At 72.7% G+C, this 53,036-nt stretch carries 54 protein-coding genes and 1 pseudogene; 14 read left to right on the top strand and 41 right to left on the bottom strand.

Features of this window, described 5'->3' with window-relative positions:
• Positions 1–791 (top strand): ABC transporter ATP-binding protein (locus EAD96_RS19970; protein ID WP_147457905.1); only part of this gene is annotated, 791 nt, incomplete at its 5' end.
• A 34-nt stretch (positions 792–825) separates the two neighbouring features.
• Entirely contained in the window at positions 826–2,349 is a 1,524-nt protein-coding gene (locus EAD96_RS19965; protein ID WP_121685390.1) for a class I SAM-dependent methyltransferase, read from the top strand.
• Between the two features lie 60 nt (positions 2,350–2,409).
• Here the strand turns inward: EAD96_RS19965 and EAD96_RS19960 are convergent, their stop codons facing one another.
• Genes EAD96_RS19960 through EAD96_RS19935 form a run of 6 tightly spaced genes read right to left on the bottom strand, consistent with a single transcriptional unit; the run spans position 2,410 to position 7,552 of the window.
• On the bottom strand, positions 2,410–3,105 hold the full coding sequence (locus tag EAD96_RS19960; RefSeq protein ID WP_120569426.1) for a LysE family translocator: 696 nt from the start codon (positions 3,103–3,105) through the stop codon (positions 2,410–2,412).
• Positions 3,098–3,472, bottom strand: a complete 375-nt coding sequence (locus tag EAD96_RS19955) for a hypothetical protein (RefSeq protein ID WP_233586083.1) — start codon at positions 3,470–3,472, stop codon at positions 3,098–3,100. The genes EAD96_RS19960 and EAD96_RS19955 overlap by 8 nt, the downstream gene beginning before the upstream one ends.
• A gap of 5 nt (positions 3,473–3,477) precedes the next feature.
• Positions 3,478–4,737 (bottom strand): lysine N(6)-hydroxylase/L-ornithine N(5)-oxygenase family protein, encoded by a 1,260-nt coding sequence (locus EAD96_RS19950; RefSeq protein WP_121685388.1) that lies wholly within the window; start codon positions 4,735–4,737, stop codon positions 3,478–3,480.
• The gene (locus EAD96_RS19945) at positions 4,737–5,780 is read right to left on the bottom strand and encodes an FAD-binding oxidoreductase (RefSeq protein ID WP_121685387.1); all 1,044 of its coding nucleotides are present in this window, start codon (positions 5,778–5,780) and stop codon (positions 4,737–4,739) included. The genes EAD96_RS19950 and EAD96_RS19945 overlap by 1 nt, the downstream gene beginning before the upstream one ends.
• Positions 5,773–7,137: a class I tRNA ligase family protein gene (locus EAD96_RS19940; RefSeq protein WP_121685386.1), complete on the bottom strand. Its 1,365-nt coding sequence runs from the start codon at positions 7,135–7,137 to the stop codon at positions 5,773–5,775. Before EAD96_RS19940 ends, EAD96_RS19945 begins: the two co-directional genes overlap by 8 nt.
• Positions 7,130–7,552 (bottom strand): cupin domain-containing protein, encoded by a 423-nt coding sequence (locus EAD96_RS19935; RefSeq protein WP_121685385.1) that lies wholly within the window; start codon positions 7,550–7,552, stop codon positions 7,130–7,132. Before EAD96_RS19935 ends, EAD96_RS19940 begins: the two co-directional genes overlap by 8 nt.
• Before the next feature lie 315 nt (positions 7,553–7,867).
• On the opposite strand from EAD96_RS19935, the gene EAD96_RS19930 reads away from it, so the two are divergent.
• Entirely contained in the window at positions 7,868–8,776 is a 909-nt protein-coding gene (locus tag EAD96_RS19930) for an NB-ARC domain-containing protein (protein ID WP_233586076.1), read from the top strand.
• A gap of 24 nt (positions 8,777–8,800) precedes the next feature.
• Here EAD96_RS19930 and EAD96_RS19925 read toward each other — a convergent pair whose 3' ends face one another.
• The 7 genes from EAD96_RS19925 to EAD96_RS19890 form a co-directional block, all read right to left on the bottom strand.
• The gene (locus EAD96_RS19925; RefSeq protein ID WP_121685384.1) at positions 8,801–9,475 is read right to left on the bottom strand and encodes a pyridoxamine 5'-phosphate oxidase family protein; all 675 of its coding nucleotides are present in this window, start codon (positions 9,473–9,475) and stop codon (positions 8,801–8,803) included.
• 29 nt (positions 9,476–9,504) lie between these two features.
• The gene (locus EAD96_RS19920) at positions 9,505–9,723 is read right to left on the bottom strand and encodes a hypothetical protein (protein WP_233586074.1); all 219 of its coding nucleotides are present in this window, start codon (positions 9,721–9,723) and stop codon (positions 9,505–9,507) included.
• 421 nt (positions 9,724–10,144) lie between these two features.
• Positions 10,145–10,507, bottom strand: a complete 363-nt coding sequence (locus tag EAD96_RS19910; protein WP_121685383.1) for a helix-turn-helix transcriptional regulator — start codon at positions 10,505–10,507, stop codon at positions 10,145–10,147.
• 117 nt (positions 10,508–10,624) lie between these two features.
• Positions 10,625–11,032, bottom strand: coding sequence for an arsenate reductase ArsC (locus EAD96_RS19905; RefSeq protein WP_121685382.1), 408 nt, complete (start codon positions 11,030–11,032; stop codon positions 10,625–10,627).
• Positions 11,033–11,090: 58 nt separating this feature from the next.
• Complete coding sequence (gene arsB / locus EAD96_RS19900) at positions 11,091–12,176, bottom strand: ACR3 family arsenite efflux transporter (RefSeq protein WP_121685381.1); 1,086 nt, start codon at positions 12,174–12,176, stop codon at positions 11,091–11,093.
• On the bottom strand, positions 12,173–12,898 hold the full coding sequence (locus EAD96_RS19895) for a helix-turn-helix domain-containing protein (RefSeq protein ID WP_120569435.1): 726 nt from the start codon (positions 12,896–12,898) through the stop codon (positions 12,173–12,175). Before EAD96_RS19895 ends, arsB begins: the two co-directional genes overlap by 4 nt.
• Positions 12,899–12,977: 79 nt before the next feature.
• The gene (locus EAD96_RS19890) at positions 12,978–13,361 is read right to left on the bottom strand and encodes a metalloregulator ArsR/SmtB family transcription factor (RefSeq protein WP_121685380.1); all 384 of its coding nucleotides are present in this window, start codon (positions 13,359–13,361) and stop codon (positions 12,978–12,980) included.
• A 77-nt stretch (positions 13,362–13,438) separates the two neighbouring features.
• Here EAD96_RS19890 and EAD96_RS31020 point away from each other — a divergent pair, with 77 nt between their 5' ends.
• From EAD96_RS31020 to EAD96_RS19880, 3 genes and pseudogenes are all read left to right on the top strand, one after another.
• Entirely contained in the window at positions 13,439–13,600 is a 162-nt protein-coding gene (locus EAD96_RS31020; protein ID WP_158614806.1) for a hypothetical protein, read from the top strand.
• A gap of 31 nt (positions 13,601–13,631) precedes the next feature.
• Positions 13,632–13,952, top strand: a pseudogene (locus tag EAD96_RS19885) (ArsR/SmtB family transcription factor); the annotation flags it as partial.
• Between the two features lie 97 nt (positions 13,953–14,049).
• Positions 14,050–15,465: an FAD-dependent oxidoreductase gene (locus EAD96_RS19880; RefSeq protein WP_121685379.1), complete on the top strand. Its 1,416-nt coding sequence runs from the start codon at positions 14,050–14,052 to the stop codon at positions 15,463–15,465.
• Positions 15,466–15,599: 134 nt separating this feature from the next.
• Here EAD96_RS19880 and EAD96_RS19875 read toward each other — a convergent pair whose 3' ends face one another.
• A complete protein-coding gene (locus tag EAD96_RS19875; RefSeq protein ID WP_120569437.1) occupies positions 15,600–16,382 on the bottom strand; it encodes a DUF2470 domain-containing protein in 783 nt (260 codons plus the stop codon).
• Positions 16,383–16,532: 150 nt separating this feature from the next.
• The gene (locus EAD96_RS19870) at positions 16,533–16,829 is read right to left on the bottom strand and encodes a DUF1540 domain-containing protein (protein ID WP_120569438.1); all 297 of its coding nucleotides are present in this window, start codon (positions 16,827–16,829) and stop codon (positions 16,533–16,535) included.
• Positions 16,830–17,418: 589 nt separating this feature from the next.
• Between EAD96_RS19870 and EAD96_RS19865 the strand changes: the two genes are divergently transcribed.
• Positions 17,419–17,997 carry a VanZ family protein gene (locus EAD96_RS19865; RefSeq protein WP_121685378.1) on the top strand — a complete coding sequence of 193 codons (579 nt, stop codon included), beginning with the start codon at positions 17,419–17,421 and terminating at the stop codon, positions 17,995–17,997.
• 94 nt (positions 17,998–18,091) lie between these two features.
• On the opposite strand, the gene EAD96_RS19860 is transcribed toward EAD96_RS19865, so the two are convergent.
• On the bottom strand, positions 18,092–20,809 hold the full coding sequence (locus EAD96_RS19860; protein WP_121685377.1) for a sugar-binding protein: 2,718 nt from the start codon (positions 20,807–20,809) through the stop codon (positions 18,092–18,094).
• 523 nt (positions 20,810–21,332) lie between these two features.
• Here EAD96_RS19860 and EAD96_RS19855 point away from each other — a divergent pair.
• The 7 genes from EAD96_RS19855 (at position 21,333) to EAD96_RS19825 (ending at position 29,966) form a co-directional block, all read left to right on the top strand.
• Positions 21,333–22,481 carry an ROK family transcriptional regulator gene (locus tag EAD96_RS19855; protein ID WP_121685376.1) on the top strand — a complete coding sequence of 383 codons (1,149 nt, stop codon included), beginning with the start codon at positions 21,333–21,335 and terminating at the stop codon, positions 22,479–22,481.
• A 246-nt stretch (positions 22,482–22,727) separates the two neighbouring features.
• Entirely contained in the window at positions 22,728–23,780 is a 1,053-nt protein-coding gene (locus EAD96_RS19850; protein WP_121685375.1) for an extracellular solute-binding protein, read from the top strand.
• Between the two features lie 61 nt (positions 23,781–23,841).
• Positions 23,842–24,915, top strand: a complete 1,074-nt coding sequence (locus EAD96_RS19845; protein ID WP_121685374.1) for an ABC transporter ATP-binding protein — start codon at positions 23,842–23,844, stop codon at positions 24,913–24,915.
• Positions 24,912–26,660 carry an iron ABC transporter permease gene (locus EAD96_RS19840; protein ID WP_121685373.1) on the top strand — a complete coding sequence of 583 codons (1,749 nt, stop codon included), beginning with the start codon at positions 24,912–24,914 and terminating at the stop codon, positions 26,658–26,660. Before EAD96_RS19845 ends, EAD96_RS19840 begins: the two co-directional genes overlap by 4 nt.
• Positions 26,648–27,469, top strand: coding sequence for a creatininase family protein (locus EAD96_RS19835; protein ID WP_121685372.1), 822 nt, complete (start codon positions 26,648–26,650; stop codon positions 27,467–27,469). Before EAD96_RS19840 ends, EAD96_RS19835 begins: the two co-directional genes overlap by 13 nt.
• A gap of 47 nt (positions 27,470–27,516) precedes the next feature.
• Complete coding sequence (locus EAD96_RS19830) at positions 27,517–28,971, top strand: argininosuccinate lyase (protein WP_121685391.1); 1,455 nt, start codon at positions 27,517–27,519, stop codon at positions 28,969–28,971.
• A gap of 95 nt (positions 28,972–29,066) precedes the next feature.
• Positions 29,067–29,966, top strand: a complete 900-nt coding sequence (locus tag EAD96_RS19825; RefSeq protein ID WP_120569439.1) for an ROK family protein — start codon at positions 29,067–29,069, stop codon at positions 29,964–29,966.
• Between the two features lie 121 nt (positions 29,967–30,087).
• On the opposite strand, the gene EAD96_RS19820 is transcribed toward EAD96_RS19825, so the two are convergent.
• The 25 genes from EAD96_RS19820 to EAD96_RS19700 form a co-directional block, all read right to left on the bottom strand.
• The gene (locus tag EAD96_RS19820; protein WP_121685371.1) at positions 30,088–30,945 is read right to left on the bottom strand and encodes a CoA ester lyase; all 858 of its coding nucleotides are present in this window, start codon (positions 30,943–30,945) and stop codon (positions 30,088–30,090) included.
• Positions 30,946–30,957: 12 nt separating this feature from the next.
• Complete coding sequence (locus EAD96_RS19815) at positions 30,958–32,421, bottom strand: dihydroorotase family protein (protein ID WP_121685370.1); 1,464 nt, start codon at positions 32,419–32,421, stop codon at positions 30,958–30,960.
• 22 nt (positions 32,422–32,443) lie between these two features.
• A complete protein-coding gene (locus EAD96_RS19810; protein WP_121685369.1) occupies positions 32,444–33,850 on the bottom strand; it encodes an MmgE/PrpD family protein in 1,407 nt (468 codons plus the stop codon).
• Positions 33,843–34,682 (bottom strand): cyclase family protein, encoded by an 840-nt coding sequence (locus EAD96_RS19805; protein ID WP_121685368.1) that lies wholly within the window; start codon positions 34,680–34,682, stop codon positions 33,843–33,845. The genes EAD96_RS19810 and EAD96_RS19805 overlap by 8 nt, the downstream gene beginning before the upstream one ends.
• Before the next feature lie 31 nt (positions 34,683–34,713).
• Positions 34,714–35,913, bottom strand: coding sequence for a CaiB/BaiF CoA-transferase family protein (locus EAD96_RS19800; protein WP_121685367.1), 1,200 nt, complete (start codon positions 35,911–35,913; stop codon positions 34,714–34,716).
• On the bottom strand, positions 35,906–36,763 hold the full coding sequence (locus EAD96_RS19795; protein WP_121685366.1) for an IclR family transcriptional regulator: 858 nt from the start codon (positions 36,761–36,763) through the stop codon (positions 35,906–35,908). Before EAD96_RS19795 ends, EAD96_RS19800 begins: the two co-directional genes overlap by 8 nt.
• Positions 36,764–36,807: 44 nt before the next feature.
• The gene (locus EAD96_RS19790) at positions 36,808–37,797 is read right to left on the bottom strand and encodes an EamA family transporter (protein WP_121685365.1); all 990 of its coding nucleotides are present in this window, start codon (positions 37,795–37,797) and stop codon (positions 36,808–36,810) included.
• Positions 37,784–38,248: an Ohr family peroxiredoxin gene (locus EAD96_RS19785; protein WP_120569446.1), complete on the bottom strand. Its 465-nt coding sequence runs from the start codon at positions 38,246–38,248 to the stop codon at positions 37,784–37,786. Before EAD96_RS19785 ends, EAD96_RS19790 begins: the two co-directional genes overlap by 14 nt.
• Positions 38,245–39,072, bottom strand: coding sequence for an alpha/beta fold hydrolase (locus tag EAD96_RS19780; protein ID WP_120569447.1), 828 nt, complete (start codon positions 39,070–39,072; stop codon positions 38,245–38,247). The genes EAD96_RS19785 and EAD96_RS19780 overlap by 4 nt, the downstream gene beginning before the upstream one ends.
• Positions 39,069–40,433: a M20/M25/M40 family metallo-hydrolase gene (locus EAD96_RS19775; protein WP_121685364.1), complete on the bottom strand. Its 1,365-nt coding sequence runs from the start codon at positions 40,431–40,433 to the stop codon at positions 39,069–39,071. The genes EAD96_RS19780 and EAD96_RS19775 overlap by 4 nt, the downstream gene beginning before the upstream one ends.
• A 35-nt stretch (positions 40,434–40,468) precedes the next feature.
• Positions 40,469–41,215, bottom strand: a complete 747-nt coding sequence (locus EAD96_RS19770) for an SDR family NAD(P)-dependent oxidoreductase (RefSeq protein WP_121685363.1) — start codon at positions 41,213–41,215, stop codon at positions 40,469–40,471.
• A gap of 100 nt (positions 41,216–41,315) precedes the next feature.
• Positions 41,316–42,176 (bottom strand): ABC transporter permease, encoded by an 861-nt coding sequence (locus tag EAD96_RS19765; protein WP_091417004.1) that lies wholly within the window; start codon positions 42,174–42,176, stop codon positions 41,316–41,318.
• A gap of 12 nt (positions 42,177–42,188) precedes the next feature.
• Entirely contained in the window at positions 42,189–43,019 is an 831-nt protein-coding gene (locus tag EAD96_RS19760; protein ID WP_181726621.1) for an ABC transporter ATP-binding protein, read from the bottom strand.
• 25 nt (positions 43,020–43,044) lie between these two features.
• On the bottom strand, positions 43,045–44,154 hold the full coding sequence (locus tag EAD96_RS19755) for an ABC transporter substrate-binding protein (RefSeq protein ID WP_121685362.1): 1,110 nt from the start codon (positions 44,152–44,154) through the stop codon (positions 43,045–43,047).
• 132 nt (positions 44,155–44,286) lie between these two features.
• Complete coding sequence (locus tag EAD96_RS19750; protein WP_121685361.1) at positions 44,287–44,673, bottom strand: hypothetical protein; 387 nt, start codon at positions 44,671–44,673, stop codon at positions 44,287–44,289.
• Positions 44,673–44,984: a hypothetical protein gene (locus EAD96_RS19745; RefSeq protein WP_121685360.1), complete on the bottom strand. Its 312-nt coding sequence runs from the start codon at positions 44,982–44,984 to the stop codon at positions 44,673–44,675. The genes EAD96_RS19750 and EAD96_RS19745 overlap by 1 nt, the downstream gene beginning before the upstream one ends.
• Entirely contained in the window at positions 44,984–46,060 is a 1,077-nt protein-coding gene (locus tag EAD96_RS19740; RefSeq protein ID WP_121685359.1) for a class I SAM-dependent methyltransferase, read from the bottom strand. The genes EAD96_RS19745 and EAD96_RS19740 overlap by 1 nt, the downstream gene beginning before the upstream one ends.
• A gap of 63 nt (positions 46,061–46,123) precedes the next feature.
• Entirely contained in the window at positions 46,124–48,151 is a 2,028-nt protein-coding gene (locus tag EAD96_RS19735; protein ID WP_121685358.1) for an FAD-dependent oxidoreductase, read from the bottom strand.
• Positions 48,152–48,639: 488 nt separating this feature from the next.
• Positions 48,640–49,224 carry a TetR/AcrR family transcriptional regulator gene (locus tag EAD96_RS19730; protein WP_121685357.1) on the bottom strand — a complete coding sequence of 195 codons (585 nt, stop codon included), beginning with the start codon at positions 49,222–49,224 and terminating at the stop codon, positions 48,640–48,642.
• 62 nt (positions 49,225–49,286) lie between these two features.
• On the bottom strand, positions 49,287–50,012 hold the full coding sequence (locus EAD96_RS19725; RefSeq protein ID WP_120569457.1) for an ABC transporter ATP-binding protein: 726 nt from the start codon (positions 50,010–50,012) through the stop codon (positions 49,287–49,289).
• Positions 50,009–51,139 carry an ABC transporter permease gene (locus tag EAD96_RS19720; RefSeq protein WP_120569458.1) on the bottom strand — a complete coding sequence of 377 codons (1,131 nt, stop codon included), beginning with the start codon at positions 51,137–51,139 and terminating at the stop codon, positions 50,009–50,011. The genes EAD96_RS19725 and EAD96_RS19720 overlap by 4 nt, the downstream gene beginning before the upstream one ends.
• 135 nt (positions 51,140–51,274) lie before the next feature.
• Positions 51,275–51,700 (bottom strand): DUF6069 family protein, encoded by a 426-nt coding sequence (locus EAD96_RS19715; protein ID WP_120569459.1) that lies wholly within the window; start codon positions 51,698–51,700, stop codon positions 51,275–51,277.
• Positions 51,693–52,160, bottom strand: a complete 468-nt coding sequence (locus EAD96_RS19710; RefSeq protein WP_120569460.1) for an SRPBCC domain-containing protein — start codon at positions 52,158–52,160, stop codon at positions 51,693–51,695. The genes EAD96_RS19715 and EAD96_RS19710 overlap by 8 nt, the downstream gene beginning before the upstream one ends.
• Positions 52,114–52,494: a helix-turn-helix transcriptional regulator gene (locus EAD96_RS19705; RefSeq protein WP_120573738.1), complete on the bottom strand. Its 381-nt coding sequence runs from the start codon at positions 52,492–52,494 to the stop codon at positions 52,114–52,116. The genes EAD96_RS19710 and EAD96_RS19705 overlap by 47 nt, the downstream gene beginning before the upstream one ends.
• 145 nt (positions 52,495–52,639) lie before the next feature.
• On the bottom strand, positions 52,640–53,036 hold a 397-nt coding region (locus EAD96_RS19700; protein ID WP_199733238.1), incomplete at its 5' end, for a cellulose binding domain-containing protein.

Raw genomic sequence — 53,036 nt, 5'->3', positions numbered from 1 at the left:
CCACCCCCGGCCCGGCCTCCACCCCCGGCCCGGCCACCGCGCCGGCCGGGCCGCGCGGCCCGGCGGCGCTGGACGTCACGGTGCGCCGGCACCACTACGACGACGGACCGCTCGTGCTCGCCGACGTCGAGCTGCGCCTGGCGCCGGGGGAGCGTGTCGCGCTCGTCGGCGCCAGCGGTGCCGGCAAGAGCACGCTCGCCGGCATCGCCGCCGGGATCATCGCGCCCACGGACGGATCGGTACGCCTGGACGGCGTGCCGCTGACCGGGGCGGACGAGACCACCTCCCGGCGCGACGTGGCACTGGTCAGCCAGGAGGTGCACGTCTTCGCCGGGCCGCTCGCCGCGGACCTGCGCCTGGCCGCCCCGGACGCGACCGACGCCGAGCTGCTCGACGCGCTGGAGCGGGTCGGCGCCACCGCCTGGCTGCGTACCCTGCCGGAGGGCCTTGCCACACCGGTGGGCGAGGGCGGTCACCGGCTCACCGCCGCGCAGGCCCAGCAGGTCGCCCTGGCCCGGCTGGTGCTCACCGCGCCCGCCGTCGCCGTGCTGGACGAGGCGACCGCCGAGGCCGGCAGCGCCGGGGCGCGTGACCTGGACCGGGCGGCCCTCGCGGCCACGCGGGGGCGTACCACGCTGATCGTGGCGCACCGGCTCAGCCAGGCGGTCACCGCGGACCGGATCGTCGTGCTCGACCACGGCCGGATCGTGGAGCAGGGCACGCACGACGAGTTGCTGGCCGCCGACGGCCGGTACGGCCATCTGTGGCGTTCCTGGCGCGTCCCGGTATGATCACCGACCGCTCCACGGCCCAGGCGAGGTGCCCATGACCGACCTGCCGACCCGCTTCGTGCTGTTCCCGGGGCGGCATCACCTGCTGACCCGGTTCCAGGCCGACTACCTGAGCCGGCTCGCCGGTGACGAGGCCACTGTGGTCTGGGCGGTGACGTCGGCCAACCACGAGAACACCCGGCGCAACCCGGTCGCGTACCACAGGCGGGAAGCCGCGATCGAGCGGTTCAGCGTGCTGACCGGGCTGCGCTCGCTGGCCGTGCCGATCTTCGACACCGCGTACACCGACGCGTTCGCGGAGGTCACGCTCAAGAGCATCGCGGTGGCCACCGGGCTCGAACTCACGCCCGCCGACACGGTGGTGGCCTGCTCCACGCCGGAGGTCGCGAAGCTGTACGAGCGGCTCGGCTTCGCGATCGCGCAGGTCGAGGCCGACCCGGGCCTGAGCGAGGCGCCCGAGCGGCCGTGGGACGTGCTGCTGCGCCTGGCCGCCGGCGACGAGACCTGGCGTACGCTCACCCACCCGGCGACGATCGACGTGTTCGAGCGCTACCGCCTCGTCGAGGCGATCCGGTCGGTGGTGAACGACCCGCTCGTCGGCGACGAGGGCGGCCTCACGGTCACCCGCGACTACCGGACCTACGTGGAGGCGTTCGCCTCGGCCGCGCAACGCAAGTGGGACTCGGTGCGCCGGTACGTGCAGCCCGGACGCATCGTGGACATCGGCTGCGGTGCGGGCGCGGTCCTGGAGCTGGCCGACCGGGAGGCCGCGCTGCGGGAGAGCGACCTGATCGGCGTGGAGGTGGCCCGCCACCTCTACCAGGAGTGCCTGCACAAGAAGGCGCAGGGCGTGTTCCGCAACGCCAACGTCTACTTCTTCCACCGCAACGTCCTCGGCGGCGCCGTGTTCAAGGACCGGTCGGTGGACACCACGCTCACCTTCGCGCTCACCCACGAGATCTGGTCGTACGGGCGGCAGCGGGAGTCGCTGCTCCAGTTCGCCCGTCGCATCCACGACCACACGGTGCCCGGCGGCGTCTGGATCAACAGCGACGTGTGCGGACCGGACGACCCCGGCCGGCCGGTGATCCTGCGGCTGACCGCAGACGACGGCGACAACCCCGCCTCGCCCCGCCGTGACCTGGCCGGCCTGACCTCGGCCGAGGTCCGGCGGTACGTCTCGGGACTGTCGACGCGGGCGCGGCTGGACCAGTTCGCCGTGGACTTCGCGTTCGGCTTCGACTACGAGCCGCTCGCCGACGGCGCGGTACGCCTCGGCCTGGGCGCGGCGATGGACTACCTGACCCGCAAGGACTACACGGACAACTGGCTGTCGGAGACGAAGGAGCAGTTCTGCGGCCTGAGCTTCGCCGACTGGACGGCGCTGCTCACCGAGGCGGGCTTCGAGATCGGCCCGGCCTCGGCGCCGGTCCGCAACGACTGGGTGATCGACAACCGGATCGCACCGGTCGCGTCCCTCACCGACCTGGACGGCCGGCCGCTGGACTGGCCGACCACCCACGTCCTCACCGTCGCCCACCGTCCGCGCAACGCCTGACACCACAGCGCCGCCGGCCCGGCTGGATGCGGCCGGGCCGGCGGGCGCCTGTGGTGCGGCTCAGTGGCTCAGCGCGATCCGCACCGCCAGGACGATCAGGATCAGCCCGGTCAGCCGTTCGATCACCAGCAGCACCGACGGCCGCGTCAGCCAGGGCTGCAACCGGTCGATGAGCAGGATGTAGCAGGCCCACCAGAGCACGGCGAGGCCGATGAACGTGGCGGCCAGCACCGCCGTGCGGGCCGCCGCGCCGTCGCCGGGCTTGACGAACTGCGGCACGAACGAGACGTAGAAGACGACCACCTTGACGTTCAGCAGCTGGCTGGTGACGCCCATGACGAACGAGCGGCGCGCCACGTGCGGCTCGTCGGCGGCCGGGACGTCCCGGACCGGCGCGGCGGCCTCAGTGCCGGCACCGGCCCCACCCGCGCCGACCGGCACCGGCTGCGCCACCGGGGCGCTCCGGCGCGGCCGGGTGGCCCAGAGGATGGTGCCGCCCAGGTAGAGCAGGTACAGCGCGCCGGCGACGCGCAGCACCGTGTAGAGCGCCGGTGATGAGACCAGCAGGGCGGACAGGCCGGCGGTGGCGAGCGACGCGTGCACCAGGGCGGCGGCGAACAGCCCGGCCAGCACCACGAATCCGGCCCGCCGCCCGTACCGGACGGTCTGCCGGGTGACCAGGGCGAAGTCGACGCCCGGCACGATGATGATGAGTAGGCTCGCGGCGACGAAGCTGACGATCTGGATGTCAGACACGCTGCTCCTCCCTCGCCTCGACGCGCGCCGGGGTGGCCTCCTCGATGACCGAGACGCCGCTGTCCCGACGCGGCCCGTGCCGGCGCCACTGCTCGCGCAGCCGGATCCGGCCGTCCGGCAGCCGCTCGGGCCGGGACTCGCACTCGCCGACCACGATGCTGCCGTCGGTGAGCACCTCCACGTACGCGAAGCGCACCACCCCCTGTGCGTCGCAGGTGCCGGCGAGCCGGCCGTGCCGGACCGGACCGCCGGAGATCTCCGCCCAGACCAGGTCGCCGCGCTGGTGGTAGTGCCCCCGCAGCGGGTCGGCGTCACCGGCGTGGTCGACGGAGACGAAGATCCGGTCGTCGTAGTCGAATGTGGTCATCGCGCTCACGCCCATCGGGTGCTGAGGTAGTCGTCGCGGAACCGGCAGACGGTACGGCCGGCGATCGAGTTGAGGACCATCGCGCTGCGGATCGGCAGGATGCTCAGGTTGGAGTCGACGAGCCCCTGGACGTACCGCCCCCGGTTCAGCACGAAGATCTTGTGGTCGTCGGCGTGCTTCCACCGGATCGAGTAGTCCGACTCGATGACCGGCTCGCCGCGCTCGTCCAGGTCGACCAGCGCGGTCAGCTCCGGGTCGAAGGGCAGCGGCGCCTGCCGGCGTCCCGCCGCGACGACCAGGTTCACCGCCCGGTGCCGCTCCTCGCCGCTGCCGGCGGTCAGGCACTCCAGCTCGACCTCCCCGTCGAGCTGCCGGGCGCCGGTCACGGTACGGCTCGGCATGATCGTCACCGGGAACCGCCCGGTACGCAGCCGCTCCTCGTAGTTGTGCTGGTAGATGCCGCGCAACGTGCCCGGGGAGATGCCGTCGCTGGTCAGGATCTGGCCGGAGACGAGGCGTTCCCGCACGTCCCGGGACAGGGTGAGGAACGCCTCCTGGTAGGCGGGCCGGTACAGGTCGTTCGCCGACGGGGAGTCCTCCAGCGGGGCGAACCACGACCGCCGCCCGATCCACCTGATGTCGCGGCACCCGCGGGCGAGCAGCGCCGCGACGCACTCCGCGCTGGTCTGGCCGCTGCCGATCACGATCCACGGCAGGTCCGGCTCGTCCGGCACGGTGGCGAGGCGCTGGTGCAGCTCGTCGGCGACGAACAGGTGCCGCGGGTCGAGGGCGTCCAGGAACTCCGGTACGAAGGGGACGGTCCCGCTGCCGAGCACCAGGTGCCGGGAGCGGGCGACCTCCGCACCGCCGCTGCGGCTGATCAGCGCTCCGTCGAACTCCACCCGGTCGACGCGGGTGCCGTACGTGATGCGCGGCAGCTGACCCGCCGCCCACACCAGGTACTGCTGGTACTCGATCCGGGGGATGGTGTCGAACCCGGCGCCCAGCAGGGCGTACACCCGGCCGGTGGTGACCAGGTAGTTGAGGAACGACAGCGGGTGGGTCGGGTCGTAGAGCGAGACCAGGTCCTTGACCCAGCCGGTCTGCATGCGGACGCCGCTGTGCAGCATCCCGTCGTGCCAGCCCGGCCGGTCCCGCGCCTCGAACAGCGCGATGTCGTGCGGCGCGAGGGTGTCGTACATCGCCGCGAGGCTCAGGTTCGCCGGCCCGGCGCCGATTCCCACTGTGTGAAAGGTCTGCGTCATCAGTCTGCCTCTGTCTGGCCGTGGGGGACAGGGATCGCGGTTCGGGTGTTCAGCAGGGCGGTGGCGGCGAGCCGGCTGGCGGCCAGGACGGTCTTGGCGGCGCCGCCGCTGCCGCCGGTGAACGTGTGCACGCCGCCGGCCACGTGGCGCAGGGCCAGGCCGGCGGGTTCGCTGTAGCAGTCGGCGGCGCTCACCGGCGGCCCGGCCGGTCGCAGGTCCACGCCGGGCAGCCGTCGTGCGGCCACCGCCCGGACCCGTGCCGCCAGAGCGGCGTCCGGCTCGGGGGCCGGCGGGTCGACGTCCCACCTGTCGCTGGGCAGCCCGAGCAGCACGCGCCCGGGACCGGCCGGCCGGCCGTAGAGGCCGCTGGTCTCGTCCACGAAGCACGGCAGGTCGTCCCGGCCGGTGGCGTGGTGGGCGTACTGGATGTGCTTGGTGCGCAGCGAGGTCGGCAACCCGGCGGCGCGCAACAGCCGCGGGGTCCAGGCCCCGGCGGCCACGACGACGAGGTCGCCGGTGAGCCGGCGGCCGTCGCGCAGCTCGACCGCGCGATCGTCGAGGCGGGCCACCGGTGTCGTCTCGGTCCGGTCCAGGCCACGCAGGACGGTCCGGCGCAGCCGGTCCGGGTCCAGGTATCCGGCCCGGTCCTCCCAGATCCCGACCGTGCCGTCCGGCAGCCCGGCGAAACCGAACCGCTGGGCGATCTCGTCCCGGGTGAGCACCTCGGCGCCGTCCGCGCCGTCCGCCGACCCGGCGTCGAGCAGGTAGAGCGAGCCGGTCCGCCGCCATCCGGCGGCGGTCGCGAGGGGCGGATCGGCCCGCAGTTCGGCGAGGCTCGCGGCGGCCAGGGACCGGGCGGCCGGATCGGGCTCGAAGGCCCGCACCAGCCCACCGGACGCGGCCGTCGCGTCGGCGGGCCGCCCGTCCGGACCGCCCCCGTGCGGGCCGATCAGGACCGCCTCGGCGCCCGCGTCCCGCAGCCGCCGGGCCAGCAGGACACCGCTCACGCCCGCGCCGACGACGAGCACGCGCGGCTCACCCATCGGACTCCGCCGGTTCCGCGCCGGCGACGATGCCGAGCAGCCGGGCCGCCCGCTCCGGCCGGCCGGGGTACGCGGCCAGCGCCGCCCGGACCGCGGTGGCGGGGTCGAAGTGCTCCGGGCGCAGCGCCTGCTCGCCGCGGGTCAGCTCGGTGTCGGCCAGTACGCCGTCCAGGCCGGCGGTGGTGCCGGCCAGGGTCGCGGCGTACCGGGCGGTGAACGCCTCGTACGCCTCCGGGCGGAAGTCCGACTCGTAGCTGTCCGGCCGGTCCCAGCTCAGGAACGCCCGGACCACCGCCGGGTCCTCGGTGGACAGGAACTCGTGCGCCCAGATCGCGTGTTCGCGGCTGGTGGAGAACTTGGCGCCGGTGAGCCGGTAGAACTCGTTGACCACCAGCCCGGTCGGCCGGTCGGGCAGCCCGGCGGCCAGGTGCAGGGCCGGGATGAGCAGTGCGTAGTAGAACGCGTTGTCGACCCCGAGGAAGATCCACTGCTCGTCCACGTCCCGCCACGCGTCCAGGTACCCGGCCAGCGTGTCCGCGTCCGGCCGCAGGTGGCGGGCGGGCAGCACCAGGTTGGCCAACGCCATCTCGGCCCAGACGTCGATACGCAGGCCGTCGTCCCACTCGATGCCCCAGTCCGACGGGTACGCCAGTGGCACCTCCGGCAGCCCGCCGTCGAGGTACGACGCGACGAGGCGCCGCAGCCGGGGCGGCAGTACCGCGCGGGACCAGAACTCGGCGAGCCGCTCCCGGTGCTCGTCCAGCCGCAGCACCGGGACCGTGCGGGTGACCGGCTCGGGTGCCGCGTCGCAGCAGGTCGAGCGCGCGTCGACCAGGTTCGCGGCGGTGCAGAAGCCGCCGCACCCCTCGCAGGTGCCGCCGTTCGCGCCGGCGCCGCAGGCCGGGCAGCGCCCGGCGACCCGGACGTGGTGCAGGGTCCGCCCGCAGGCCGCGCAGGCGCGCAGCGACACCGGGGCGACCTCCACCACCTTGGCCTCCACCAGCTCGGTGAGCAGGCTCGCCACCGCCCGGCGGTAGTCGGCGTCGGCCAGCGGGTCGGCCATGACGTCGTACCGGATGCGTGCGGCGCGCAGCGCGGCGTGGATCGACGAGCCGTAGCGGGCGGCGGTGTCCGCGGGAGTCTCGCCCAGCGCCTGCGCCCGTGCGAGCACGTAGTTCTGGTGCGCGTCCAGGCCGCACTGGGTCACCACCCGCCGGCCGGCGGCCCGCAGCGCGCGGGCGGCGATGTCCCCGGCGACGTACGGGCCGCTGAGGTGCCCGAGGTGCAGCGGCCCGTTCGGCGTCGGCGGCGGCGTCACCACCAGCACCGCCCCGGCAGTGGAGGCGGCGTCAGTCACGGCCGGCTCCGCCGTCCGCCCCGCTCTGCCGGCTGTCCGCGCCGCTCTGCCCGCCGTCCGCACCGGCCTGCGCGGCCTCGTCGGGCCGGGGCATCCAGTAGATGCTGAGGATGGTGAGCGGCTGCTCCGGCGAGGGGTTGTGGATGACGTGCCGCTGCTCCGGTTCGAGCAGGATCACGCCGCCGGTCGGCACCTCGACCTTCTCGCCGCCCGCCTCGTAGATGGCCGTGCCGCGGGTCACCACGGCGAACTCGACCTCCGGGTGGACGTCCTCGCTGCTGCTGCCGCCGGGCGGGATCACGCACCACATGGCGTCGAACGGCAACGGGCCGAGATCGCGGTACTGCGTCCAGCGGCCGATCCGGATGCCGTACTCGTCGGTGAGTTCGGCGGTGTCGCTGACGTACCTTCGCATGTTCGTCCTCCTGGTCGGCGCGCTGCCCCCCGGGCCCGCGCCGGACGGTTCTGAGGTTTGCGGAGAGTGACCGGAAGTGCTGCTTCTGCGACGCTGCACCGATGCCGGGAAGGGCCCGTCTCGTCGACCGTCGATTCGACTCCGGTCGATAGCGTCGGACCCACTGTGGACTTAACCTCGTCTGGCCAACAGGAGCTTCACCGGCAGATCACCGGCAATGTCGCTGCTGACTGCCCGCTCAGCGGCCTCGGATTCGGTGGTCCACCGGCATGAATCCACCAGAACCGGTACGGAGACGACGCTGTGATCGGCTACATGGATACGTTGGGTCATGAAATCGCTACCGCACGGCGACTGGCCAACCTGACACAGGAGGAGTTGGCCGCCCGTACCGGACTGAGCGTCCGGAGCATCCGCAACCTGGAGTCGTCGCGCGTGACCCGTCCGCGGCCCGCGACCGTCCGGCTGCTCCGCGAGGTCCTCGGCCTGCCCGCCAACCCGGCGCCGTCGGGCCGGATCCGCCCCATGCAACTGCCGCTGGAGATTCCCGGGTTCACCGGCCGTACGGCACAACTGCGGCAACTCGACCGGCTGCTCGACGGCGGACCGCGGCGGATGTCGAGCGTGGTCGTGTGCGTCCTGTCCGGCCGGTCCGGTATCGGCAAGACGGCGCTGGCGCTGCGCTGGGCGCACCGGTCGGCGGCCCGGTTCTCCGACGGGGTGCTGCACGTCCAGCTCGGCGGCAGTGAACCGGGCAGAGCGGCGGTGGCGCCGGCGGAGGCGCTCGGCGGCCTCATCGAGGCGCTCGACGTCCCCGGTGGTGTCCCGTGCGGACCGGCGGCGCGCACCGGGCTCTACCGCAGCGCGCTCGCCGGACGCCGGATGCTCATCGTGCTCGACGACGCCCGCGACGCCGACCAGGTGCGGCCGCTGCTGCCCGGCGTACCCGGCTGCATGGTGGTCGTGACCAGCCGGGACCGCCTCACCGGCCTGGTCGTCGGCGAGGCCGCGTGCCCGGTCGTGGTCGACGAACTGGCCGCCGGCGAGGCGTGGGACCTGCTGGCCGCCCGCCTCGGCGAGCGTCGCCTCACCGCCGAGCGCGCGGCGGTGCGGGAGATCATCGCGTACTGCGCCGGAGTGCCCCGGGCGCTCGCGGTGGTGGCCGCCCGCGCGGCCGTCCAGCCCCGCCTGCCGCTGGCGGAGGTGGCCCGCCAGCTCCGGTAGGCGGGCCGGGGGCCGCCCGGCCGGTCAGGCCTGGTCGGCGCGGGTGCCGGCGCGCGCGGCGACGTGCGCCGGCACCGGCGTCGTCGGCGGCAGCGCCGGGTCGGTCGCCGGCTGTTCCCAGCGCGCGACCAGGGGAAGCTCGCCCGCCCACAGCCCGAGGACGGCGTCCGGGCCGTCGCCGTCGTCCGGCGGGCCGCTGCGCGTCTTGACGGACGCCTCGGCCAGCGGAAGCGCCAGCAGCGTGGTGGCCGCGAGTTCCCGCCGGTTCGGCCGGCGGGCGTGGTCCCACTGGCCCGGGGCCACGTGCTCGGTCAGCAGCCGCAGGCCGTGCAGCTTCTCCTCGGTGTCGGTCACCCACCGGGGCCGGCCGTAGATCATCGCGCTGCGGTAGTTGATCCCGTGCTCGAACACCGACCGCGCCAGGACCAGGCCGTCGACCACTGTGACGGTCACGCAGACCTCGGCGTCGGTGGTGAGACTCCGGCTGGCCACCGAGCCGTGCAGGTAGAGGTGCCGGTCGTCGAAGCCGTAGACGGTCGGCACCACCATCGGGCCGCCGTCGACGATCACCCCGAGATGGCAGACGAAGGCGGCCCGCAGCACGTCGAAGAGGGCGGCGCGGTCGCGGTGCCCCTTCTCCTTCATCCGGCGCAGGGTCGTACGCGGCGTCGCGGACAACCGCCCGTCGATATCGGTCATGGCTGATTCTCCTGTCGGCCCCGCCGTTTCTACCGGGTCGGGCCGCGGTCCTCAAGGGCCGGCCCGCCGGACCGGTGGGGGAGCGGGGAACGGTACGGCGGCAGGAGGGTGCCGGCGCCCAGCCTCCCGTCCCGGACGGCCTCTTGCAGGGCACGGGTGAGCGCGGACCGGCGGCCACCGGCGCCGGCCGGTTCCAGATGCAGGTCGCTGCCGAGCAGTCGCGCCGGATTGGCCCACGAATCCGTCATGCGGATGCACCCTTCGCCGACGACGTCGTCGCGCTCGTCCGGTATGCCCGCTTGGCCGGACTGGGCATCGCCGCGCAGCCCAACGGGCACGGTGCCAGCGGCAGTGCCGACGGCAGGTCCCGCTGGCGCGCCGTGACCGCCGCCGGGTCGGTGGCGACACCGAACAGGTAGAGCGCGTACGGGGCCGTCCGGGCTGTCGGAGGCCCGGGCGAGGGCGCCGCCCAGGTGCCGGGGCTGGACGCTCAGCAGCGGAGCGATCGGGCCGACGCGTTCACTCCCGCCCTCGACCGGCTCCGGGCGGTCAAGCGCCGCCACGACCCGGGCGCGCTCGTCCGATCCAACTTCCCGGTAGCCGGCTGACGTTCCGGGGCGCGACCCGGTCAGGCCGGCGGGCACGCGCGGCAGCCCGGCAGTCCCCCGCTCAGCGGACCTTCTTCGTCGGCCGTTTACGAGGCGGCGTCAACGACTCGGCGATTGCCGAGATCGCGGACGGCACCAGGCGGTAGTACGCCCACACACCCCGCTTCTCACGCTCGAGCAGGCCGGCCTCGGTGAGGATCCGAAGGTGATGGCTGACGGTCGGCTGGGAGAGACCGAGCGGCGCGGTGAGGTCGCTGACGGACGCCTCGCCCTCCGGAGCGGACTGGATCAGGCTGAGCAGGCGCAACCGGGCCGGGTCGGCGAACGCCTTCAGGACTCCCGCGAGCCGTTCGGCATCGGCACGCTTGATCGGCTCGCCGGCAAGCGGCGAGATGGCAGGGGTGGAGGTTTTCGCAGTTCCCACGCTTGCATCGTTGCACCAACGGCGGCCGCCTGCCGGTGCAACCAGGAGCGGATCACCGTCAGTTGCACGCCGGGAGCTGACGACCGCCGTCCGGCCGCGGGACAGTCAGGGCGGATGTCAGGCGCTGCGGCGCAGTTCGGCGAGCAGCCGTTCCACCCGGGTGCGGATCTCGTCCCGGATGGGGCGTACCGCGTGGAGGCCCTTGCCTGCGGGGTCTTCGAGCTTCCAGTCCTCGTACCGCTTGCCCGGGAAGACGGGGCAGGCGTCACCGCAGCCCATGGTGACGATGACGTCCGAGGACTCCGCCGTCTCGTACCGCAGGAGCTTGGGGGTCTGGTCGGTGATGTCGATGCCGGCCTCCCGCATGGCCTCGACGGCGGCAGGGTTGACCTCGCCGGCGGGTGCGCTGCCGGCGGAGCGGACCTCGACGGTGTCGCCGGCGAGGTGGCGCAGCCACCCGGCGGCCATCTGGGAACGACCGGCGTTGTGCACGCAGACGAACAGGACGCTGGGCTTGTCGCTCATCGGGTCTCCCTGATTCCGGTGGTCGCCGCGCGGCGTGCCGCGGCGCAGTCGAGGCGTCTCATGGCCGGGTTTCCGGGGCGGGGAACAGGCGGGCGCGGGCCCACAGCGACACGTAGACCAGGCCGACGAGGACCGGGACCTCGATCAGCGGGCCGACGACGCCGGCCAGGGCCTGGCCGGAGGCGATCCCGAAGGTGCCGATCGCGACCGCGATGGCCAGTTCGAAGTTGTTGCCCGCCGCGGTGAACGCCAGGGTGGTGGTGCGTTCGTAGTTCAGGCCGACGGCCCGGCCGAGCAGGTAGGAGCCGGCCCACATGAGGGCGAAGTAGGCCAGCAGCGGCAGGGCGATGCGGGCCACGTCGACCGGTCGGCCGGTGATGGCCTCGCCCTGCAGAGCGAACAGGACGACGATGGTGAACAGCAGTCCGTACAGGGCGACGGGCCCGATCCTGGGCAGGAATCGCTGCTCGTACCAGTCGCGGCCCTTGGCGCGTTCGCCGAGGCGGCGGGAGAGGTAGCCGGCGAGCAGTGGGATGCCGAGGAAGACGAGCACGTTGCCGGCGATGTCCCAGCCGGAGACCTCCAGCGCGGCGCCGTCCAGACCCAGCCAGCCGGGCAGTACCGACAGGTAGAACCAGCCGAGCAGGCCGAAGGCGAGGACCTGGAACACCGAGTTGACGGCGACGAGGACCGCCGCTGCCTCCCGGTCGCCGCAGGCCAGGTCGTTCCAGATGATGACCATCGCGATGCAGCGGGCCAGACCGACGATGATCAGACCGGTGCGGTACTCCGGCTGGTCGGCCAGGAACACCCAGGCCAAGGCGAACATGACGGCGGGACCGACGATCCAGTTGAGGATCAGCGACGAGACCAGGAGACGCCGGTCACCGGTGACGGTGTCGAGGCGGTCGTAGCGGACCTTGGCCAGTACCGGATACATCATGATCAGCAGGCCGAGAGCGATGGGCAGGGAGATGCCACCGACCTCGACGGCGTCGAGAGCGTCGTCCAGTCCGGGGACGATCCGGCCGAGCAGCAGGCCGGCAACCATGGCCAGGCCGATCCAGACCGGCAGGAACCGGTCGAGGCGCGACAGGCGGGCCACCACCGGTGGGGCGTGGTCGGCTCTGGTCGCGGTGCTCATGGGTGTCTCCCGTGGGTCGTCGGTGCCGGCGCGTGCGCGTCGGGTGAGGTCGCCGCGGTGTGCGGGGCGACGCGGTCGACGCGGTCGGCGAGGTCGGCGTAGGCCGCCTCGAACGCTTCGTCGGTGTCGACGCGGGCCGGGTCCGGCACCGACCAGTGCAGACGGGGGCGGACCGGCCCGGTGAGCTCCTCGTGGGCGTTGTCGCAGACGGCGATGACCAGGTCGTCGTCCCGGACGATGTCGTCGACGTGTGCGGTGCCGGCCGGGTCGAGGTCGAGGGCGTGGCGGTGGGCCACGGCGACCGCGCGGGGATGGACCCGGGGCGCCGGCCTGGTGCCGGCGGACGCGGCGTCGCCGTTGGTGCGTCGCTTCCACAGCGCCGCGGCCAGTTGCGAGCGGGCGGAGTTGTGGGTGCAGACGAAGACGACCCGATGCGCAGCCGCCAGCGGCGGCGGCGTGAGAGCGGAGAGGGCAGCCGGTCGGAGTCGCAGGTAGGTGCGCCGCCGGTCGCCCTCCGACCGGCCCCGGGCGACGAGGCCGGCGTCGGTGAGGACCTTGACGTGGTGGGCGACCAGGTTCGTCGGCATGTCCAGGGCGTGGGCGATCTCCCCGGGGGAGGCGTCGCCCAGGGTGAGCGCGTCCACGATGGCCAGGCGGGCCGGATCGCCGAGCGCGGCGTGGATCCGCGCACGGGCGGCGAGGGATGAAGGCTCAATGTCCATTGACTCAATCATCGCTGAGCAATCTGGGAGCGTCAAGCCGGCACCGAGCGGATCGAAGCGCGGGGCGCCGCGCGGCGGTCTACCGCTGCGTCGCGGCGGTCGGCTCGATCGACAGCAGGCCGGCGAGCTGGCGCAGGATCTGTGGCCGCGCCCGGTAGTAGACCCAGGTGCCCCGCCGCTCGGCGTCCACCAGGCCCGCCTCGCGCAGGGTCTTGAGGTGGTGGGAGATCGTCGGCCCGGTCAGGTCGAACGCCGGCGTCAGGTCGCACACGCAGGCCTCGCCGCCGTCGGCGGAGGCGATCATCGACATGAGCTGCAGCCGTACCGGATCGCCGAGGGCCTTGAACGCGGGTGCGAGCACCGCGGCCGTCTCGGCCGGGACCCGGCGCTGCGCCAGCGGGGGGCAGCACGGCACGTCGGCGTCAAGGTCGACGAGTGGGATCGGCGCCTGGTGCTTCGGCATGCCCCTAGGTTGACATCTATCTAATCAGCGTGCAAATCTCTGTTTAGACAGGCATCTAGACAGGGTGCCCCGAGGAAATGAGGCTCGCCATGTTCGGCTTCCCGCGCCGCCGGCCGTCGGTCCTGGCAGGGGTCCGGTTCTGCGACTCCTGTGCCCGGGTGTCCACAACCGCGCAGCGGATCGACCGCCTCCACGACCGCGCCCGCACCGCCGCCTACGCGCTGACCGCTCCCCGCTGAGAAGGGGCCACCGCCCTGCGGGTCACCGTTCGACCTCCTCGACCGCGGCACCGCGCAGACCTACGCCTCGTGGTTCCGGGCACTCGCGGACCCGACGCGGGTGCAGCTCGTGGAGTACCTGGCCCGCCACGCCCGGCCGATGAGCGTGGGGGAGATCGTCGCCGCCGTCGGGCTCGCCCAGTCCACCGTCTCCCAGCACCTGAAGATCCTCACCGAGGTGCGGTTCGTGCTCGTCGAGCCGGTCGGCACCGCACGCCACTACCGCATCAACGACGCCTGTGTCGGATGCTTCCCGTCCGCCGCCGACGTCGTCATGGGCCGCCCGGCGCCCGATCCGGTCGGAGCCTGCTGACGGCCGGCCGCGCCGTCACCTGATCCCGGTCCGTGCCGTCCGCGCGGCACCACCGCACCTCATTGATTCGACAATTCTCAATACAGAGGAGTTCCCGATGAGTGTTCTGGACGAGTCGCCCGTCGTGGTGATCGGCGCGGGCCCGGTGGGTCTGGCCGCCGCCGCCCACCTGCGCGAGCGTGACCTGCCCTTCCTCGTCCTGGAGGCGGGCGACACCGCCGGCGCGGCGGTGCGGCAGTGGGGGCACGTGCGGGTGTTCTCCCCGTGGCGGTACAACGTCGACCCGGCCGCCCGCCGGCTACTCGACGACACCGGCTGGGTCGCCCCGGCCGAGGACGCCCTGCCCACCGGCGCCGAGCTGGTCACCGACTACCTCCAGCCGCTCGCGGACCTGCCGCAGCTCAAGCCCCACCTGCGCTACGGCGCGCGGGTGGAGGCGATCAGCCGGCTCGGCCTGGACCGGCTGCGCACCGCCGGCCGCGACCAGACGCCGTTCCTGATCCGCCTCGCCGACGGCGACGAAATGCTGGCCCGCGCCGTCATCGACGCCTCCGGCACCTGGGGCACCCCCAACGTCCTCGGCGCCTCCGGCCTGCCCGCCCGGGGCGAGAAGGACGCGGCGGCGTTCCTCGAACACGCACTGCCCGACGTGCTCGGCGCCGACCGGCACCGCTTCGCCGGCCGGCGCACCCTCGTCGTCGGCGCCGGCCACTCGGCCGCGAACACCCTGCTCTCACTGGCCGAGCTGGCCACCGCCGAGCCCGGCACCGAGGTGATCTGGGCGATCCGCTCGGCCAGCCCGGCCCGCACCTACGGCGGCGGAGACGCCGACGCCCTGCCCGCCCGCGGCGCGCTCGGCGCCCGGCTGCGCGACCACGTCGACGCCGGCCGCATCCGGCTGCTCACCGGCTTCTCCGTGCACGCCCTCACCCCGGCCGAGGGCCGGGTCGCCGTGGTCGTGCGTCACGCCGACGGCACCGACGAGTCCGTCACCGTGGACCGCATCGTCGCCGCCACCGGATTCCGCCCCGACCACTCGATCGCGGCCGAGCTGCGCCTGGACCTCGACCCGGTCATGGGCGCCACCCGCGCCCTCGCCCCGCTGATCGACCCGAACGAGCACTCCTGCGGCACCGTTCCCCCGCACGGCGCCGCCGAACTCGCACATCCGGAGGTCGGCTACTACGCCGTCGGCATGAAGAGCTACGGCCGCGCGCCGACGTTCCTCATGGCCACCGGCTACGAGCAGGTCCGCTCCGTCGTCGCCGCTCTCGCCGGCGACTGGGACGCCGCCCGCGACGTCCAGCTCGACCTGCCCGAAACCGGCGTCTGCAACAGCAACCCCGCCGACTCCACCGGCACCGACGGCTGCTGCGGCCCCGACCCGGCCGCTCAGCCAGCCGCGCAGGGGCTGGCGACCGGAATCTCCGGGGGCCTGCTCTCCGCGCCGCTCAGCCTGGTCAGCCTCGACACCCTGGCCGGCGGCCAGACCGGCGGCTGCTGCGCCGGCTGACGACTGTCGCCACCAGTGGCTCGCCGGCCCGCGACCGGCGGACGCCACAGGTGGCGCGTCGTCGCCGTCCCGGCTGTCCCCACCGCTCGCCTTCGTCCCGCCTTCATCCGGCTCCCGCGATCGGCTCGCCGGGCCTAGGCGAGCAGCGTCCGCAGCGCCTCGGCCAGGCCGGCGCCGGCGGTGACCGGGCGGGCGAAGGGCAACCGGGTGTCGGTGTGGCCGTCCGGCCGCTCCGCGCGCAGCACGATGCCCTCGGCGTCCAGCGCGACCGGGACGACGCGCGTCGAAGCGGCGGGGTCGACGAGCGTGCCGAGCCGGTCGAGGACGTCGCGGTGGCAGCGCGTCAGGTGCGCGAGGTGGGCGGCCTCGTCGACGGCGATCGGATCCGGCCGGGCCGCGCGGTACGCGCCAAGGTCGACCGAGACGGGATCGGCGGCCCGGTCGAGCACGACCTCGTCCGGCGCGATCGCCCACAGCGCCACCGGGGGCAGGTCGAGCAGCGACATCACGGTGGCCGGATCGCAGGAGTCGAGGGCGGCCGGGTCGAACCGGCGGGCGGTGCCGAGGATCCGCAGCCGGGCGCGCACCCGGGAGCGCACGGCGACCGGGGCGAGGTGGGTCACGTCGAGGCGTACCGCGCCGCTGTGGCTCCGCGCGGCGACCAGGAGGCCGCCGGTGCGGCTCATCGCGTCGACCGCGAGGACGACCGTGCCGTCGGGGAGGACGGCGTGGGCGGCGAGGAGGTCGGCGGTGGTGTCGCCGAGCGTGAGCCGCAGTGAGGAGGCAGCGGTCAGTACGCACCGGGCGGCGACGGCGTCGCGGGGCGTGGAGGTGCCCGTACCGCCCGCCGACGGCCCGGCGGCGACCGGGACGACACCGGCCGCCGGGGCCGGACGCCCCGCGGGGTGCAACGCCATGTCTGTCTCCTCGGCCGGGAAGGGGTGAAGTCGGCCCAGGTCAGACGTTAGTAGGTAAGGCTTACCTGTGCAACGGCGGGTCGGGTGCCGGAGACGCGGTACGGGTCACGACGGTGACCGTCGTGACCCGTACGGACGTGCTGTCCGGTTTCAGGCGGGCTGGTAGGTGAGGCAGTCGCTGACCGTGGCGCCCGGACCGACCGTGATCGACTCGGCGGTGCAGGCGAGGTTGGTGTTGTAGACGCACTCGGCCCGCGCGCACGCGCCCACCGCGCCGGTGACCTCCTTCATCCCGCCGCTGAGCGACGACTCGACGAACGTCGCGCAGGAGGCCGCGTCGGCGGTCGCCGCGACGGTGATCGCGGGAGCGTGACAGCCGTTGTCGTTGAAGCTGCACGCGGTGGCGGCGCATTCACGTACCGGCGGAGACTGCAACAGGGTCTTCATGGTGCCTCCAAGTCATGTGGGCCGGCGAACGCGTACGGCCGGCCCTCGTGGTGCTCGAATGCCATCTGGTATTTGCCCTGCGGCCGGTCCTCAAACCCGTCGGCCGCCAGTGAGGATCATGCTCACCTTAACAACGGAATGCGGGGTTGGCGGCCGTTAGCCGCCGTTTCCGCGCGGAATCCCGAACGACGAAGATAAGGCTTACCTTGGTTAGGTGAGTCTTTCTTTACCCGCTGCCGGCGTGAAAGCGGATGCGTGATTTCCACCGGCCGGACCGCGGCTCATCTGCGGTTATGCTCGCTGCCCACCGGCCGGATGCCCGGCGGTCGCGGTGGAATGGGTGAGCGCGTGACGACCGGGTGTCCCGAAACGGCCGGCACCATTGCGGCCCGCGCCGAAATGCCGGCCGGGAAATCAGCGATCGACGGGGGATTCACAACCGGCCGGCGGCCGAATGCGAATCCGGAGGTGGTTGGCGCGGTCGCCACGTACCCGATGGCGTCCGGCCGGGGCCACCGCTCGACGCGGCCGTGGCACCCTGACCGACGGCGGGCCCGGTGCGGGCCCGGCGGATCCGGGCGGAGGCGGCGTGATCGAGGGATGGCACGGCTGGTTCGGCACGATCAACGGGGTCGTGCTGCTCACGGTGGCGGCGTTGCCGGCGGCCGCGCTCGTGGTGTGGCTCCTGGCCCGCCGGCGCGGCGGCACGCGGCCGGCGTGGCGCAGGTCGCTGGCCGAGGTGGGCATCGTCTACGGGACCGTGCCGTGGGTCTGGATGATCATGCTGCCGGGGGACGGCGCCGGCGTGGTTCCCGGCCGGGTGAGCCTGGTGCCGCTGCGGGACCTGCTCGCCGTCCTGACGGGCGGGCCGCTGACGGTGACGGTCCAGATCGTCGGCAACCTGCTGGTGTTCGCGGCGCTCGGGTTCCTCGCCCCGCTGCGGTTCGCGACGCTGGCGTCGGTACCGCGGATCCTGGCGCTGGCGGCCGGCTGCTCGGCCGTGGTCGAGGTGACCCAGTACGTCCTGCGGCTGGACCGGGTGTCCTCCGTCGACGACGTCCTGCTCAACACCGCCGGCGCCGGGCTGGCCGCGCTGGCGTCGCGCCGCTGGTGGCGCGAGCCGGCCGAGGTGTCACCGGCCGCCACCGGTCCGGCGCCGGTCCGCTGATCGGGGTGCGGCGCGGGTCACGCGGACGGCACGATGGGCCGGGCCTGCCGGCCCGGCCCATCGCGTGCGTCAGATCGACGCGATCAGTGTCCGCTCAGCAGATCTTCTTCGACAGAGCGGTGGTGGCGCCGCCGTGCTCGTACGAGACGAGCAGCGAGGTGCCGGCCGGAAGCGACCCGCTCAGCGGCAGGACGAGCGTGCCGTCCTTGCGCAGCTCGGCCTTGGCGTCCGCCACGACCCGGGTGCCGTCCCAGAGGAAGGCCCGGGCGGTGCCGGCCTTCTTCACCTGCAGCTGCACGGACACCTTGCTCGCGCTGCGGGTGACCTTCTTGATCTTCACGGTGTTGTCCGCCAGCTTGGCGTAACCACCCGGTGCGACCCCGTCCGAGACGGACTGGAGCAGGGTCTGCGGCGAGTCCACGCTCAGCGCCGCGGTGTCGGGCATGATCGGAGCCTTCGGCGCCGACGGCTTCGCCGGCAGGTCCGGCAGGAGCGCGTTGCCCCAGCGCCACGGGTCGGCCCGCACGCCGCTCCAGGTCGACCAGCCGACCCGGGTCTGCGAGCTGAGGTCCTGCGTGTCCGAGTCGTTGACCAGGATGTTCAGGCCCATCCGGCTCGGGTCGATGGTGTCCGGCAGCACGCTGAACGGAATCTTGACCTCGATCCGGTAACCCGTGTACGGGTTGCTGGTCACCACGGAGGCGATCTCCACACCCGGCGCGGTCTCCGGGCCGCCCTGGTGGTTGTCCCGCTCCCGGGCGAAGCACGGCGGGTTCCCGTTGGCCGGGTCGTTCGTGGCCGGGAAGAGCGCCATGTTGAACACGGTGGAGGTGTTCGCCGAGTTGCCGCGCGGGTCGATGCCGAACTCGATGTTGTCGTTACGGCGCGGACGCTTGCAGTCCTCCGGCGGCAGGACGGTGCCGAGCACGTCGTCGGTGATGTTGAAGATGGCGTACAGGGCGTCGTCGGTGTGGGTGAGCTGGGCGGTGCCGGAGATGTCCGACGCCGGGGCGGCGGTGCCCTCCCAGCGGGTGGAGATGTCGATGACCTCGCCGGTGTACTCGTGGTCGTGACCGTGCCCGTCCACAGTCGGGGCGGTGGCGGCCTTCGGGATCGTGGTGGTCGGCACCAGGTTGAACGCACCCGGCTCGCTCGCGCTGCCACCGGTGTAGCTGGTCTCGATCTGCACCCGGTAGGCGCCGTTGTCCGGGGCCCGGTTGGCCGTCGGCAGCGACGTGTCGGTGTTGGTCACGGTGAACGTCACCGAGGTGCTGGCGCCCGGCCGCAGGCCGCTGTACGGCACCTGCTGCTCGGCCACCGAGAAGCCGGCGGGGACGTTCAGCTTGACCGTGCCGGACTCGACGCGGGTGCCGTGGTTGGTCAGGTTGACCTTGACGCTGCGGGTGCCGCCGCTGGGGATGTTCAGCAGGGACTCGATGAGCGCGTCGAGCTGCTGGGTCTTGTTGCGCACGGTCCAGGCGCGGAAGTCGGCGATCTCCTCCAGCGGCTCCAGGGTGCCGCGCACCGGAGCGGTGCCCTGCACCCGGGCGCTGCTGACGCCGCTGCCGTCCTTCTTGCTGGTCAGCGTGGCCTCGAGCTTGAAGCGGGTGCCCACCTCGACCTGCGCGGGCGGGGTGACGGTGAAGGTCTTCACGACCTCCTTGCCCGGCGTGAGCGTGCCGACGTTGCCGTTACCGCTGACCTTCCAGCCGGCCGGGACGTCCAGGGTGACCTTGGCGCCCGGGATGGCCTTCTCGGCGTACAGGACGGTGTCCACCTTGATGGGCTGGCCGCCGACGGCCTCCCAGTTGCGCGGACGCACGTGGACCTCGGTGCCGAGCGGCAGGCCGCCAGGGGCGCGCAGCGTGGCGCCCTGCAGCGCACCGGTGCCGGCGCCGACGTTCGGGTCCGGGTACGGCGTGCGGGTGTCGATCAGCGTCAGCCGGTTGCAGCCGATGGCGTCCGGGTTGGTCGTCGGGAAGGAGCTGTTGCCCCAGCCCTGCGACACGTACTCCCGGCGGGCCCAGGTCTGGACCGTGTTCCACCGGTTGCCGTCGTGCCGCGCCGACTCGTACCCCTGCCAGGTGCCGAAGATGACGTCGCTGGTCTCGGCCGGCGTGAACGTCGTCTCGCAGGCGGGGCCGTTGGTGCCGGTGGTGCCGCTGCCACCGGTCTGGAAGATGCGGGAGACCCGCCAGGGCTTGAGCCCTTCCTTCTTGATCTGCTCCGGGAACGCCTTCGGGTCGGCCGCCGCGTAGAAGGCCTCCACGGCCAGCATGGCCGCCTTCTGGTGGTTGCCGTGGTTGCCCTGCGTCGCCGAGGGGTTCATCGTGAGAATGACCTCGGGCTTGGTGGTCCGCAGGACCCGCACGATCCGGGACAGCGTCTCCTGGTGGCCCCAGACCTCCTCGGTCAGGGGAGCGCTGGCGGTGTACCAGAAGTCCAGCGCGTCCAGGTTGTAGATGTGCTCGACGCCGGCCCAGCCGACGGCCTTGCGCTCCTCGGCCTCCCGCAGGATGCCGAGCTCCGGGCCCTCCTCGAGACCGGTGGCGTTGCCACCGCCCTCGCCGCGGGTGGTGGTGATGACGCCGGCCTTCATGCCGTGATACTCGTTCCAGTATCCGAGCATGCCGAGCTGGCCGGCCTCGTCGTCCGGGTGGGCGCCGATGAACATGATGTCCAGGTCGACCGGCTTGTCGGACTTCTTGGCCTGGGGCTTCGGTGCTTGCTGGGGGTTGGCCTGGGCCGGAGTGGCCAGGCCCAACGACAGCAGACCGCACATGGCGATCGCTGCGCTGGTGCGCCATCTCATGGGCATACCTCTTCGTCTCGAAGCGAGAGTGCTGCGGCTGGGGACGGTCGGCCCGGCACGGGCCGGCTGACACGTGGCTCGTGCCGGGCCGTGATGCAGACAGCTGTCCACTGAGGACCGTCGGGTCCTCGGGGGTCGTGGTGCTCGACAACGGGATGGTGGTGCTCGCGCACCGTCACGGGGTGAGCGGTACGCGCGGTGGTGACGTCGGTCCACCGGAAGGCCTTCGGGCCGTAACCTAGGGATCTTGCGGAGGCGTCGTCAATAGCTCTGGACGACTTTCTTCCTTATCCGAATAAACGATCGTGCCTGCTCAGGGCGATCATCGGGAGGCCGGCCGTGGCATGGGGACAGTCTTTGTCCAGGTTTGGCACCCCAATGTGGACCACAGGGCTCGGTTTTGCGCGTCATGTCGGGCTGGCCCCAGCCCGACCGGCTTGTCGGTCGCAGAATTTTCCCTGGTCGGTGGACCGAGATCATCTCGTTACTTGACGGCAGAATTTTTTCTCACTAGGAAGAAAGTGTGTCTGACAAAGCCCCGACCAGCCCGGTCAGCCGTGAGCGGTCCCGTGAGATCAAGCGTCTCTCGGTGATCTTGGCCGCCCGGCAGGCCCGGCGGCTGTCCCGCGTCGACCTGGCGGAGATGACCGGCCTCTCGGCGGCCACTGTGACCGCGCTCGTGCGGGAACTCGTCGCCGAGGGCTACCTCATCGAACGCGGCCCGGGCGCGCCCACCACCGGCCGGCCCCGGGAGATGCTCGAGTTCAACCCCCGCGCCGAGCTGGTCGCGGCGGTGTCGCTGGAGCCGCCCCGGATCAGCTGCGAGATCGCCGACAGCGAGGGCGCGGTCATCGCGCACCGCGTCGCGCGGCTCGGCGCGAACGTGGTGGAGACCGTCTGCGAGTTCGTCCTCGACCTGGTCGGCGACAACCTGCCGTCGCTGCGCGGCGTCGCGATCGCGGTGCCCGGCGTGTCCAGCAACGGCGCGGTACGCCTCGCGCCGTCGGTCGGACTGGTCGAGGCGTGGCCGATCGGCGAATCGGTGCAACGGCGGCTCGGCGTACCGGTGGTCGTCGACAACGACGTCAACCTCATGGCCGCCGGCGAGTGCGTCGCCGGCGCCGGCGCGGACGTGGCCAACCTGCTGCTGATCCACGTCGCCGACGGCATCGGCGCCGGGCTCGTGCTCGACGGCAAGGTCCGCCGCGGCGCCAGCGGGGCCGCGGGCGAGGTCGGCTTCCTGCCGCTGGGCGGCGCGGCCGAGCGCCGCTACAGCGGCGTCGGCGAGTTCGAGGCCCGGTGGTCGGTGAACGCCATCGCGGAACGGGTCGTCGCGCTCAACCCGGGCCGCCGGCCCGAGTCGCCGGTACGGGAGCTGAGCCGGCTCGCCGCGACGTCGGCGCCCGCCCGCGCCTACCTCGACGAGGTCCTCGGCGCCTGGGCCGGGCTCATCCTCTCCTGCGCCTGCGTGGTCGACCCAGGGCTGGTGCTGCTCAGCGGCGCCGCCGCGGAACTCGACGACCCGGCGCTCGACCAGCTCCAGACCCTCGTCTCCGCCCGCACCCCGGCACCCACCGAGGTGCGGCGGGCCACCCTCGGCGACCAGGCCGTGCTGCACGGAGCGATCAGCTACGCGCTCTCGGCCGCGGTGCCCCGGCCCTCGCTTCCCTGACCACCACCCGACCCCCGACGACTCCGACACCGACCCCGACACCCACCCACCGTCACCGCAACCGTCGCGGCGACCGCGTCCCTGGCGACCGGTCGCGGCGCGATACGGCGCGCCCCGGTCCGGCGCGCCCCCCCGCGGACCCTCGACCCCGTCCCGGGGAACCGGCGAACCCGCCGGCGCCTCCGGTCGGGATCGCACACCGTCTTTTCCCGCTTCCGATAGTTCCCCCGCAAAGTGGAGGTACCAATGAAACGTCGTTTGGCCCTGGCCGTCGCGTTCAGCGCGCTGCTGGCCGTCAGCGCGTGCGGCAGCAGCGACGACGACAAGGACGCCGGCTCCTCCGGCTCCGCGTCGGCCGAGAAGGTCGTCATCTACAGCGCCCGCGACAAGTCGGTCACCGACTACGTCGTCGAGCAGTTCACGACCAAGAACCCCGAGTACAAGGGCAAGGTCGAGGTGCTCAACATGGGCGCCCAGGAGGTGCTCGAGCGGGTCCGCGCCGAGAAGGCCAACCCGCAGGCGTCCGTCTGGTGGGGCGGCACCCAGCAGGGCCTCGCCGCCGGCGCGTCCGAGGGCCTGCTGGAGTCCTGGCAGCCCTCGTTCGCCTCGAAGATCGACGCGCGGTACAAGGACGCCGAGGGCCGCTGGTTCGGCGAGATCCTGCTGCCCGAGGTCATCATGTACAACAACAAGGCGCTGACCCCGGAGACCGCGCCGAAGGACTGGGACGACCTGGTCGACCCGAAGTGGAAAGACAAGATCATCATCCGGGACGTGGCCGCCTCCGGCACCATGCGCTCGATCTACGCCTCGATGATCCAGCGCTTCACCGCCGACGGGTCCAACCCGCAGCCCGGCTACGACTGGCTGCGCAAGCTCGACGCCAACACCGTCGAGTACGCCGCCAACCCCAGCGACCTCTACCTGAAGATGTCGCGTGAGCAGGGCGTGGTCAGCGCCTGGAACCTCCAGGACATCCTGCTGCAGGCCAACGAGAAGATGCCGTTCGGCTACGTGATGCCGGCCTCGGGCGCCCCGGTGCTCGTCGACGGTGTGGCCGCGGTCAAGGGCGGCAACAGCGAGGGCGCGAAGAAGTTCCTCGAGTTCCTGTTCGACGACTCGCTGCGGGCCAGCCTGGCCAAGGACTACTTCCAGATCCCCGCTGTCGACATCGCCGAGAAGCCCGAGTGGCTGACCAAGCTCGACCTCAAGCCGATGGACGTCGACTGGGACGTGATCGGCAAGAACGAGACCGCCTGGATCACCCACTGGAACGCCCAGATCAAGGGCAAGGGCTAAGACGCTCGGATCCGGGCCGTGCTCCGGCACGGCCCGGCTTCGTCCTGGAAGGACCCACGAAATGATCGATGTCCGACTGACGGCGGTCAGTAAGCGCTTCGCCAAGTCGAGCGACTCCGCGGCGGTCGATGACGTCACCGTCACCATCGGAGCGGGCGAGTTCTTCACGCTGCTCGGACCGAGCGGTTGTGGCAAGACGACGACGCTGCGCATGGTGGCCGGCTTCTACTTCCCGACCTCCGGTCACATCCACTTCGGCGACGACGACGTCACGCACTGGACGCCCAACAAGCGGGACACCGGCATGGTGTTCCAGAACTACGCGCTGTTCCCGCACATGACAGTGGCGCAGAACGTCGCGTACGGGCTCAAGGTCCGCCGGGTCTCCCGCGCCGACCAGGCCCGCCGGGTGGAGGAGGCGCTCGCCCAGGTGCACCTCGCCGGGTACGGCGACCGGCGCATCGACGCGCTCTCCGGCGGCCAGCAGCAGCGCGTCGCGCTGGCGCGGGCCCTGGTGATCCGCCCTCGCACCATGCTGCTCGACGAGCCGCTGTCGAACCTCGACGCGAAGCTGCGCGAGGAGACCCGCGCCGAGATCCGGCGCATCCAGCGGGAGAGCGGCACCACCTCGATCTACGTCACCCACGACCAGGCCGAGGCGATGGCGATGTCGGACCGGATCGCGGTCATGGAGTCCGGCCGGGTCCAGCAGGTCGGCTCCCCGCACGAGGTCTACTACCAGCCCGCGAACGCGTTCGTGGCCCGGTTCATCGGACGCAGCAACGTGCTGAGCCTGCCGGTGACCGGCGCCGCGGAGCAGCGCGTCCAGGTACGCCTGCCCGGCGGCGCCACCATCGAAGTGGGCGCTCCCGCCGGTCACGGGCTCGCCGAGGGCGACACCGCACTGGTCTCCGCGCGCCCCGAGCACATCGCGCTCGGCGGCGACGACGGCACGGCGGCCATGCGCGGCCGGATCAGCCACGTCGAGTTCACCGGCATGGCCACCCACATCACGGTCGACGTCGACGGCGCCGAGGTGATGGCCGCACTGGTCGACGCGCCCGCCGGCATCCAGCTCGGCGACGTCGTGGGCCTGCGGCTCACACCGGAGCGGCTCTGGGTGGTCAAGCCGTGACCGCTGCGACCCCGACCGCCCCCGGCTGGGCGGCGGCCCTCGGCCGGCGCCTGGCCGGCGGAGCCGGCTCCCGATGGTTCCCCTACCTGCTGGTGCTGCCGCTGGTCCTGGTGCTCTGGGGCTTCGTCGTCCAGCCGATGTTCGCCACGTTCCGGGAGAGCGTCAGCGCCAACGGCAGCGACAACTACCTCCAGTTCCTCTCCTCCTCCGGGGTGGCCCGCGAGTCGCTGTTCACCTCGCTGTTCATCTCGGCGGCCAGCGTGCTGCTCTGCGGCATCGTCGGCGTGGCGATGGCGTTCCTGCTCAAGCGCTTCCACTTCCGCGGCCGGCGGCTCATCGAGGCGTTCATCCTCGTGCCGGCGGCCCTGCCGCCGCTGATCGGCGCCGTCTCCTTCCAGCTGCTCTACAGCAACATCGGCATCGTGCCGCGCGGCCTTCAGGCGCTGCTCGGCACCGACAAGCCGGTCCTGGCCTTCGACGGCATCGCCGGCGTGCTGGTGGTGCACACGTTCACCATGTACCCGTTCTTCTACCTGGCCGCCTCCGCGGCGCTGGCCGGGATGGACCCCTCGGTGGAGGAGGCGGCGTACAACCTCGGCGCGGGCCGGGTACGCGTGTGGCGCACCGTCCTGCTGCCGATGCTCACCCCGGCGCTGATCTCGGCGTCGCTGCTGGTCTTCATGACGTCACTGGCGTCCTACACCGCGCCACTGCTGTTCAACGTCAGTCAGACCATGACCATGCAGATCTACATCAACCGCACCAACGGCGACCTGCCGATGGCCTCGGCGTACGCCTCCGTGCTCGGCATCGTCTCGATCATCTTCCTGCTGGCCATGCGCTGGTACGAGGGGCGGCGCAACTACCAGTCGCAGTCCAAGGGCATCTCGGCGGTCCGGCGGGAGATCACCAACCCGATCGGCCGCTGGCTCGCCCCGCTCGCCTCGGTGCTGGCCACGCTGGTCCTGCTCGCCCCGGTCGGCGCGATCGCGCTCGTCGCGTTCTCCGCGGACCGGTCCTGGACCACCGAGGTGCTGCCGCCGACGTACACGTTCGAGAACTTCGTCACCATCTTCACCGACCCCAAGGCGTTCCAGCCGATCCTCAACTCGGTGCAGATGAGCCTCCTCGCGGTCGTGGGCTGCGTGGTGATCGGCGTGCTCATCGCGTACGCGGTGCGGCGGCTGACGTTCGTCGGTCGCGGCCTGCTCGACGTGGCCGTGATGATCGCCTGGGCGCTGCCCGGCACGGTCGTGGCGATCAACCTGATCTCGGCGTTCAGCACCGGCAACGCGTTCAGCTTCGGGCAGGTGCTGGTCGGCACGTTCTGGATCCTGCCGCTGGCCTACTTCGTGCGGTTCCTGCCGATCGTGTTCCGGTCCAGCTCCGCGACGCTGGCGCTGATCGACCCGTCGCTGGAGGACGCGGCGCGCAACCTGGGCGCCTCCTGGCTGCGCGCGTTCTACACGATCACCGTGCGGCTCATGCTGCCCGGCGTGCTCGCCGGCGCGCTGCTGGCGTTCGTGCACGGCGTCGGCGAGTTCGTCGCCTCGGTGCTCATCTACACCTCGTCGACGGTGCCGATCTCGGTGGCCATCAACAACCGGATGTACAGCTTCGAGCTGGGCACCGCGGCCGCCTACGGCATGCTCCAGGTGCTGCTCATCTTCGTGGTGATGTGGTTCTCCGGGCGGCTGGAGAGCAGCCGGACCGCGACCCGGAGGGCCGAGCAGTGGACGAACTGATCGAGCGGTGGCGGACCGGGGGAGGACTGCTCCCGGTCACCCGGGTACCCGGGCACGCGTTCGCCGCCGTGACCGAGGCGGCCGACCTGGCGGTGCTGCCGGTCGGCGCGGTCGAGTGGCACGGTCCGCACCTGCCGATCGGTACCGACCTGATCCTGGCCGAGGGCTTCGCCGGGGAACTGGCCACCGGGTCCGCCCGGGCGGTGCTCTTCCCGGCCACGCCGTACGCCGCCTGCCCCGGCCAGACCCGGCCCTGGCCGGGCACCGTGGCGCTGCGCCCGGAGATCGCCGTCGGCTACCTCGCCGACGTGCTCGCCGGCATCGTCGAGGCGGGTCTCACCCGGGTGCTCGTGGTCAACGGGCACGACGCCAACATGTCCACCGTCCGCGCCGCGATGGAGTGGGTGTCCGGGCGGCACCGGGCCAGCATGATGCTGGTGAACTGGTTCCAGCTCGTCGGCCCGGACGAGACGGCCGGGATGTTCGGGGAGCTGCCCGCCCGCGGGCACGGCGGCGCGTACGAGAGTTCCGCGGTGCTCGCCTTCGACCCGGCCGCGGTGCGCCTGGACGCGGCGCCGGACCTGCCGCCGAAGCCGAAGCTGCCCACCCCGTACCCGTACGTGCTGGTGGAGTCGCGGCCGGACCCCTGGCAGGGCTGGTCGGGCCACATCTCGCTGGCCGGCGAGGAGGCCGGCGGCCGGATCCGCGTCACCGCCGGCGCACGCCTGCGCGAGCTGGTCGGGGCGTGGCTCGCCGCGCCGCTGCCCGGGCCGCCCGGCGCCGACGGGCCGGACCAGACGACCGGATGACCACGCGCGGCACGCCGCACGACAACGCACCACCTCGGGAGGCCACCATGAGCCCGTCACTGACCGTCTACCAACAGCACCATCTCCGCGTCGTGTTCGACCACCACGTCGCCAACCTCTACCCGGCGATGGTCACGGCCAGCAAGGCCCACGTCGTCATGCTCGCCGAGCAGGGCCTGATCTCCGACGAGGCCGCCGCGACGATGCTGCGCGGCCTGGTCGCCCTCACCGGTGACCGGCCCGAGGAGCTGGAGTACGACGGCAGCGTCGAGGACGTCTACTACACGCTGGAGAAGCGTCTCGCCGCCGCGGCGGGCATCGAGGTGTCGCAGCTGAGCGTGCAGCTCGCGCGCAGCCGCAACGACCTCGACGCCGGCGTCTTCCGGATGGTGCTGCGCGACCAGCTGCTCCAGGTGCTCGACGCGCTGCTGGCCACCGGCCGGACCGTGCTGGACCGCGCGGACCGGCACGCCGACGTGGTGGTCACCGGCTACACGCACCGCCGCCCGGCCCAGCCGACCAGCATCGGGCACGTCTTCGCCGGCTACGCCGAGGCGCTCGCCGGTGAGGCCGCCGCGTACGCCGACCTGCTGGACGAGATGAACCGGTCGCCGCTGGGCTCCTGCGCCTTCGCCGGCACCGACCTGGACATCTCGCCCCGCCGCCTGGCCGACCTGCTCGGCTTCGACCAGCTCATCGTCAACTCGTACGAGGCGGTGGCCGGCGCCGACCACCTGGTCCGGGTCGCCACGCTCAACGCGCAGGCGCTCGCCACCGGCGCCCGCCTCGCCCGCACCCTGATGGACTGGCTGAGCTGGGGCTGGGTGGTCACGCCCGGCGAGTTCACCCAGGGCAGCAGCATCATGCCGCAGAAGCGCAACCCGGTGGTGCTGGAACACCTCGTCTCGATGGCCGGCGCCGCCGCGGCCGACGCGGCGAGCGTGCTCAACAACGTCGGCGCCGCCTGGTGGGAGGACTCGAACAACGCCACCACCGACGTGCAGTCCCGGCTCTGGGAGGGCGACGACCGGGCGTACCGGTTCTTCTCGCTGCTCGGCGGCCTGATCGAGAAGCTGGACCCGCAGCGCCCGCCGTCCGGCGAGGAGATCGTCGCCTCCGGCGCCACCACCACCGCGGCGGCCGACGCGCTGGCCCGCCACGGCGTGCCGTTCCGGGGAGCCCACTCGCTGCTCGGCCGGCTGGTCCGCGGCGGCGCGCCGGCCACCTGGACCGACGAGCTGGTCCGGTCCACCGCCGCCGACCTCGGTCTGACGCTCGACGACACGGCGGTCCGGGACCTGCTGGCCGCCGCGGTCCGCCCCGAACTCGTGCTGCGCCGCGCCCAGGCCGACGGCCCCGGCGAGGCGGCCGTCCGGGACCAGGTCGGGCGACTGTCTACAATGCTCGACGCGGTGCAGGAGCGGGCGCAGACGTTGCGCGAGCGGCTGACCCGTGCCGACGCGGCTCTCGCCGAGGCGGTCGCGGCGAGGGTAGGCCCGTGACGGGGCGGCAGACGCAGCTGGCCGTGGTCGCGGACGTCGTGTCGCGGCGACCACGTGATCTGGACCGACGGCCCGAAGGGCGATCTGACATCACCATGGAACGACCGGCAAATCCACGCCTGCTCGGCATCGACTTCGGCGGCACCAAGATGGCGATCGGCGTGGGCGACACCGACGGCCGACTGCTCGCCTCCGAGCGCCTGCCCACGATCGCCGAGCAGGGCGCGCAGCAGGCCCTCACCCGGGCACTGGACCGGGCGTGCGAACTCGCCGAGCAGACCGGCGGCACGATCGTCGCGGCCGGCATCGCCTCGCCCGGCGTCGTCCACGACCACGGCATCGAACTGGCGCCGAACGTGCCCGGCTGGGAACAGTTGCGGCTGGGCGAGGCGGTCCGCGCCCACCTGAACCTGGCGCACGTGCGGGTGACGAACGACCTGAAGGCCGCCGCCTACGCCGAGCTGCGGCTCGGGGCGCTGCGCGACGCCGATCCCGGACTCGTCGTCGGGCTGGGCACGGGAGTCGCCGCGGCGGTCACCGTCAACGGCGAGGTGCTGCCGGGCCGCCACGGCGCGGCCGGCGAGATCGCCTACGGACTGACCGACCTCAGCTGGCCGCCCCGCCTGGAACCGATGCTGGAGGCGACGTTCTCCGGCCGGGCCCTGGACGAGCTGGCGCAGCGGCTCGGGGTGGACGGCCGGGCGGCCGGCCTGTGTGCCGCCGCGGAGCAGCCCGGACCGGTACGCGATCAGCTCCGCCTGCGCGTCGACGAACTGGCCCGCCAGCTCGTCACGTGCTGCCTGCTGCTCGACCCGCAGCGGATCGTGCTGGTCGGCAGCGTCGCGGGCAACGACCTGGTGCGGGAACTGCTGACCGAACGGCTCACCCACACGCTGCCGTACCCGCCGGAGATCGTGCTGTCGGACTTCGCGCAGGACGCCGCGCTGCTCGGCGCGCTCGTCATGGCCACCGAGGCCCAGCCCGCGGTGGTCTGACCGGAACCACTGGAAGACGCCGCCGGGCGGGGCGCACGGGAGCGCCCCGCCCGGCTCACGCCGACCGGCTCAGGGCGCGGAGCGTCGCACCCGTCGACGGTTCCCGGCCCGGCGTCACGGTTCAGCCGGCGGACGCCTCGGCGCGGCGTACCACCTCGGTGGCGGCGCGCACCACGGCCCGGTCCAGCAGCCGGCCGTCGGCGTCGGTGGCCACCCCGGAGCCGCCGCGTTCGGCCCGCTCCAGCGCCGCCAGCACGGCCCGGGCGGAAGCCACCTCCTCGGCGCTGGGGGTGAACACCTCGTTGATGGTTGCGATCTGCCCGGGGTGGATGGCACTGCGGGCGCGGAAGCCCTGCCGCAACAGCGCCCTGGTGGTCCGCTCCAGCCGCTCGGGGTCGCGCAGCGTCGTCTCCACCGGTCCCACCGCGGGGGCGATGCCCGCGGCCGCCGACGCGACGACGACCTGGGCGCGGATCGGGGCGAACTCGGCGCGGTCCGGTCCGGGCTGCAACCCCAGCTCGCCGGCGAGGTCCGCCTCGCCGAGGCCGAGCCGCAGCACCCGCGGCGCTTCGGCCACCCGCGGCGCGGTGAGCACGCCCCGGGCGGTCTCGATCAGCGCCACCACCCGGAACGCCGGGGCGTCCGGGCCGAGCCGCCGCTGCACCCGGGTCAGCGCGGCGTCGACCTCGGCGAGCAGCTCCGGCTCGGCCTTCGGCACCCACACCCCGGCCGCCGCGGGGGAGAGCACCTCGACGTCCGCCTCGACCTGGTCGCTGTTGATCCGCACCCACAGCGCGGGGCCGGACGGCGCGGCGGCGCCCAGGTACCCGGCGACCGTCTCCCGGGCCTGCGCCTTGCGAGCGGGTGTGACCGCGTCCTCCAGGTCGAGCACGAGCGCGTCCGCGCCCCGCCCGGCCGCCTTGTCCAGCAGGTCCGCCCGGTCGCCCGGCACGTACAGGTAACTGCGCGCCACCGCCATCTGTCGTTCCCCCTACCGCTGCGGGCGGGCGAGGTAGCGGCCGGCCGGCTCGCCGGTCACCTTGCCGTCGACGAGCACGTGCTGCCCGCGGACGAAGGTGTCGGTGACCCGGGCGGTCAGCTCGAAGCCCTCGAACGGCGTGTACTCCTGCGTCGACTCGGAGTCCTCGGCGCGCACCGTCCAGGTCGAGTCCGGGTCGACCAGGCAGATGTCGGCGTCGTACCCCTGCACCAGCGCGCCCTTGTTGCGCAGGCCGAAGCGCTGCGCCGGGTTCCACGAGGTCAGCTCCGCCACCCGCTGGTACGACAGGCCGCGCCGGTTGCCCTCGGTGACCAGTCCGGGCAGCAGGTACTCGGCGCCGCCGAACCCGGACTTGGCGACGAAGATGTCGTCGCGCGGCTCACCGAACTTGACCTCGTCCTTGCAGCAGGCGTGGTCGCTGACCACCCAGTCGATCTTGCCGTCCAGGACGTACCCCCAGAGCGCCTCGACGTCGGCGCGCGGGCGCAGCGGCGGGTTGACCTTGCCGCCCAGGCCGTGCGCGGTGTCGATGTCGGCCACCAGGTGGCCGATTGTCACCTCGCGGCGGAAGTCGATGTGCGGGAACGCCCGCGCCATCCGCAGCGCCGCGTCGACCGCCTTCTCCGAGGTCAGGTGCAGCAGGTTGATCTTCGGCAGCCCGGTCTCGTGCGCCAGGTACGACGCGATCGACACGGCCAGTCCCTCGGAGTGCGGCGGCCGCGAGGCGTGGTACGCCTCCAGCCCGCGCAGCGTGCCGTCCTGCTCGACCTGCTTGGTGTACGCGCTCATGATCTCGGCGGTCTCGCAGTGCAGCGACAGCGAGATCTCGTCGGCCAGCTCGGGGAAGCGCTCCCGGGCCGCCTGGATACCCCGCATCACGAACTCGAAGTGGGCGTAGTCGTACCGCTCGCCCTCCGGGATCATCAGGAAGGAGTTCTGGTCGGCGGAGCGGCCGTGCAGGCCGTGGCTGCCGTAGAACATGAAGATCTTGAACGAGGTGACGCCGTGCTCCTCGACCAGCGACGGCACCTCGCCGATGTGCTCCCGCGACATCGGCGCCAGGTGGAAGCCGTAGTCGATGTAGGAGCGGCCCTCCGTGGCGGCCAGCACCTCGGGGAAGAAGTCGGCGTACCGGCCGCCCCGGTTGAGGTAGTACTGCCCGGTGCGCATGTAGTTCAGCGCCGTGGTGACGCCACCCTGCACCGAGGCGCGGCTCTCCGAGACGGCGTCCTCGCTCAGCGGGTTGTAGATGCCCCAGTGCTGGTGCGCGTCGACCACACCGGGGAAGGCGAGCCGGCCGCCGCCGTCGACGACCTGGGCGGCCTCCGCCCGGTCGATCTGCGGGGCGACGCGGCTGATCCGTCCGTCGGTGACGCCGATGTCCATCAGCTCGGGCTCGGGCCGGTCGTGCCGGACCACGCGGACGTTCGTCAGCAGCAGGTCGTAGGTGCTCATGGTGTTGCTCCTCGTGCTCGGTTCAGCGGCGGTTGATCAGGCCCATCAGGCCGTGGACGTCGGGGGCCCGGTCCAGCCGGTGGACCTCCTCGGTGATGCGGTCGGCGGTCGCCTCCGGCAGGGCGGCGGCGTTGGTGCGGAACTTGACCGCCAGTTCGGCGTCGCTGAGCGGACGCTGCGGCCCGCCCCGGTTGGCGAGCACCTCCTGCACCCACTCCCGCCCGTCGCGGGTGACCACCCGCAGCACGGCCGGGAACTGGTGCGGGAAGATCGCGTCGCACCGCTCGTCGCCCACCACGTCGACCAGCGCCATCAGCGCCCGCCGCTGCGGGTCGTGCGCCAGGGCGTCGGTGAAGTCGGCGAGGTCCACGCCGAGACCGCCGCCGCCGACCAGGCCGGCGACGACCGCGTACGGGCCGCTGAACTGCGCCTCGTAACCGGTCTGCGGCGCACGCTTGCGCTCGATGGGCTGGCCGATGGTGCGCACCGTCGGCGACGGCACGCCGAGCGTGATCGACTCGATCTGGTCCAGCGGCAGCCCGCGCTCGCGCAGCGCGATCGCCGCGTCGATGGCCGCGTGGGTGAAGTGGTTCGCCGGGTACGGCTTGAAGAAGATGCCCGGTGCCGCCCAGTCGGTGCCGAGCCCGCGGACGATCTCGTCGCCGTCGAACTCGCCGCGCAGGAACGCCTGGAAGAAGCCGAAGCGCCCCTCCAGCACGGTCGGCGGGCCGGTCACGCCGTGCCGGGCCAGCTGCGCGGCGCTGACCGCCGCGTGCGCGGCCCAGCCGCAGTGGATCCGCTTGACCGTGCCGCCGTTGCGGTTGGACTCGATCAGCCCGGCCGCCATCGAGGCGGACACGCCGAGCGCGTCGAGCGCGCCGTCGGCGTCCAGCTTCAGCAGCCGGGCCGCGGCGACCGCGCCGCCGAGCGTGCCGCAGATCGAGGTGGCGTGCTGCCCGTGCTCGAAGAAGACGGAGTTGCCGGCGGCCGGGTCGTAGCCGGCCATGCCGAGCCGGACGCACACCTCCAGGCCGACGGCGATGGCCGCGACGGTCTCCTGCCCGGACGCCCCGGACGCCTCGGCGGCGGCCAGCGCGGCCGGCACCACCGACGCGCTGGGGTGCAGCACCGACGGCAGGTGCGTGTCGTCGTAGTCGAGCGAGTGCGCCAGCACGCCGTTGGCGAACGCGGCCAGCGCGGCCGGGACCTTCTCGTCCAGTCCGACAGCGGTGGCCTGGCCCCGGCCGCCCTGCTCGGCGACGTAGTCCAGCGCCGCCTGGCTGGTCGGCAGCGGCCGGGCCGCCACGCACAGGCCGAGCACGTCCAGGACGCGGGCGCGGACGCTCGCGACCACGTCGTCGGGCAGCGTCTCGGCGGCGGTGTCGGCGGCGAAGGCGGCCAGGTGGCGGCCCAGGGTCGGCTCAGCCACGGCTGATCACCGCCAGCGGGCGCACCGGGGAGCCGGTGGCGCCGTACAGCGGCAGCGGCGCCATGACGAAGGTGAACTCGTGCACCCCGTCGCGGGCCAGCTCCTCCAGCGCCATCGTCTCGATCAGGTAGATGCCGTGCTCCACCAGCAGGATCCGGTGCGCCGGCAGCGAGCTGTGGCCCTTGCCCGGCGGCAGGCACTCGAAGGCGATGGTGTCCGCGCCGGCGGCGTGCACCTGACGCTGCGCCAGCCAGGTCGCGCCGTCCGCGCCGACTCCCGGCACGCCGGAGTCCTTGCCGATGTACTGGTTGCGGTCCTCGTGGTCGAACAGCCGGCCCCACCCGCTGCGGATGAGCACCACGTCGCCCGCGCCCACCGGCGTGCCCTGCCGGGACTCCGCGGCGTCCAGGTCGGCCGGGGTGATCTCGTAGCCGGGCTCGCAGGCCTCCACGCCCAGCGCGGCGGGCACGTCCAGCAGCACGCCCCGGCGGACCATCGGCGCGACGGTGTGCACGCCCAGCTCGTCGAACCGGCCGCCGACCTGCGCTTCGGCGGCGTCGGCGCCGCCGTGCAGCCGGCCGTCCTGGGAGACGTGCGCGAGCGCGTCGACGTGCGTGCCGACGTGCGTGCCCATCACCAGCAGGTCGTTGGCGGCGGAGCCGCCGTCGGCCCGCACCATGTCGCCGTGGCGGCGGGGCAGGGTGAGCCCGAACGCCGGGTGGTTCGGCGACTGCGGCATGCCGACGGTCAGCCGCCGGCCCAGGTCGTAGATCGTGACACCGGCCTGCACGGCGTCGAGCAGGCGGTCGGCGGTTCTGGCAGTGGTGCCCACGGGGTTCCTCGCGTTTCGGCTGTCGGCGTCGTCAGGCGACGACGCCACGGGCTTTCAGGTCGGCGATCTCGGCCGGGTCGCAGCCGAGTTCCTCGACGAGCAGGGCGTCGGTGTCGGCGCCGGGGGAGCGGCCGGTGAACCGGATCCGGCCCGGCGTCTCCGACATCCGCCACATGACGTTGTGCATCCGCATCGGGCCGAGGTCCGGATCGTCGACCGTGGTGATCATCTCGGTGGCCTGGACGTGCGGGTCCTCGACGATGTCCTTGGCGCTGTAGACCGGGGCGACGGCGGCGCCGGCCTCGGCGAACGCCGCCGCCACCTCGTCGCGGGTCCGCTCGGCGATCCACGAGCCCACGTACTCGTCGAGCAGGTTCGCGTGCGCCACCCGTCCGACACCGGTACGGAACCACGGCTCGTCGATCACCTCGGGGTGGCCCACCAGCCGCAGCACCCGCTCAGCGATGGCCTGGGCGCTGGTGGAGATCGCCACCCACGAGCCGTCCTTGGTCTGGTACGTGTTGCGCGGCGCGTTGTTCGTCGAGCGGTTGCCCTGCCGCTGCTCCACCACGCCGAGCTGGTCGTAGACGGTGGGACCGGGACCGACGGCGGTCATGATCGGTTCCAGCAGGCTCATGTCGACGACCTGGCCCCGGCCGCCGGAGCGCTCCCGGTGCCAGAGCGCCATCATCACGGCCGACGAGGTGGCGATGCCGCAGATGCTGTCCGCCAGCCCGAACGCGGGCAGCGTGGGCGGGCCGTCGGCGGTGCCGGTCAGGTGGGCGAAGCCGCTCATCGCCTCGGCCAGCGTGCCGAACCCGGCGCGGGAGGCGTACGGGCCGGTCTGCCCGAAGCCGGTGATCCGGGCGATCACCAGACCGGGGTTGACCCGGTGCAGCTCCTCCGGGCCGACGCCCCAGCGCTCCAGCGTGCCCGGCCGGAAGTTCTCCACCAGCACGTCGGCGCGCTCGGCCAGCCGCAGCAGCAGCGCCGCGCCCTCCGGCGCGGACAGGTTCAGCCCGACCAGCCGCTTGTTGCGGGAGATCTCCTTCCACCACAGGGGATGGCCGTCCTTGGCCTTGCCGTGGCCGCGCATGCTGTCACCCATGGTCGGATGTTCGATCTTGATCACGTCGGCGCCGTAGTCGCCGAGGATCTGACAGCACAGCGGTCCGGCGAGGATCGTCGAGACGTCCAGCACCCGCAGGCCCGTCAGCGGTCCGTCACTCACCTGTTCCACCTCCCCAGTTCTGTTCCTGACCCGTCCGGCCGGCGACACGCTGCGCCGGCGGCCGGAAACCCAGTTCGGCGGAGATCTCCGCCGCCGCCGCGGCGACCAGCGCACCGTGCGCGGCGCACACCTCCGGGGTGAACCGGTTCTGCGGCCCGCACAGCGAGATCGAGCCGAACACCTGCCCGGTCGCGTAGCGCACGACCGCGGCGACGCTGCCGGCGCCGTTCTGCCGTTCACCCATGCTCACCGCGTACCCCTGGCGGCGGACCCGGGCCAGCTCGGCCCGCAGCTTCGCGGTGGAGGTGATGGTGGCCGGGGTGACCGCGTCCAGCGGGTGGTGGCCGAGGTAGTCGTCCACCTCGGCGTCCGGCAGCGCCGCCAGGATCGCCTTCGACGACGACCCGGAGTGCAGCGCGTGGCTGGTGCCCAGGGACACCGACATCCGGACCTCGTGCGGCGAGAGCACCTGGTCGATGTAGACGCGCGACCAGCCCTGCCGCACCGACAGCGTGGCGGTCTCGCCGCTGTCGCGGACCAGCCGGACCAGGTACCGGCGCGCGATGTCCGGCACGTCCAGCGCGCGCAGCGCGGCCAGGCCCACCGCCAGCGCGCCGGTGCCGAGGCGGTACCGCTTGGTCTCCTCGTTGAAGGTGAGGAAGTTGTCGGCCACCAGCTCCTTGAGTATCCGGTGGGCGACCGCCTTCGGCAGGCCCAGTTCCCGCGCGATCGTCGACACGCCGAGGGTCTCCGGTGCCCGTTCGGCGATGATGTTGACGATGTCGAGGGCGCGTCCCAGACCGGAACGGGTCCGGCCGGCGCTGCTCTCGACGACCGTTGTCGTGATCATCTCTGTTCCTCCAGTGTCGACGTACGTGTGCGGGGTGCCGGGCGTCAGGCGGGCGCGACGGGGGTCTTCCCGGGCGGGAGGCCGCCGGCCTGCCGGGGTCGCTCCCGCGCGATGACGAGCGCCACCGAGGCGAGCACCACGGCACCGGCGAGCACCTGTCGTCCGGACAACGATTCATCCAGCACCATCATGCCGAGCAGGACCGCCACCACCGGGTTGACGTACGCGTAGGTGGACGCGAGCTGGATCGGCGCGTTGCGCAGCAGCCACGTGTAGACGCTGAAGCCGACCACTGTGCACACCAGCATCAGGTACGTCCACGCCAACCAGGACCGGCCGGTCACGTCGGCCGGACGGAACCGCCCCAGCTCACCGCTGACCACGCTCGCCACCGCCACCGCGACGCCGCCGACGAGCATCTGCCAGCCGGTGCCCACCAGGTGGTCGGCCGGCATCTGCAGCCGCTGCGACAGCGTCGAGCCCAGCGCCCACACCATCGTGGAGACCACCAGCAGCAGCATCCCGCCCAGGTGCCCTCCCTGCGTCGGCACCGAGAACAGCAGCGCCAGCCCGGCCACCCCGCCGAGCACACCCACCGCCGCCAGCGCCGACGGCCGCGGCCCGACGGCCAGCCGCAACACCAGCACCCACAGCGGCATGCCCGCCACCAGCAGCGACGCCAGCCCGGTCGGCACGTACTGCTGGCCCAGGGCGAGCAGTGCGCTGCCCGCACCGACCATCAGCAGCCCGCTGGCGCCCACTCCGCCCCACTGCTGCCGGGGCAGCAGCAGCCCGGCCGGTCCCCGGCGCAGCGCCGCCACCGCGAACAGCAGCAGCGCCGCGGCCAGGAACCGGGCCGAGGTGGCGACCAGCGGCGGGATGCTGTCCAGGGCCACCCGATTGCCCAGGTAGGTCGAGCCCCAGATCAGGTAGACCGCGCCGAGCCCGACGGCCAGGGCCATCGGGCCGGCGGGCCGCGGCGGATCCGCCGGGTGGCGGACCGCTGCGGGCTCGGTCAGGTCAGCGGTGGCCATCGACCCGGATCGCCACCGCGGTGTTGCCCCGCAGGGCGTTCGAGTAGGGACACATCCGGTCGGCCAGCTCCACCGCGCGTTCCAGGTCGGCCTGCGGGCACTGCGGCGCGGACACGTCCAGCACCACCGCGATCGCGTACCGGCCGTCCTCGGTCTGCCCGAGGGAGACCGAGGCGGTCACCGTCGTCGGGCCGGGCTTGACGCCGGCCTGCCGGGCGGCGACGGCGAGCGCGCTGTCGAAGCAGGCCGCGTAGCCGGCCGCGAACAGCTCCTCCGGGTCGGTGCCGGGCGCGTCCGGACCCCGCTGCGCGGGGCGGGTCAGGTCGACCCGCAGCGACCCGGTCAGCGACCGGGCGCTGCCGCCCCGGCCGCCGGAGACCTCGACGGTCGCGGTGTAGAGCGTGTTCGCCGGTACGACCTTCGCCTCGGCGACCGGGGTGCCCGCGTTCACGCCGCCACCTCCCGCCCGAGGTCGGCGTGCACCTGCGCGGCGACCGCGTCGGCGAACGCCTCCGGCTGCTCGTCGGCCACGAAGTCGGTGCCACCGGGGATGGTGACCAGCTCGGCGCCGGGCAGCGCGGCCCGCACCTGCGGCGTCATCCGGTCCAGCAGGTCGTCGGCGCCGTGCAGCAGCACGATGGGCAGCGCGTCCAGGGCGGCGGTGTCCACGTGGTGGTCGAACACCGCCCGGTACGCGGTGGCGTAGTCCGGACCGGTCAGCAGGTACTCGGTGACCTGGCGGTCCGCCTCCTCCGGGGTCAGGCGGGGGTACAGGCCGTACACCCGGTCCCAGATCACCGTCAGATGCCCGCCGTCGCGCGCCGGCACGTAGCCGGGCGCGTACGACCGCTTTTTCTCTGCCCGCTCCTGCTCGTCGTAGAGCGGGATGCCCTGGAGGATCAGCCGGTGCACCCGCTCCGGCGCGGACATCAGCGCCTCCGCGCCGACGATCGCGCCGGTGTGCTGCCCGAGCAGGTGTACCCGGGACAGCCCGAGGGCGTCGGCGAACTGCCACACCCCGGCCGCGTACTCCGGGATGGACCACGGGCGCGGCGGCGCGTCGGACATGCCGAAGCCCGGCGTGTCCGGGGCGATCACCCGCAGGCCGCGGCGGGCCAGCGGCTCGATCACCGCGTCGTAGGTGGCCGAGGAGAGCGGGGACTGGTGCAGGATCAGCAGCACCGGGGCGTCGGCGTCGCCGCCGTGCCGGTAGTGCACCTGACCCCACGGCACGTCGACGTAGGCGCGGCGGGCCACGCCGCGGGCCCGGGTCACTCCGCCACCGCCAGCGCCGCCATGACCTCGATGACGTGCTTGATGCCGGCCTTGTAGTCGTCCAGCCGGATGTTCTCGTTCGGGCCGTCCACTCCGGAGTCGGCACGGGAGACGCCGACGCCGACGATCGGGCGGTCGGCGATCACGCCCTGGTTGCCGATCCACTGCGTGTACGGCTCGATCACCGGCTCGGTCCCGTACACCCGGCGGGCCGCGTCGGCGACCAGCGCGACGAACGGGTCGCGGTGGTCGGTGAGGTTGGGTCGGCTGGTCGCCATCACCTCGATGCGCAGGTCACCGAAGCCGGTCGCCGCGAGGTGGTCGCGGATGCAGCCGAGCACCCGGTCCGGGTCCTGGCCCGGCACCAGCCGGATCTCCAGCTTCGCCGAGGCGGTCGACGGGATGCCCAGCGTCACGTCGTCGCGCATGTCGCCGCCGGCGAAACCGGCGACGGTGAGCGTCGGCACGGTCCGGATGGCCACGGCGGCGGCCTGGTCGTCCAGGTCACCGGTGAACCGGTCGACCTGCGCCCGCTTGCGCAGGAAGTCCCCGTCGAACGCCACCTTCTCCAGCAGCGCCCGCTCCTCGTCCGTCGGCGGCCGGGCGTCGTCGGCGAAACCGGGGATCGTCACGGTGCCGTCGGGCCGCTGCAACTGCGCCAGGGCGGCGGCCAGCCGGGCCGTGGCAGCCGGCAGCAGCGCGGTGTTCTGGCTGGTCAGGTCGCGCGGCAGGGTCTGCGCGGTGAGCCGCAGGTAGAGCACGCCCTTCTCGGCGAGCTTGAGCAGCAGCCGGTCCTCGCCGTCGAGCCAGGAGTTCTCCCACAGCGCCGCGTCGCTGGCGAGCCGGTCGGCGTGCGCCTGCACGAACGAGCCCAGACCCGGGCTGTGCAGCCACTTCTTGCCCTCGAAGATGATCCGGTTGGTCACCGGCGGGGTCAGCCCGGCCAGCTTCCAGGCCGCCGCCGCGTGGATGCGGGACATGACGACGCCCTTGTCGTCGGCCACGCCCCGGGCGTACAGCCGGCCGTCGTGGATCTCCGCCGCGTACGGCGGGCTGATCCAGTCGGCGTCGTCACCGGCCGGCTCGACCTCCACGTCGTAGTGGGTGAAGTGCAGCAGCGTCTTGTCACCCTCGCCCGGCACCTCGGCCAGCACGTACGGGTACGACTGCTCCCACGGGATGATCTCGGCTTCGCCGCCCCAGCGGCGGACCGACCCGGCGATGAACTCGGCGGTGGCCTCCATCTGCTCCGGCTCCTGGCGGCGGCTGCGGATGCGGCACAGCTGCTGGAGCTCCTCGACGAACTCGTCGAAGTGCGCGTCGACGGCCGCGAGAGCGGCCGCGGTATCCGGTTTGGGCATGGTGGTCCTCACAGAAGGGGTCGGAGAGGGGGAAGTCAGTGGATGGTGACGCCGCCGTCGACGAAGATCGTCTGCCCGGTGGTCATGGCGGCGGCGTCACTGAGCAGGTAGGCGACTGCGTTGGCGACGTCCTGCGGCTGCGCCATCCGGCCCAGCGGGATGCTCGCCATCTTGTCGGCCAGGTACGCCTCGTCACCGCGTACGTCGGAGGTCATGTCGGTGGGGACGATCGTGGGTCCGACGGCGTTGACCCGGATCCGGTCCGGCGCCCACTCCAGGGCGAGCACGCGCGCCATGTGCATCACGCCGGCCTTGCTGACGCAGTACCCGAGCGTGTTCAGCACCGCGATGTGCCCGTTCGTGGAGCCGATGTTCACCACCGCGCCGCGGGTCTGCCGCAGCGCCGCGTACGCGGCCTGGCACATCCGGAACGTACCGGTCAGGTTGACGTCCAGGACGGCGGTGAAGTCCTCCTCGGACATCGTGGCCGCCGGCCCGCGCCGGACGATCCCGGCGTTGTTGACGAGCAGGTCGAGGCGGCCGTGGGAGTCGAGTACCTCGGCCACCAGGTCGGTGCAGGAGGCGGCCGACCGGACGTCCACCCGGTGCCGGGTGTGCGCGCCGCCGGTCAGCTCGGCCTCCACCCAGTCGTCGAGCAGGTCGGCCTGCGCCACAGTCGCGCCGCGCTGAGCGAGGGTCGCGGCGATCCGGGCGCCGATGCCGCGGGCCGCACCGGTGACCAGTGCCACCCGCCCGTCGAACCGGTTCGGGTCGGTGTTCATGTCTCGTTTCCTGCCTTTCCCGTTCGGCCACCGGCCGGGCGGGCGTGAACCACGCCCGGCCGGTGCTCCGCACGCGTGACGACGGTCCCGTCAGCTGTCGTCACGCGCCGATCACCTTCGTGTCCTCGGCCCAGAAGGCCAGGCGCTTCTGCAGCAGCCGGATCACGAAGTGCGCCACCAGACCCATCACCGACAGGACCACCAGGACGGCGAACATGCCGGCGATGTCGAAGTTGTAGTTGGTCTGCAGCAGCAGGTAGCCCAGGCCCTCCTTGGCGCCGATGAACTCGCCGACGACCGCGCCGAGGATGGCGAAGACGATGCCGATGTCCAGGCCGGCGAAGATGAACGGCAGCGCGCTGGGCAGCCGGACCATCCGGAAGATCTGGGTCTTGCTCGCGCCGAACACCGTCAGCATCTGGATCTTGTCGGCGTCGGCCGCCCGCAGACCCTCGATGACGTTGACCAGCATCGGAAAGAACGAGATCACCGCGGCCATGACCACCTTGCTGGTCAGGCCGAAGCCGAACCAGACCACGAACAACGGGGCCAGGGCGACCTTCGGCACGGTCTGGAAGGCCACGATGTACGGCATCAGGGTGGCTTCGACGATCTTGATCTGGGAGATGAACGTGCCGAGCAGCAGCGCGGCCCCGACACCGATCACGAACCCGAGCAGCGCCTCCTGGGTGGTCACCCAGAAGTGACCCCAGAACTGGTCGTCGCCGAGCTGCTGCCACAGCGACTCGACCACGCTCGACGGCAGCGGCAGGACGTACTCGTCGACGCCGATGAGCTGGACGCCGTACTCCCAGGCCAGCACGACCACGACGAAGACCGTCGGGACCAGCCAGAGCTGGGGCTTCTCGCGGAGGTCGAACTTGCGCCGGGCGGGCCGGGCCGGCCGGGCGGACGGCGCCGGTGGCTGGGCCGGCTCGCGGACCAGGTTGCTTGTTGCCATGGCTGTCCCTCGTCAGTCGATAACGCCGGCGGCGTTGAAGTGTCGGCGGATCCGCTCCACGTAGACCCCGGCCCGGTCGGACGACATGACGCCGAGGTCACGCGGCCGCTCCAGGTCGATGTCCATGACCTCCGCGATACGGCCCGGCCGGGGGCTGAGCACGACCACCCGGTCGGAGAGGAACACCGCCTCCGGGATGGAGTGCGTGACCAGCACGATCGTCTGGTTGCTCTCCTGCCAGATGCGCAGCAGCTCCACGTTCATGTACTCGCGGGTCATCGCGTCGAGCGCGCCGAACGGCTCGTCCATCAGCAGTACCGCCGGGTCGTGCACGAGCGCCCGGCAGATGCCGGCCCGCTGCTGCATGCCGCCGCTGAGCTCGTGCGGGTACTTCTGCTCGAAGCCGTTGAGACCGACCATCTCGAGCAACTGCTGCGCGCGTTCCCGGTGCCGGCGGGGATCCAGTCGCTGGATCTCCGCCGGCACCATCACGTTGTCGAAGATGGTGCGCCACGGCAGCAGCGTCGGTGCCTGGAACACCATCCCGACCTCGGGAAGGGGCTTCGTCACGTCCCGCCCGGCGATCCGTACCGCGCCGCCGGACTTCGGGCTGAGCCCGGCGAGGATCTTCAGCAATGTGGTCTTGCCGCACCCGGACGGTCCCACGACCGAGATGAACTCGCCGCGACGTACCGTCAGGTTGATGTCGCTCAGCGCCTGGGTCGGTGCCGACTTCCGGGGCCGGTACTCCTTGTCCAGCCCGTCGATCTCGATCCAGGAGTCTTCCGACACCGATGCCGGAGCCTGCGTCTGCGCCCGGCGGGCCGTCGCCTTGATGGCCATCGAAATCCCTTCCGCTGTCCGCTGCCTAGGCGGTGTAGTTCGCGGCCTTGCTCAGCACCGCGGCCTTGTCGAAGTCGTTCGCGCCGGAGAGCAGGCTCGGGTCCCACAGCTTCTTCAGGTCGACGTCGCCGGTGATCTGCCCGGCCTCCTTGGTGTACGCCTGGGTCTTCGCCCACTCGTCGTCGCTGATCGCGCCCCAGTCGCCGAACTGCTCCGGCTCGCCGCTGGCCGGGGTGGCCGTCTTCAGCCAGGCGGTGAGGCTCTCGGTGTCGGCCTTCAGGCGCTCGTCGGCGGACTTGCCGGCGAGGATCTGCGGGAAGACCTTGTAGCCGATCTTCATGGCGGCCTCGGGGTTCTTCGCCGAGAAGAGCATCGCCTTGTACGCCGCGCGCAGGAACCGCTCGTACGAGTCCTTCTTGGCGTCGAAGTCACGGGCGCCGACGCTGAAGGTCAGCGACCGGATACCGGAGAACACGTCCGGGTTGGTCAGGTACTTCAGCTCGGTGCCGGCGTTCTCGATGACCGCGTACGCCTGGGTGTAGAGCGCCAGCATGTCGACCTTGCCGTCGTTGAGCGCGGCGGCGGCCTGCGCGCCGACGCCCACCGGCAGCAGCTCGACGTCCTTGGCCGGGTCCAGGCCGGCGGCCTTGACGTAGGCGCGGGCGTACGGGGCCGAGCCGGAGGCCAGGCTGATCACGCCGATCTTCTTGCCGCGCAGGTCGGCGCCGCCGGTGATCGGGGAGTCCGGCTTCACCGCCATCACCCACGGCCAGTTCTGCACCAGGCCGCCGATCGCCTTGATCGGCACGTTCTTCTCCACCGCGCCGAGCGCCGAGCCGGCGTCGGCGGGGGTGATGTCGCCGCTGCCGGACGCGACCGCCTGGAGGGCGGCGACCGAGCCGTCGGCGTTGATCGTCTCGACGGTCAGCTTCTCCTCGGCGAAGTAGCCGAGTTCCTTGGCGACCGCGTAGACGGCCACCTCCTCCTTCGGGCCGATCACGGCGGAGGCGATGGCCATGGTCAGCTTCGCCTCCTCGCCCGCGCCACCGGCGCCGTCGTCGGAGCCGCCGCCGCACGCGGACAGCACCAGCGCGGCGGCCAGCGCCGCCGGGAGCAGAGCCCACTTCCGTTTCATATGCACACACCTCGTCATGAGTCGGGGGAGACCACCTCCGCCGCCGGAGCGGCGGAGGTGGGGGAATCAGGCGTCGCGCTGCTGCGCGACCAGTGCCGGTCAGGCGTCGCGCTGCTGCGCGACGAGTGCCGGTCAGGCGTCGCGCAGCGACGCGACCAGGGCCAGATCGTTGTAGACGTGCTGCTCGACGATCAGTCCGCCGTCGAGCACGAACACGTCCGCGTAGCGGATGTCCTCGAACGGAGTGCCGTCGAGCCATTCCCCGTACAGCCGCCCGAGCGAGGTCACAGTGACCCGCCCGTCGGCGTCACCCACCAGGTAGCGGTCCCGGTGCTTGCGCACCCACCGGTAGGTTCCGGTCGACGCGGTCGCCATCTCCCGCAGCGACGAGTACTCCCGGCCGCCCGGGAAGACCAACCGCGCCTGCGCCGCGAGAAAGCGGCCTGCTTCGTCGAGCTCGCGGTCCTCGCACAGTTGCAGGTACCTGTCGATCAGGCCGGGCGCGTCCGGTGTGCTCATCAGCCGGTCTTCTCGCTCAGGGCCGCCTCCCACTGGTCCCGCAGCGGGTGCTCCGCGGGGCCGTGCTCGGTGAGGATGCGAATGAGGCGGGCCAGCAGCTCGTCCCGCTCCCGGTCGAGGACCCGCTGCTCCTCCTCGGTCGAGACGAACCCGTCGACGGCGCCCGCGGTGAGCGCGCCGGAACGGACCAGCAGCGCCTCGACGACGCGTACCCGCTGGCGGGTCACGTGCAGCTCGGTGGAGAGCTGCAGCACCAGGTCGAGCAGCTTGCCGACCTTGGGGTCCCCGAAGTAGTCGAACTCGGTGCTCATCACGCCTCCGGCTTGGTCGCGGCCAGTACGGCCCAGGGGAAGTGCCACTCGGGACGGTCGCCCCAGCCCTGCGGCTGGACGCCGTTGCGGCGCTCGTCAAACGGGGTCCACGACACGTCGGTCAGGCCGGCCTCGGTGCAGACCTCGATCAGGTCCGAACCGAACAGGTCGTGGAAGAACGGCTCGTTGTTGCGCTCGGCGTGCTCGTAGACGGTGGCGTCGCGCAGCGGGTCGCCGGTGAGCATGAACTCCAGGAAGCGCAGCGAGCCGCCCGGCTTGAGCAGGCGCGCGGCCTCCACGATCGTTTCCCGGATCGCGGCGGCCGGCATCTCGTGCAGCACCATCGTGCCGGTGACCACGTCGCAGCTGTCCGACTCGATGCCGGTGGCCCGGCCGTCGGCCTGCCGGTAGTCGATCGCGACTCCGGTCGCCTCGGCCTCGGCGTGGGCCAGGCGCAGACCGGGGGCGGCCAGGTCCACGCCGATCACCTGCGCGGTCGGGTACTTGGCGGGCAGCGGGCGGGTGCTCTTGCCGAAACCGCACCCGATGTCGACGATCCGGGTCGCCGCGTTCAGCTCGGGCAGCGCGGTCTGGGCGAACAGCGTGTGGAACTTGTAGCCGTCGTTGTCGCGCAGCATGACGATGCGCGCGCCGAACTCGTACACGTAGGCCGACATGTCGTCGGAGAAGAAGCTGCCGGGCTGGATGTGGATGTCGTAGTCGGTGTACCAGTCGGGCAGGTCCAGGTCGGGGTTCAGCTCCAGCGAGCCCTTCGGCTGCTCGGGCAGCGAGGTGAGCTGGTCGGTCAGCTCCTCGCGGCGGCTGAGCACCGCGTCGCCGGCGACCTTCCAGAGCATCTTCTGCTGCACCCGCTCGAGGTGGCTGAACCACGGGTAGAGCGGGAGACCGCGCAGCACCTGGCCGGCGTCGGCGACTGTGGTGGCCGACGCGCCGGTGGCGCCGTACTCCTCGCGCAGCGCCGGGTAGACGGTGTCCGCCCAGCGCTTGCGCAGGCCGAGGACGAAGTCCACGGCGGAACGCTCATCCAGGGTGAGGCGCTCCTCGATGTCCAGCATGCTTGTCTCCTCTACAGGTGGGGGAGGTCCGGTCCGCGGTGCACCGCTACCGGGGTGGACGGGTCAGTGGGCGTACCGCACGCGCTGGGCGGACGCGGTGTCGAAGGCGCCGAGGAACGCGCCGGCCATGCGTCCCTCGTAGACGGCCTCGAAGGCGGTGCGGGGGGCGTTCGCGTCGCCGACGACGTGGACGCGGGGGCCGTCGGGCAGCGCGTCGAGCTGCCGGTACAACTCGTCCGAGGCCTGCGCCGAGCCGCCGTCGACGACCGTGGTGACGTCCTCGACGATCGTCTCGCCGCCGGCGAGCGGGCCGCCGAGGGCCACCGCCGTGGCGCCCGCCGCGCGGGCGGTCCGCATCGGGTGGACCGCGATCCCCAGGTCCGCGAAGCGCTTGAGCAGCGCCAGGCGCGAGTACGTGGTGATCTTGGCGCTCACCGTGGCGGTGGGGGAGACGAGGTGGACCCGGGCACCCCGGCGGGCGAGCGCCTCCGCGACCGAGGCCGCCGACCAGGTGCCCTCGTCGTCGAGCACGACGACGGCGCCCGCGGGCCGGTAGCCGGGGTCGGCCAGGGCGTCCACGGCCTGCCAGATGTCGATCACCGGCGGGCCGCCGGGCAGCTCGCGGCGGGCGGGCCGGGAGCCGGTGGCGAGGACGACGTCCTGGTAGTCGCCGGCCAGCACGTCCTCGACGCCGGCGCGGTGGCCGAGCCGGACCGGGATGCCGGCGGCCGCCACGTCGCGGGCCAGGTCGCGGGTGAGCAGACCGAGCCGCTCCCGCCCGGGTACGCGCGCGGCCACCTCCACCTGACCGCCGAGGTGGTCGCGCGCCTCGACCACTGTCACCCGGTGCCCGGCCCGGTGCGCGGAGAGGGCGGCCTCCAGCCCGGCCGGCCCGCCGCCGACGACAAGGACGTTCCGCGCGCCGGACGGCCCGGGCAGTTCCGGCCAGGCGTCGGCCCACTCCCGCTCGGCGCCGACCTCCGGGTTCACCACGCAGGAGATCGGCAGGCTGGTCTCCAGGCGGCCGATGCAGCCCTGGTTGCAGGCCAGGCAGGCGCGTACCTCGTGCTGGCGGCCCTGCTCGGCCTTGCGCACCAGGTGCGGGTCGGCGATGTGCGGGCGGGCCAGGCCGACCAGGTCGGCCTCGCCCGCGGCGACGAGTTCGGCGGCCTCCGGCAGGCTGTCCAGCCGGCACACCGCGAGCACCGGCAGGTCCGGGAACTCCCGCTTGAACAGCGCCGCGTGGTGCCGGAACGCGGCGTGGCCGAAGCTCATGTCCGCCATCTGGGTCGCGAGCGACCAGCTGCCGTGGTAGGCGGAGTGGCTGACGTGCACGTAGGCGAGGGGGAACTCGGCGCGCAGCTTTCCGACGATCTCCAGCACCGCGGCCGGGTCGAGGCCGCCGGGCAGGAACTCGTCGGCACTGACCCGCAGCCCGACGGGCAGTTCGGGGGCGGCAGCGAGCACCGCGGTCAGCACCTCGCGGGTCAGACGCATCCGGTTGTCGAGGCTGCCGCCGTACGCGTCGTCGCGGGTGTTCGTGTGCGGCGAGAGGAACTGCTGGAGCAGGTGGCCGTGGCCGGCGTGCACCTCCAGGCCGTCGAAGCCGGCCTCGCGCATCCGTCGCGCGGCGGCGGCGAACGCCTCGACGACGACCGCGATGTCCCGGCGTCCCATCGCGTGCGGCACGTGCGAGCCGGCCGCCCACGGCACCGGCGACGAGGACCAGGCGGCGGTACGGGTCGCGTCACCGTTGGCCTGCCGTCCGGCGTGCATGATCTGGGCGAACATGCGTGCCCCGTGCTCGTGCACGGCCTCGGTCACCGCCGCGTACGCCGGGATCGACGAGTCGTCGAAGCTGCCGAGGCTGATGCTGCGGCCCGCGCTCGTGGGGTGCACGCGGATCGCCTCGGTGATGATCAGGCCGACACCGCCGCGCGCCCGCTCCGCGTGGTAGGCGACGTGGCGACGGGTGGGCACATTGTTCAGTCCGAAGTTGGTGGTGTGGCCGGGGACGAAGACCCGGTTCCGCAGGGCGAGGCGACCGAGCCTGGTGGGGGAGAGAAGAGCGAGAAGCTTGTCGTCAGGCATGCCTCGGACTTCCTGTTTCGGGCCGCACTCGGCGAGGCCGAGAGCGTTCGGATGAACCGTACGCCGTTCGATTGAGTGGAACGGTAGGGCCGGGTTCACATGCCGTCAACGGGCTACTGATCAGTAACTTAGTCCGCCGCACCGCCTCTGAGCTGCTGTTCCACTAGGCGGAACGGTGACCGATGATGACCGTCGATGCGGCGGTCGATCGTTCGGTTCCTCCTGATCGGACGACAGTGCCGGCCGCCGATCCCCGGTCGGTGGCCCGCGCCGATCGTTCGGACGGCTGCCCCGGACCGTGTCGGCGGGCGTCCTCCGGGTGTGCGGATGCGTCTCCGGTCACCGGCTCCGGACGCGCGTCGGCCCGGGTCGTCGACCGGGCGCGCACCCGTGGTGCGGCTGCCGGCGACGACCCGGGCCGTCGTTGTTCAGCAGGCGTGGTGACGGCCGGACGCCGTCGCGCCGCGCCGGAGGTCAGGGGCGGGCGGTCAGCCGGCGTCCGGGCGCAGGTACGGGGTGAGCAGCTCGCGGCCGAGGCCGGTGGCGGCCGTGAGGTCGAGACCGTTCTCGATCATCCGGCTGAGGGCGTAGACGACCGACTGGACGAGCTCCGCCATCCGGTCCGGGTCGCTCGCCCCGTGCTCGGTGAGCGCGGCGCGCAACGGGGCCTCGAGGCTGTCGTGCAGCAGCCGGCTGGAGGTCGCCAGCACCTCGCTGTTGCCCGCCGACGCCAGTGCCCGGGCCAGTGCGTGGTCGCCCCGGGCAACCAGTTGCAGGTTGGCCTCGACGTACGCCAGGATTCTCGCCCCCGGCGTGCGGGCCTCGGCCATCTGCTTCTCGACGAAGGCCGACCACCGGGGGAAGGTGTCGGCGACCAGCACGTCGAACATGTCGGTGCGGGACTTGAAGTACGAGTACGCGCTGGACCGGGCCAGCCCGGCGTGCCGGGCGACGTCGGCCAGGCTCGGGATCTGCTCCGGGTGCTCGGAGAGCAGGGTGCGGGCGGCGTCGAGCAACGCCGCCCGCTGTGCGGCCCGGTGTTCCGCGACGGTCGAGGCTTGGATCTTCGGCACACCGACCTCCCCGTGTCTCCCGCCGCCCGTGTCCGGTCCGCGTCGCTCCCTGCTCGTCGCGGTCAGCTGCTCGTGGCCAGCTTGCCGTCGATCATCTCGTAGATGGTGTCACAGTATTGCAGCACGTCGTGATCGTGAGTGACCATCACGACGGCCACCGAGCGCTCCCGCGCCTCCTGGGCGAGCAGCTGGACGATGTCGTGGCTGCGGGCCCGGTCCAGCGCCGCCGTCGGCTCGTCCACCAGCAGCACCGAGGGTTCGGTCATCAGCGCCCGGGCGATGCCGACGCGCTGGCGCTCGCCGCCGGAGAGCTGGTGCGGCCGGCGGTCGGCCTTACCGGCCAGGCCGACGTGCGCGAGCATCTCCAGCGGATCGCGCCCGGACCGCTCCCGTCGCCCGCCCAGCCGCAGCGGCAGGCGCAGCTGGTCGGCGGCGGTCAGCGCGGGGAGCAGGTTGCCCGACTGGAACACGAACCCCACGTGCCGTCGGCGCAGCTCGGTGCGCGCCCGGCGGCTGGACACGGTCATGTCGTGCCCGGCCACGGTGACGGTGCCCTCGTCGGGGCGGGCCAGCCCGCCGGCGACGGCGAGCAGGCTGGACTTGCCGGCACCGGAGGGCCCGACGATCGCGGCCAGTTCGCCCGGCGCGACGGTCAGGTCGACGTCGTCGAGCGCGTGCACGGTCTCCGCGCCGTCGCCGTGCCGCAGGTGGACGCCGCGCATGACCAGGCCGAGATCGGCCGGGGTGGTGCCCGGCGCCGAGGGGGACGGTGTGGTCCGGCTGCTCATCGGTTGCCTCCCAGGGCGGTCGCCGGGTCGATGGAGGTGAGGCGGACGACTGCGGCTGCCGCGCCGACCAGGCCGAGCACGAGCAGCCCGGCCGCGGCGGCGGCGATGCTCTGCGGGTGCAGCGCGAACGGGACGTTGCCGCCGGAGATCAGCGCGCCGAGGCCGAGGCCGATCCCCATGCCGACGGCGATGGCGAGGGCCAGCAGGATCAGTGCCTGGGTGAGGGCGTCGCGCAGCACCCAGCGGGTCGAGGCGCCCAGCGCCCGCAGCACGGCGACCTCCTGCTTGCGCTGGATCGCCCAGACCGCGAAGAACGCGCCGGCCACGAGCGCCGAGATCGCGTAGAGGAAGCCCTGGATCAGCTGGAGCGTCGTCGTCTCGGCGGTGTAGCCCGGCGAGGCGCCGTATGACTCGTCGAGCGTCAGGCTCTCCGTGCCCGCCGCCTTGTCGCCCGCGGCCAGGTCCACCGAGTCGCCGTCGGCCGCGCGGACCGCGACGGCGGTGATCTCCTGGGCCGCCTGCGCCGGCGTCTGCGCGCCGGCCGGGGTGCCGGACTTGACCGCCTGCCACGTCGCCAGCGGCACGTACGCCACGTCGACGTGGCCGAAGGTGTCCTGCTGCTGGGTGACGCCGACGACGCGCAGCCGCGTGCCCAGCCGGTCCACCGTCACGGTGTCGCCGACGCGCAGGCCCGCGTCGATGGCGGTGGGGCTCACCACGATCCCGTCCGCCGGGCCGAGCCGGTCGCCCTCGCTGACGGCGGGCGACAGGAACGAGTCGGTCTCGACGCCGAACAGGGCCAGGTCGACCTCGGTGCCCCCGTCGGTGCGCCCGTTGACGAGCGTGTTGCCGAACGGGGTCGCCTCCGCCACGCCCGGCTGGTCGCGCCAGGTGTCCACCGCCGAGGCGTCCACCACGCTGCGCGAGAACGCCGAGTCGTGCTGCACGCCGTGGGCGAAGGCGAACGAGGTGACCGGCAGGTTCTGCAGGCCGGACACGCCGTCGCGGACCAGCCCGACGGACAGGCCGGACAGCATCACCATCAGCACCGAGATCAGCGCGATCACGGCCCCCATCAGGGCGAATCGCAGCCGCGCGAACCCCAGCTCGCGAATGGCCAGGAACATCAGCCGCCACCTCTCAAACTTGTCGACGCCATGTCGTCATGTTAACAACGCGGTGTCGGCAAAAAGAGCCGGTGGTGGCTGTCTACCCGGCCACACCCGGTGACGGCGGGCGGGCGCGGCCGGTCGCGCCCGGCCTCAGGCGGCGACCGGGCCGGCGGCGGCGCGGCGCGCGCGCCGGCCGAGGGCGGTCACCGCGACGACGATGATCGGGGCGAGCGTGAGGTGGCACACCGCCAGCGTGATCGTGCTGGTGGTGTCCAGGTCGGCGGGCAGCGTCATGGTGGCGATCGTGAGCACCGCGAGCGCCGGGCCGATGATCAGCGCCACCCGGACCACCCAGGCGAACCGGGACGCCAGCAGGGCGACGGCGGTGAGCCCGAGCGCCAGCGGCAGCGCGCTGAAGCCCGCGACGGTCACCGCGTCGACCTCGACCCGCCGGCCGTCGGCGGTGAACAGGAAGCTGCCGCCGGCCGCCCTGCCGATCGCGTACACGATCAGGTTGACGACCACCGCGGCGGCGGTGGCGAGCGCGACGACGGCGGTGCGGGACAGGTCAGCCACGGGAGGTCTCCTCTGCGTGCTCTCGGACCAGGTAAGCCTCGATGCGGGCGAACGCCCCGGCCCAGACCTCGCCGGCGAAGAAGTCGCGCAGGTCCGGGGTCGGGAAGCCGCTCTGCACCACTGTCATCAGCGTGCCGCCGTCCCTCGCCTCGAAGGTGACCTCGATGCGCGTGGTCATGGTCGTGCCGTCCGGGCCGGTGCCCGTGGACTCGGTGACCAGCCGGCGCGGGCGGTCGATCTCCAGGAACGTCTGCGTCTCACGGAACAGCATGTCGGGGGACGGACCCCAGACGGCGGTCTGCCTCCCGCCGACCCGCAGGTCGACGTCGATCTCCACGATGCCGGGCTCCTCGTCCAGGATGCCGAACCAGATCTTCTGTTTGTCGGCGTCGGTGTAGGCGTCGAACGCCTCGTCAGGGGTGCCCGGAAGGTGTCGTGTCACCCGTATGTGGAGCGTCATGGTCGCGGTCCTCCGTGGTGAGTGTGAGATAGGCGTCGAGGCCGTCGAGGCGGCGCGCCCAGAGCCGTCGGTAGAAGGCGATCCAGGCCATGGCCGAGTCCAGTGGCGCCTCGCTGAGCCGGCACTGCCGGGACCGGCCGACCTTGCGCGTCACCACGAGGCCCGCGTCCTCCAGCGCGCGCACGTGCTTGCGCATGCCGGTGAGGCTCATCCCGGTGGGCTCGGTCAGCTCGCTGATGGTGGCCGGGCCCGCGCCGAGCCGGATCAGGATGTCGCGTCGGGTGGGGTCGGCCAGGCTGGCGAACACCCGGTCGAGCGTCTCTTGCTGAACCACGAGGTTCACCGTACGACACTGAACCGTTCGGTTCAACGTTATGCCGCAGGTGGGCTGGTGCACGCGTGAAACGGCCCCGCGACCTCTCGGGTCGCGGGGCCGTCCCCGGCGCCGTGGGAAGAAACGCCGGAGTGCGGGGTGCCGGTCAGGCCAGCGTGCAGGGTGAGCCGTTGAGGCTGAACGAGCCGGGCCGGGCGGTGTTGCCGGTGTGCGTGGCCTGGAAGCCGATGGTGGTCGAGCCGCGGGCCGGGATGACCGCGTTGTACGCGAGGTTGCGCGCGGTCACCTGGCCCGAGGCGGGGGAGTAGGACGCGTTCCAGCCCGAGGTGATGGTCTGGCCGCCGGGCAGCGTGAACACCAGCGACCAGCCGTTCACCGCGGCGGTGCCGGTGTTGGTGACGGTGATGTTCTCGGTCAGCCCGTTGTTCCAGGCGTTCAGCTCGATGCTCACCGAGCAGGCGCCGGTGCCGGGCGGCGGGGTGGTCGGGCCCGGCGCCTGCTCGGTGAGCATCGAGCTGAACGCCTGGAACAACGGGCTGACC

The sequence above is a fragment of the Micromonospora sp. BL1 genome (assembly GCF_003667485.1).
Lineage (GTDB): Bacteria > Actinomycetota > Actinomycetes > Mycobacteriales > Micromonosporaceae > Micromonospora > Micromonospora tulbaghiae.
This window is presented reverse-complemented; position numbering and strand designations above follow the sequence as displayed.

Coding starts and splice junctions, on each gene's coding strand:
- EAD96_RS19725 (WP_120569457.1), bottom strand. CDS start 50,012: ATGAGCAGCCGGACCACACCGTCCCCCTCGGCGCCGGGCACCACCCCG.
- EAD96_RS19950 (WP_121685388.1), bottom strand. CDS start 4,737: ATGACGCAGACCTTTCACACAGTGGGAATCGGCGCCGGGCCGGCGAAC.
- EAD96_RS19740 (WP_121685359.1), bottom strand. CDS start 46,060: ATGCTGGACATCGAGGAGCGCCTCACCCTGGATGAGCGTTCCGCCGTG.
- EAD96_RS19795 (WP_121685366.1), bottom strand. CDS start 36,763: ATGATCACGACAACGGTCGTCGAGAGCAGCGCCGGCCGGACCCGTTCC.
- EAD96_RS19710 (WP_120569460.1), bottom strand. CDS start 52,160: ATGACGCTCCACATACGGGTGACACGACACCTTCCGGGCACCCCTGAC.
- EAD96_RS19955 (WP_233586083.1), bottom strand. CDS start 3,472: ATGACCACATTCGACTACGACGACCGGATCTTCGTCTCCGTCGACCAC.
- EAD96_RS19890 (WP_121685380.1), bottom strand. CDS start 13,361: ATGCCGAAGCACCAGGCGCCGATCCCACTCGTCGACCTTGACGCCGAC.
- EAD96_RS19965 (WP_121685390.1), top strand. CDS start 826: ATGACCGACCTGCCGACCCGCTTCGTGCTGTTCCCGGGGCGGCATCAC.
- EAD96_RS19925 (WP_121685384.1), bottom strand. CDS start 9,475: ATGACCGATATCGACGGGCGGTTGTCCGCGACGCCGCGTACGACCCTG.
- EAD96_RS19920 (WP_233586074.1), bottom strand. CDS start 9,723: ATGACGGATTCGTGGGCCAATCCGGCGCGACTGCTCGGCAGCGACCTG.
- EAD96_RS19820 (WP_121685371.1), bottom strand. CDS start 30,945: ATGGCGGTGGCGCGCAGTTACCTGTACGTGCCGGGCGACCGGGCGGAC.
- EAD96_RS19880 (WP_121685379.1), top strand. CDS start 14,050: ATGAGTGTTCTGGACGAGTCGCCCGTCGTGGTGATCGGCGCGGGCCCG.
- EAD96_RS19935 (WP_121685385.1), bottom strand. CDS start 7,552: ATGCGAAGGTACGTCAGCGACACCGCCGAACTCACCGACGAGTACGGC.
- arsB (WP_121685381.1), bottom strand. CDS start 12,176: ATGAGCACCGCGACCAGAGCCGACCACGCCCCACCGGTGGTGGCCCGC.
- EAD96_RS31020 (WP_158614806.1), top strand. CDS start 13,439: ATGAGGCTCGCCATGTTCGGCTTCCCGCGCCGCCGGCCGTCGGTCCTG.
- EAD96_RS19760 (WP_181726621.1), bottom strand. CDS start 43,019: ATGGCCATCAAGGCGACGGCCCGCCGGGCGCAGACGCAGGCTCCGGCA.
- EAD96_RS19720 (WP_120569458.1), bottom strand. CDS start 51,139: ATGTTCCTGGCCATTCGCGAGCTGGGGTTCGCGCGGCTGCGATTCGCC.
- EAD96_RS19815 (WP_121685370.1), bottom strand. CDS start 32,421: ATGAGCACCTACGACCTGCTGCTGACGAACGTCCGCGTGGTCCGGCAC.
- EAD96_RS19775 (WP_121685364.1), bottom strand. CDS start 40,433: ATGCCCAAACCGGATACCGCGGCCGCTCTCGCGGCCGTCGACGCGCAC.
- EAD96_RS19765 (WP_091417004.1), bottom strand. CDS start 42,176: ATGGCAACAAGCAACCTGGTCCGCGAGCCGGCCCAGCCACCGGCGCCG.
- EAD96_RS19895 (WP_120569435.1), bottom strand. CDS start 12,898: ATGGACATTGAGCCTTCATCCCTCGCCGCCCGTGCGCGGATCCACGCC.
- EAD96_RS19770 (WP_121685363.1), bottom strand. CDS start 41,215: ATGAACACCGACCCGAACCGGTTCGACGGGCGGGTGGCACTGGTCACC.
- EAD96_RS19830 (WP_121685391.1), top strand. CDS start 27,517: ATGAGCCCGTCACTGACCGTCTACCAACAGCACCATCTCCGCGTCGTG.
- EAD96_RS19850 (WP_121685375.1), top strand. CDS start 22,728: ATGAAACGTCGTTTGGCCCTGGCCGTCGCGTTCAGCGCGCTGCTGGCC.
- EAD96_RS19875 (WP_120569437.1), bottom strand. CDS start 16,382: ATGGCGTTGCACCCCGCGGGGCGTCCGGCCCCGGCGGCCGGTGTCGTC.
- EAD96_RS19905 (WP_121685382.1), bottom strand. CDS start 11,032: ATGAGCGACAAGCCCAGCGTCCTGTTCGTCTGCGTGCACAACGCCGGT.
- EAD96_RS19735 (WP_121685358.1), bottom strand. CDS start 48,151: ATGCCTGACGACAAGCTTCTCGCTCTTCTCTCCCCCACCAGGCTCGGT.
- EAD96_RS19750 (WP_121685361.1), bottom strand. CDS start 44,673: ATGAGCACACCGGACGCGCCCGGCCTGATCGACAGGTACCTGCAACTG.
- EAD96_RS19845 (WP_121685374.1), top strand. CDS start 23,842: ATGATCGATGTCCGACTGACGGCGGTCAGTAAGCGCTTCGCCAAGTCG.
- EAD96_RS19945 (WP_121685387.1), bottom strand. CDS start 5,780: ATGGGTGAGCCGCGCGTGCTCGTCGTCGGCGCGGGCGTGAGCGGTGTC.
- EAD96_RS19870 (WP_120569438.1), bottom strand. CDS start 16,829: ATGAAGACCCTGTTGCAGTCTCCGCCGGTACGTGAATGCGCCGCCACC.
- EAD96_RS19755 (WP_121685362.1), bottom strand. CDS start 44,154: ATGAAACGGAAGTGGGCTCTGCTCCCGGCGGCGCTGGCCGCCGCGCTG.
- EAD96_RS19745 (WP_121685360.1), bottom strand. CDS start 44,984: ATGAGCACCGAGTTCGACTACTTCGGGGACCCCAAGGTCGGCAAGCTG.
- EAD96_RS19825 (WP_120569439.1), top strand. CDS start 29,067: ATGGAACGACCGGCAAATCCACGCCTGCTCGGCATCGACTTCGGCGGC.
- EAD96_RS19860 (WP_121685377.1), bottom strand. CDS start 20,809: ATGAGATGGCGCACCAGCGCAGCGATCGCCATGTGCGGTCTGCTGTCG.
- EAD96_RS19790 (WP_121685365.1), bottom strand. CDS start 37,797: ATGGCCACCGCTGACCTGACCGAGCCCGCAGCGGTCCGCCACCCGGCG.
- EAD96_RS19930 (WP_233586076.1), top strand. CDS start 7,868: ATGGATACGTTGGGTCATGAAATCGCTACCGCACGGCGACTGGCCAAC.